The organism is Xanthomonas hortorum (genome assembly GCF_040279205.1).
GTDB lineage: Bacteria > Pseudomonadota > Gammaproteobacteria > Xanthomonadales > Xanthomonadaceae > Xanthomonas > Xanthomonas hortorum_F.
Genome location: NZ_JBEOLS010000022.1, coordinates 1 through 57,671 on the forward strand (window position 1 = coordinate 1; position 57,671 = coordinate 57,671).

The 57,671-nt window shown below is 60.8% G+C and carries 51 protein-coding genes, 2 tRNA genes and 4 pseudogenes (1 of these 57 running past the window's edge); 6 read left to right on the top strand and 51 right to left on the bottom strand.

Going from position 1 to position 57,671, the window contains the following annotated elements:
- Positions 1-493: 493 nt before the first annotated feature.
- Positions 494-2,115 (bottom strand): annotated as a pseudogene (locus ABS769_RS10690) (histidine kinase famiy protein).
- A 115-nt stretch (positions 2,116-2,230) separates the two neighbouring features.
- Positions 2,231-2,563 carry an SMR family transporter gene (locus ABS769_RS10695; RefSeq protein ID WP_317061386.1) on the bottom strand — a complete coding sequence of 111 codons (333 nt, stop codon included), beginning with the start codon at positions 2,561-2,563 and terminating at the stop codon, positions 2,231-2,233.
- 287 nt (positions 2,564-2,850) lie between these two features.
- On the opposite strand from ABS769_RS10695, the gene ABS769_RS10700 reads away from it, so the two are divergent.
- Positions 2,851-3,525, top strand: a complete 675-nt coding sequence (locus tag ABS769_RS10700) for a class I SAM-dependent methyltransferase (protein ID WP_104551471.1) — start codon at positions 2,851-2,853, stop codon at positions 3,523-3,525.
- 16 nt (positions 3,526-3,541) lie between these two features.
- Here ABS769_RS10700 and ABS769_RS10705 read toward each other — a convergent pair whose 3' ends face one another.
- The 3 genes from ABS769_RS10705 to ABS769_RS10715 form a co-directional block, all read right to left on the bottom strand.
- Positions 3,542-4,150, bottom strand: a complete 609-nt coding sequence (locus tag ABS769_RS10705) for a hypothetical protein (protein WP_317061379.1) — start codon at positions 4,148-4,150, stop codon at positions 3,542-3,544.
- Between the two features lie 153 nt (positions 4,151-4,303).
- A complete protein-coding gene (locus ABS769_RS10710) occupies positions 4,304-4,570 on the bottom strand; it encodes a hypothetical protein (protein ID WP_043889283.1) in 267 nt (88 codons plus the stop codon).
- Positions 4,571-4,853: 283 nt separating this feature from the next.
- Positions 4,854-4,929, bottom strand: a tRNA-Phe gene (locus ABS769_RS10715).
- Positions 4,930-5,109: 180 nt separating this feature from the next.
- Here ABS769_RS10715 and ABS769_RS10720 point away from each other — a divergent pair.
- The 5 genes from ABS769_RS10720 to dxs all read left to right on the top strand — a co-directional run bounded on the left by ABS769_RS10720 (position 5,110) and on the right by dxs (position 10,871).
- Positions 5,110-5,646 (top strand): lipocalin family protein, encoded by a 537-nt coding sequence (locus ABS769_RS10720; RefSeq protein ID WP_317061378.1) that lies wholly within the window; start codon positions 5,110-5,112, stop codon positions 5,644-5,646.
- Between the two features lie 107 nt (positions 5,647-5,753).
- Entirely contained in the window at positions 5,754-6,230 is a 477-nt protein-coding gene (locus tag ABS769_RS10725; RefSeq protein ID WP_023904379.1) for an LEA type 2 family protein, read from the top strand.
- A gap of 37 nt (positions 6,231-6,267) precedes the next feature.
- Positions 6,268-8,061: an acyl-CoA dehydrogenase C-terminal domain-containing protein gene (locus ABS769_RS10730; protein ID WP_317061377.1), complete on the top strand. Its 1,794-nt coding sequence runs from the start codon at positions 6,268-6,270 to the stop codon at positions 8,059-8,061.
- Positions 8,062-8,110: 49 nt separating this feature from the next.
- Positions 8,111-8,767, top strand: coding sequence for an HNH endonuclease (locus ABS769_RS10735; RefSeq protein ID WP_317061376.1), 657 nt, complete (start codon positions 8,111-8,113; stop codon positions 8,765-8,767).
- 187 nt (positions 8,768-8,954) lie between these two features.
- Positions 8,955-10,871: a 1-deoxy-D-xylulose-5-phosphate synthase gene (dxs, locus tag ABS769_RS10740; protein ID WP_317061385.1), complete on the top strand. Its 1,917-nt coding sequence runs from the start codon at positions 8,955-8,957 to the stop codon at positions 10,869-10,871.
- Between the two features lie 318 nt (positions 10,872-11,189).
- On the opposite strand, the gene ABS769_RS10745 is transcribed toward dxs, so the two are convergent.
- The 46 genes and pseudogenes from ABS769_RS10745 to ABS769_RS10970 form a co-directional block, all read right to left on the bottom strand.
- Positions 11,190-12,446 carry a glycosyltransferase gene (locus ABS769_RS10745; protein ID WP_317061375.1) on the bottom strand — a complete coding sequence of 419 codons (1,257 nt, stop codon included), beginning with the start codon at positions 12,444-12,446 and terminating at the stop codon, positions 11,190-11,192.
- Positions 12,415-13,047 carry a hypothetical protein gene (locus ABS769_RS10750; RefSeq protein ID WP_317061374.1) on the bottom strand — a complete coding sequence of 211 codons (633 nt, stop codon included), beginning with the start codon at positions 13,045-13,047 and terminating at the stop codon, positions 12,415-12,417. Before ABS769_RS10750 ends, ABS769_RS10745 begins: the two co-directional genes overlap by 32 nt.
- Positions 13,025-14,179, bottom strand: coding sequence for a glycosyltransferase family 21 protein (locus ABS769_RS10755; RefSeq protein WP_317061373.1), 1,155 nt, complete (start codon positions 14,177-14,179; stop codon positions 13,025-13,027). The genes ABS769_RS10750 and ABS769_RS10755 overlap by 23 nt, the downstream gene beginning before the upstream one ends.
- Positions 14,170-15,129, bottom strand: a complete 960-nt coding sequence (locus tag ABS769_RS10760) for an NAD-dependent epimerase/dehydratase family protein (protein WP_350498153.1) — start codon at positions 15,127-15,129, stop codon at positions 14,170-14,172. The genes ABS769_RS10755 and ABS769_RS10760 overlap by 10 nt, the downstream gene beginning before the upstream one ends.
- Positions 15,126-15,974, bottom strand: a complete 849-nt coding sequence (locus ABS769_RS10765; RefSeq protein ID WP_350498154.1) for an MBL fold metallo-hydrolase — start codon at positions 15,972-15,974, stop codon at positions 15,126-15,128. Before ABS769_RS10765 ends, ABS769_RS10760 begins: the two co-directional genes overlap by 4 nt.
- A gap of 35 nt (positions 15,975-16,009) precedes the next feature.
- Positions 16,010-17,041: a 3-oxoacyl-[acyl-carrier-protein] synthase III C-terminal domain-containing protein gene (locus ABS769_RS10770; protein WP_350498160.1), complete on the bottom strand. Its 1,032-nt coding sequence runs from the start codon at positions 17,039-17,041 to the stop codon at positions 16,010-16,012.
- A gap of 129 nt (positions 17,042-17,170) precedes the next feature.
- Entirely contained in the window at positions 17,171-18,196 is a 1,026-nt protein-coding gene (locus ABS769_RS10775) for a TraB/GumN family protein (protein ID WP_350498155.1), read from the bottom strand.
- A 92-nt stretch (positions 18,197-18,288) separates the two neighbouring features.
- Positions 18,289-18,750, bottom strand: a complete 462-nt coding sequence (locus ABS769_RS10780) for a cupin domain-containing protein (RefSeq protein WP_317061369.1) — start codon at positions 18,748-18,750, stop codon at positions 18,289-18,291.
- Positions 18,751-18,784: 34 nt separating this feature from the next.
- Positions 18,785-19,579 (bottom strand): WecB/TagA/CpsF family glycosyltransferase, encoded by a 795-nt coding sequence (locus ABS769_RS10785; protein ID WP_317061368.1) that lies wholly within the window; start codon positions 19,577-19,579, stop codon positions 18,785-18,787.
- A gap of 4 nt (positions 19,580-19,583) precedes the next feature.
- Positions 19,584-20,378 carry a polysaccharide pyruvyl transferase family protein gene (locus ABS769_RS10790; protein WP_317061367.1) on the bottom strand — a complete coding sequence of 265 codons (795 nt, stop codon included), beginning with the start codon at positions 20,376-20,378 and terminating at the stop codon, positions 19,584-19,586.
- 40 nt (positions 20,379-20,418) lie between these two features.
- A complete protein-coding gene (locus tag ABS769_RS10795; RefSeq protein WP_006449128.1) occupies positions 20,419-21,618 on the bottom strand; it encodes a GumK N-terminal domain-containing glycosyltransferase in 1,200 nt (399 codons plus the stop codon).
- 64 nt (positions 21,619-21,682) lie between these two features.
- A complete protein-coding gene (locus ABS769_RS10800; protein ID WP_176341197.1) occupies positions 21,683-23,167 on the bottom strand; it encodes a lipopolysaccharide biosynthesis protein in 1,485 nt (494 codons plus the stop codon).
- A gap of 17 nt (positions 23,168-23,184) precedes the next feature.
- Positions 23,185-24,234 (bottom strand): glycosyltransferase, encoded by a 1,050-nt coding sequence (locus tag ABS769_RS10805; protein WP_317061366.1) that lies wholly within the window; start codon positions 24,232-24,234, stop codon positions 23,185-23,187.
- The gene (locus ABS769_RS10810; RefSeq protein ID WP_317061365.1) at positions 24,231-25,373 is read right to left on the bottom strand and encodes a glycosyltransferase family 4 protein; all 1,143 of its coding nucleotides are present in this window, start codon (positions 25,371-25,373) and stop codon (positions 24,231-24,233) included. Before ABS769_RS10810 ends, ABS769_RS10805 begins: the two co-directional genes overlap by 4 nt.
- A 67-nt stretch (positions 25,374-25,440) precedes the next feature.
- The gene (locus ABS769_RS10815) at positions 25,441-26,529 is read right to left on the bottom strand and encodes an acyltransferase family protein (RefSeq protein WP_317061364.1); all 1,089 of its coding nucleotides are present in this window, start codon (positions 26,527-26,529) and stop codon (positions 25,441-25,443) included.
- Between the two features lie 13 nt (positions 26,530-26,542).
- Complete coding sequence (locus ABS769_RS10820; protein ID WP_317061363.1) at positions 26,543-27,634, bottom strand: acyltransferase family protein; 1,092 nt, start codon at positions 27,632-27,634, stop codon at positions 26,543-26,545.
- Entirely contained in the window at positions 27,631-28,917 is a 1,287-nt protein-coding gene (locus ABS769_RS10825) for a polysaccharide biosynthesis protein GumE (protein ID WP_317061383.1), read from the bottom strand. Before ABS769_RS10825 ends, ABS769_RS10820 begins: the two co-directional genes overlap by 4 nt.
- A gap of 94 nt (positions 28,918-29,011) precedes the next feature.
- Positions 29,012-30,466 carry an undecaprenyl-phosphate glucose phosphotransferase gene (locus tag ABS769_RS10830; protein WP_023904402.1) on the bottom strand — a complete coding sequence of 485 codons (1,455 nt, stop codon included), beginning with the start codon at positions 30,464-30,466 and terminating at the stop codon, positions 29,012-29,014.
- A 243-nt stretch (positions 30,467-30,709) separates the two neighbouring features.
- A complete protein-coding gene (locus ABS769_RS10835; RefSeq protein ID WP_317061362.1) occupies positions 30,710-32,149 on the bottom strand; it encodes a GumC family protein in 1,440 nt (479 codons plus the stop codon).
- Positions 32,131-32,829 (bottom strand): polysaccharide biosynthesis/export family protein, encoded by a 699-nt coding sequence (locus ABS769_RS10840; protein ID WP_006449137.1) that lies wholly within the window; start codon positions 32,827-32,829, stop codon positions 32,131-32,133. Before ABS769_RS10840 ends, ABS769_RS10835 begins: the two co-directional genes overlap by 19 nt.
- Positions 32,830-33,300: 471 nt before the next feature.
- Positions 33,301-33,377: transfer RNA gene (locus ABS769_RS10845), tRNA-Pro, on the bottom strand.
- A 61-nt stretch (positions 33,378-33,438) separates the two neighbouring features.
- On the bottom strand, positions 33,439-33,795 hold the full coding sequence (locus tag ABS769_RS10850; protein ID WP_317061361.1) for a MerR family transcriptional regulator: 357 nt from the start codon (positions 33,793-33,795) through the stop codon (positions 33,439-33,441).
- Positions 33,776-34,075, bottom strand: a complete 300-nt coding sequence (locus ABS769_RS10855) for an integration host factor subunit alpha (protein ID WP_002811076.1) — start codon at positions 34,073-34,075, stop codon at positions 33,776-33,778. The genes ABS769_RS10850 and ABS769_RS10855 overlap by 20 nt, the downstream gene beginning before the upstream one ends.
- A gap of 21 nt (positions 34,076-34,096) precedes the next feature.
- Complete coding sequence (gene pheT / locus ABS769_RS10860) at positions 34,097-36,475, bottom strand: phenylalanine--tRNA ligase subunit beta (RefSeq protein ID WP_317061360.1); 2,379 nt, start codon at positions 36,473-36,475, stop codon at positions 34,097-34,099.
- 115 nt (positions 36,476-36,590) lie between these two features.
- Positions 36,591-37,586 (bottom strand): phenylalanine--tRNA ligase subunit alpha, encoded by a 996-nt coding sequence (gene pheS, locus ABS769_RS10865; protein WP_317061359.1) that lies wholly within the window; start codon positions 37,584-37,586, stop codon positions 36,591-36,593.
- Positions 37,587-37,877: 291 nt separating this feature from the next.
- The gene (gene rplT / locus ABS769_RS10870; protein WP_006449140.1) at positions 37,878-38,237 is read right to left on the bottom strand and encodes a 50S ribosomal protein L20; all 360 of its coding nucleotides are present in this window, start codon (positions 38,235-38,237) and stop codon (positions 37,878-37,880) included.
- Between the two features lie 10 nt (positions 38,238-38,247).
- Entirely contained in the window at positions 38,248-38,445 is a 198-nt protein-coding gene (gene rpmI, locus ABS769_RS10875; protein WP_006449141.1) for a 50S ribosomal protein L35, read from the bottom strand.
- Between the two features lie 240 nt (positions 38,446-38,685).
- Positions 38,686-39,228, bottom strand: a complete 543-nt coding sequence (gene infC, locus ABS769_RS10880) for a translation initiation factor IF-3 (RefSeq protein ID WP_080591364.1) — start codon at positions 39,226-39,228, stop codon at positions 38,686-38,688.
- Positions 39,229-39,276: 48 nt separating this feature from the next.
- Positions 39,277-41,181 carry a threonine--tRNA ligase gene (gene thrS, locus ABS769_RS10885; RefSeq protein ID WP_317061358.1) on the bottom strand — a complete coding sequence of 635 codons (1,905 nt, stop codon included), beginning with the start codon at positions 41,179-41,181 and terminating at the stop codon, positions 39,277-39,279.
- Positions 41,182-41,519: 338 nt separating this feature from the next.
- Positions 41,520-42,005: pseudogene (locus tag ABS769_RS10890) on the bottom strand (hypothetical protein); the annotation flags it as partial.
- Positions 42,006-42,072: 67 nt separating this feature from the next.
- Positions 42,073-43,122 (bottom strand): annotated as a pseudogene (locus ABS769_RS10895) (VirB4 family type IV secretion/conjugal transfer ATPase); the annotation flags it as partial.
- 64 nt (positions 43,123-43,186) lie between these two features.
- On the bottom strand, positions 43,187-44,533 hold the full coding sequence (locus ABS769_RS10900; protein WP_317061357.1) for an XVIPCD domain-containing protein: 1,347 nt from the start codon (positions 44,531-44,533) through the stop codon (positions 43,187-43,189).
- A gap of 63 nt (positions 44,534-44,596) precedes the next feature.
- Positions 44,597-45,280, bottom strand: a complete 684-nt coding sequence (locus ABS769_RS10905; protein WP_350498156.1) for a lysozyme inhibitor LprI family protein — start codon at positions 45,278-45,280, stop codon at positions 44,597-44,599.
- Between the two features lie 96 nt (positions 45,281-45,376).
- Complete coding sequence (locus ABS769_RS10910) at positions 45,377-45,700, bottom strand: DUF4189 domain-containing protein (protein ID WP_350498157.1); 324 nt, start codon at positions 45,698-45,700, stop codon at positions 45,377-45,379.
- A gap of 188 nt (positions 45,701-45,888) precedes the next feature.
- Positions 45,889-46,946 (bottom strand): annotated as a pseudogene (locus tag ABS769_RS10915) (type IV secretion system protein).
- A gap of 32 nt (positions 46,947-46,978) precedes the next feature.
- Positions 46,979-48,151, bottom strand: coding sequence for a peptidoglycan-binding protein (locus ABS769_RS10920; protein ID WP_350498158.1), 1,173 nt, complete (start codon positions 48,149-48,151; stop codon positions 46,979-46,981).
- 227 nt (positions 48,152-48,378) lie between these two features.
- Positions 48,379-49,182 (bottom strand): FG-GAP repeat protein, encoded by an 804-nt coding sequence (locus tag ABS769_RS10925; RefSeq protein ID WP_243850153.1) that lies wholly within the window; start codon positions 49,180-49,182, stop codon positions 48,379-48,381.
- Between the two features lie 175 nt (positions 49,183-49,357).
- Positions 49,358-49,852 (bottom strand): DUF4189 domain-containing protein, encoded by a 495-nt coding sequence (locus tag ABS769_RS10930; RefSeq protein WP_243850154.1) that lies wholly within the window; start codon positions 49,850-49,852, stop codon positions 49,358-49,360.
- 23 nt (positions 49,853-49,875) lie between these two features.
- The gene (locus tag ABS769_RS10935) at positions 49,876-50,955 is read right to left on the bottom strand and encodes a type IV secretion system protein (RefSeq protein ID WP_317061353.1); all 1,080 of its coding nucleotides are present in this window, start codon (positions 50,953-50,955) and stop codon (positions 49,876-49,878) included.
- Between the two features lie 96 nt (positions 50,956-51,051).
- Entirely contained in the window at positions 51,052-51,798 is a 747-nt protein-coding gene (locus tag ABS769_RS10940; protein WP_102253875.1) for a hypothetical protein, read from the bottom strand.
- Between the two features lie 64 nt (positions 51,799-51,862).
- A complete protein-coding gene (locus ABS769_RS10945; protein WP_317061352.1) occupies positions 51,863-54,316 on the bottom strand; it encodes a VirB4 family type IV secretion/conjugal transfer ATPase in 2,454 nt (817 codons plus the stop codon).
- A gap of 103 nt (positions 54,317-54,419) precedes the next feature.
- Positions 54,420-54,731: a type IV secretion system protein VirB3 gene (locus tag ABS769_RS10950; RefSeq protein WP_317061351.1), complete on the bottom strand. Its 312-nt coding sequence runs from the start codon at positions 54,729-54,731 to the stop codon at positions 54,420-54,422.
- Positions 54,724-55,134, bottom strand: a complete 411-nt coding sequence (locus ABS769_RS10955) for a TrbC/VirB2 family protein (RefSeq protein WP_317061349.1) — start codon at positions 55,132-55,134, stop codon at positions 54,724-54,726. Before ABS769_RS10955 ends, ABS769_RS10950 begins: the two co-directional genes overlap by 8 nt.
- 58 nt (positions 55,135-55,192) lie before the next feature.
- Positions 55,193-56,017 carry a lytic transglycosylase domain-containing protein gene (locus tag ABS769_RS10960; RefSeq protein WP_317061382.1) on the bottom strand — a complete coding sequence of 275 codons (825 nt, stop codon included), beginning with the start codon at positions 56,015-56,017 and terminating at the stop codon, positions 55,193-55,195.
- A 62-nt stretch (positions 56,018-56,079) separates the two neighbouring features.
- Positions 56,080-57,129, bottom strand: coding sequence for a P-type DNA transfer ATPase VirB11 (gene virB11 / locus ABS769_RS10965; protein ID WP_317061348.1), 1,050 nt, complete (start codon positions 57,127-57,129; stop codon positions 56,080-56,082).
- Positions 57,130-57,134: 5 nt separating this feature from the next.
- Positions 57,135-57,671, bottom strand: partial view of a TrbI/VirB10 family protein gene (locus ABS769_RS10970; RefSeq protein WP_317061347.1) — the end only. The gene runs 633 nt beyond the window's last position; only the last 537 of its 1,170 coding nucleotides appear in the window; its start codon lies off the right edge, out of view — the gene reads right to left on this strand; its stop codon occupies positions 57,135-57,137.

Here is a 57,671-nt window from a genome sequence, read left to right on the forward strand (position 1 = left end):
CCGCAAGTACATCCATGTAGGCTCTTACGCGGCATCCATGCCGCGTAAGGTCCCGCGATGGTGGGCGGGCAAGGGCCAATCAAGATGGTCGGTGTGCCTAGTTGCAAGCAATGCATGACGTGCGTTTTTTGAATAACTCCAGCTTCCCAAGGCAAACCAAGCAGCAGGCAGGCTTTCACCCCACTGCCGACCAACTCTATGGTGCGGCGCCCTCGCCGATTGCGGGACCGTGTGGCGGCATGGATGCCGCCACCGAGCCTACATGGACGTACTTGCGGCGTGTCCCGCGAGCGGTGAGGGCACCGCGCCCTCGACCGACTCAGCTTGTGCCCTTGGCGTCCGACTGCATCCAACAAGAGGCGGCCAACAAAACCACTACGCTCATCGCCAGGCGACCGCTTGCTCCTGTTTTGACCGCTCGCTCTGTTCTATTAGTCGCTCTTGGCTGCGACACTTTTCAACCAGGCATCTGCATTTCCTCGGCAAACACCGCTCAACAGACACCAACAGGCCCGTCCAGCAACAAGCGGATACGCTTGAGCAATTCCTTCTGCGTATACGGCTTGTTGACCACGCCGAACTCCGCGCCATCCACGTCGGTGCGCTGGATGCCGGCATCGGCGTAGCCGGTGGTGAGCAGAATCTTGATGTTGGGCAGCATGCGGCAGGCCTCGCGTGCGAGCACCACACCATTCATGCCGCCCGGCATGATCAGATCGGTGAACAACGCATCCACTTCCGGATGCAGCTCCAGCACTGCAATTGCTTCGCGTCCGCTGGATGCGCACAGGACACGGTAGCCGGCACCTTCCAGAAAGAGCTTGGCAACCACCGCCACGTCCGGCTTGTCTTCCACGATCAGGATGTTCTCGCTACCGCCCTGCCCGATCACGCGCTGTTTGACCGCCTGCACGTCGTCGGCATACTCGCTGGATGCCGGGAAATACAGCCGTACCGTGGTGCCCTGGCCCACTTCGCTATGGATGCGCACGGTGCCGCCAGACTGCTTGACGAAGCCGTACACCATCGACAACCCCAGCCCGGTGCCCTGGCCTTCTTCCTTGGTGGTGAAGAACGGCTCCATCACCCGGCTGGCGATGTCCGGCGGCATGCCCGAGCCGGTGTCGCGCACCGCGATGCTCACATACCGGCCCGGTGCCAACTGGTGATAAGCGGACAGATCGTGGCTGGTGATCTCCACATTCTGCGTCTGTACCGTGACTTCCTTGCGCTCGGCATAGGCCATCGCATCGCGCGCGTTGATCAACACATTCAGCAGCGCCATTTCGGCCTGGGTGGTGTCGATCTGACAATTCCACAGCCCCTCTTCCAGCGACTGCCGCAGGCTGATGCGCCGCCCAGCGTGCGCTCGGCCATGTTGTTCATGCCCGACACCAGACCGTTGAGATTCACCACGCCGCCGCGCAACTTCTGCTTGCGCGAAAATGCGAGCAATTGCTGGGTCAATGTGGCCGCATTGGCCGCAGCAGCGGCCGCCTGCTCGGCACTGAACGCAATGCGTTTGGCATTGCCACCGCCATCTGCGGCCATCATCTGGATCACTTCCAGATGGCCGGACATCACCTGCAGCAGATTATTGAAATCGTGCGCGATACCGCCGGTCAATTGGCCCAGCGCCTCCATCTTTTGCGCCTGACGCAACGCATCCTCGGCATCGCGGCGACGGCTCACATCCAGCTGCGAACCGAAGAAATACACCAGCTCGCCCTTGTCATCGAACACCGGCGAGACGAACAGCGCATTCCAGAACGGAGAACCGTCCTTGCGGTAATTCAGCACTTCGGTGGCGAATGCGCGACGGTTGGCGATGGAATCGCGAACCTCGTTGACGTTGGCCGGGTCGGTGTCCGGCCCCTGCAGAAAGCGGCAATTGTGGCCGATGACCTCTTCCGACGAGTACCCGGTCATTTCCAGGAATGCGCGGTTGGCGAACACGATGGGATTGTCCAGCAGATGCGGGTCGGTGACCGTCATCGGCATCCGCGTGGTTTCCACCGCGGCAAAAAAGATATCCGAGCGTTGCTTCTCGACAGGAGGACCGCGAGATCCGCTGATGTGGGGCGCACAAGGCACTCCGTGACCGGGATCGTTCAAGTGCATCTTCTGCGCAGGGCAATGTTCATGACCGGAGTCTAGTTGGAGGCGGTTAGTTGACTCCTCACATGCACTGCGTACGTTTTGCCACTACGGCAGCGCTCGCCCGTGCAGGCTAGTGTGGCGCAACCTTGGAAAACACATTGATCACCACTGCCCCAGCCGCGATCAACCCCATACCCAGCATCGCCGGTGCATCCAGCCGTTGCCCGTGGAGTGCCCACGCCACCAGCGAAATCAGCACGATGCCCGCGCCCGACCACAGGGCGTAGGCGATGCCGACCGGGATGACACGCAATGTGAGCGCCAGAAAATAAAACGAAATGCCGTAGCCCAGCACCGTCAGCAGCGATGGCCACAAGCGCGTGAAGCCTTCGCTGGATTTGAGCGCCGAGGTCGCGGTGACTTCTGCGCAGATTGCCACCGCCAGGAACACCCAGTTCTTCATCGCTGCCACCTTGTCGTCCGCAATCCGGCGACCATAACCGCCAGCGCCGGCTTGCATGCAAGCGCGCAGCTGTGAGCCATCGCAGACATGGTCGCTTGCTGCAAGCCGGCCAAGCGTGGCGCCACACGCTGCCATGCGTAGACGTCCGCAGACGTGCATCTGCAAGGTTTTGCCGTAGCATGCGCGGGCACCAAGCAGCTCCTGCGCCGCGTCCGGCCGTTCTGGCACCGTTGCGCGCATTCTTTTCCGCGCCAGTGCCTTCGTCTGGCGACCCATGCGATATCACCATGCCGGGCTACCAGACCCAGATTCACGAGTTGACCTTCGGGCAACTGACCTACGTCATTCGCGCATTGGCCGACAAGCAGCAGTACGCCGATCCCGATGAAAGCGCAGCTGACGCGGGCATTTCGTCCGCGCAGTGGAGTCTGTTCGGTCAGGTCTGGCCGGCCGGGCAACTGCTGGCCGAAGCGATGGCCACGCGCCCGATCGAAGGCAGACGCATCCTCGAACTCGGTTGCGGCTTGGGGCTGGCGAGTCTGGTGCTGCGCAGGCGCGGCGCCGACGTCGTCGCCAGCGATCACCACCCGCTGGCCGAAGTGTTTCTGGCCTACAACGCTGCGCTCAATGCGCTGGAATCGGTGCCGTATCGGCGCCTGGACTGGGACACCGGCGCGCCGAACATGGGCCAGTTCGACATGATCATCGCCAGCGACGTGCTTTACGAAACCCGCCACGCCACCATGCTGGCAAAACTCATCCCCGCGCTTGCCAAGCCCTCGTGCGAGATCGTCATCAGCGACCCGGGCCGCGGTAATGCCAATGCGCTATCGCGCATGCTCGCAGACATCGGGTTTTCGCTGATTGCCGGCGATCGCCAGGCCTCGGTGCAGGTGGCCAAGGCACCGCGTCTGTTCGTCTATCGGCGCAACATGGACAACTGGAGGCCGACAGGCGGTTGATCGCAGCGCTATGCCATCACGGCGTCGGCGTGTACGCCGACAGCGACACCGGCTTGCGCGGGTCGGCCTTGATCTCGGTGTGCTCGCTCATCCGCATCGCATCGGCGTCAGGCCTGTCATCGGTATTCATTTCCCAGCTTTCCGTCACACGCTTGTGGAAGAAGAACCCACTGCGCGCACGGTCGTAGCGGAAGGTGATGTAGTCGGTCCAATGCTGCCCGCACGACACGCCATTCTGTATGGTGAAATACGCGCCCTTCGCCACCAAGCCTTCTTCGCCATCCAGAAACGGATCGCACTGACCGCCTTCGTCGGCCTTGAAGATCACCCGCGTATTGCGCCCGGCTTCGACAAAGCCACCGTCCGCGTTCGCCACCAACACCAGCAAGGTGCGTGCAGGCGCAGCACGCCCGCTGGAGCGCAGCGCATCCAAGGTGCCTTCAGACGCGGCGCGCAGGGCCACCACATAATCCTGCCGGCCGTCTCCAGTCAGATCCGCTTGGGCAACGCCGATCACCGTCTGCCCGGCAGGCAGCAACTTCGACGCATTCGCAGGCAGCGTGGATGCGCCACACGGCACGGCCGCAGCCAGTGCCATTGCCAACCACCAGTGGTGTTTCGTCATTGCCGTTCCTTCGTCTGATCAAGCCCACAAGCATACCCGGCCATGCAGGCTCCTCGACCGGTGATGCGTTGCGGAGTACCACGCGCCGCAGCGCCACAGGCGATTGAGCACCACCTGCGCACAGCCAACAACTCACACACCGTTGTGGTGGCGCTAGGTTTCGCGAACCCGGTATTCCTTCGGATCCAGAAACTCCGCCAGGCAGGAGCCAACGCGCAGCGCCTGCTCACGCGCATCGCCGCGATACTCGCCCTGCCCGGCGCCCTCGATCGTGGCCACTGGCGACGCGCGGTCGCGGTGGTAGACGAACGCGGTCGAGAGCCACAACGTCGCGCCAGGCGCCTGGCTTTCCAACGTCTCCACGCGGAACTCGCCGCAATAGCCATGAATCAACGTGCGTCGAAGTGTCTTGTGCGTCATGCGCGCAAGTATCGCCACGCGCAGTTGAAGACGACGTGGAAGCAAAGCGCTCATCGCGAGACCGAGCAAGACGCCGCGCAGATTGCCTGCGACGGCAACTTGCAGCGTCATTCGAGCCGATTTGCAAAGACGTTTCGCAACACAGCCTTATCGTCAAAGCACTCGCCGACAGACACGACAAAACCACCCGCCAATCTGTGTGCAGGTCTGGCTCAAAGGAAACACAACAAGAGTCTGAAAACCCGGCGATTGCCGGAAAGCCTTGCGAATGAAGGCTTAGAAATGGTGGCCGAGGACGGAATCGAACCGCCGACACGGGGATTTTCAATCCCCTGCTCTACCAACTGAGCTACTCGGCCACTACCTGCAACGCGATGCCTGCGTTGCGAGGACGCGCATCATAGCGAGCAGGCGCAGTTTGGGCAAGCCTTGCACGCAACTTTGTTGCGGGCCGGTGCCGGCAGCCGGGTTTCTTGCGCCGGTTCACGCCGCGCGGCGGGTGGCATGGCCTAGCCTGCGCGCGTCCCGAGGAGATTGTCATGCGCCTGCCCCGCCTGCTGCTGTCGTTCGCTTTGCTGCTGCCATTGACCGCTGTTGCCCAACAGCCGATACGCGCGGTGCCGCAGCTGGACATCTCCCGCTACGCCGGGCAGTGGCACGAGATCGCGCACCTGCCGGTCTCGTTTCAGAAGAAGTGCCGCAGCGATATCACCGCCAGCTACACCTTGCGCGACGATGGTTTGATCGGCGTGCGTAACGGCTGCCGCACTGCCGAAGGCGCCCTGACCCAGGCCGACGGTTTGGCGCGGCCGGTCGCCGGGCAACCCGGCCAGTTGCAGGTGCGCTTCGCTCCGGAATGGCTGAGCTGGCTGCCGCTGGTGTGGGCCGACTATTGGGTAATCGCGCTCGACCCGGACTACCAATGGGCGGTGGTCGGCGAGCCGGATCGCAAGTACCTGTGGATCCTGTCGCGCTCGCCACAGATGCAGCGCGCGCAGTTTGAACAGCTCAAACGCCAGGCCACGCAGATGGGCTACGACCTGTCGCCATTGATCGTGGCGGCGCCATTGCTGTGAGTGCAGCGCCCTGACCACACGCCCTCAATCCCCATTGCTGCAGCAAGGCAGCAACCGTACTGCGTAGTATTCTTGGCGCCGCCTTACCCAGCCAAGGATCCGAGTACATGCGTCGTGCCTATCGCCTTGTGATTGTGTCGCTGACCTGCGCCCTGCTGCTGAGCGCCTGCGGCGGCGCGGTGCGCCGCGTGTCCGAGCCGGCAGCCCGCATCCAGCAGCTGACCGTGCGCCCGGATGGCGCCTGGTCGGTGGACCTGCGGCTGCAGAACTACAGCAGCATCCCGATGCAGTTCGAGCGCGTGGCGCTGGAGATCTCCGCCGGCGACCAGCTGGCCGGCAAGCTCGACCAGGCCGTGGGTATTTCGATCGGCCCGGAGACCGCCGACGTGGTGACTGTCACCCTGCAGCCGACCTCGCTGGGCCGCCTCACCGTCGCCGACGTGCTCGCCAGCGGGCGCTCGCTGCCGTACACGCTCAAGGGCACGGTATGGGCGACCCCGCAGGACAAGAAGCAGCGCGATTTCACCGTCGAGTCGCGCAATACGCTCAGCCCGGCCCCCGGCCTCAATGGCGTGCTGCGCTGACGCGCACGCCTTCCCGCACTCGTTTGAAGGACTCCGCATGAGCAGCTACACCGCCCCGCTGACCGATTTCCGCTTCGCCCTGCACGACGTGCTCGGTGCGCAAGCCCTGTTCGCCCGGCTCGGCTATGCCGACGCCAGCACCGACATCATCGACGCCGTGCTCGAAGAAGCCGGCCGCTTCACCTCGCAGGTGCTGGCGCCGCTCAACAGCATCGGCGACGAGATCGGCTGTGCGTTCGACAAGAGCACCCATGCGGTGACCACCCCGCCCGGCTTCCGCGCGGCGTACGACCAGTTCGTCGAAGGCGGCTGGAACGGGCTCACCGCCGAGACGCAGTTCGGTGGTCAAGGCATGCCGCATACGCTGGGCGTGCCGTTGAGCGAGATGATCAACGCTGCCAACCTGGCCTGGGGCAACTTCCCGCTGCTCTCGCACGGCGCGATGGAAGCGCTGCGTCAGCACGGCGAAACCTGGCAGCAGGACGTCTTTCTCAAGCCGCTGATCGACGGCCGCTGGACCGGCACCATGTGCCTGACCGAGCCGCATTGCGGCACCGACCTGGGCCTGCTCAAGACCCGTGCCGAGCCCAACGCCGACGGCAGCTACGCCATCACCGGCACCAAGATCTTCATCACCGCCGGCGAGCACGACCTCACCGACAACATCGTGCATCTGGTACTGGCCAAACTGCCGGATGCACCGGCGGGCGCCAAGGGCATCTCGCTGTTCGTCACCCCCAAATTCAAGGTGAACCGCGACGGCACCGTGGGCGAGCGCAACGCGCTGCATTGCGGCTCGATCGAGCACAAGATGGGAATCAAGGGCTCGGTGACCTGCGTGATGAACTTCGAAGGCGCGCAAGGCTATCTGGTCGGCCAGCCGCACAAGGGTCTGCAGGCCATGTTTACGATGATGAATACCGCGCGCCTGAGCGTGGGCCTGCAGGGCATCGGCCTGTCCGAGCGCGCCTATCAAAATGCGCTGCGTTACAGCCGCGAGCGTCTGCAATCGCGCGCGCTCAGCGGTGCCAAGTTCTCCGACAAGCCGGCCGACCCGATCATCGTGCACCCGGACGTACGCCGCATGCTGCTGACCATCAAGTCGCTGACCGAAGGCAGCCGCCTGCTGGCGCTGCACGCGGCCAGCCTGGTCGACATCAGCCACCACGGCGCCACCGAACAGGAACGCGCCGATGCCGAGACCCTGGTGAGCTTCCTCACCCCGATCTCCAAGGCCTGCCAGACCGAGTGGTCGATCGAGAGCACCTACCACGCGCTGCAGTGTTTTGGCGGCCATGGCTACATCCGCGAATACGGCATGGAGCAGTTGGCCCGCGACGCCCGCATCACCACCATCTACGAAGGCACCACCGGCATTCAGGCGTTGGACCTGATCGGCCGCAAGACTGCCGCCAGCCAGGCTGCGGGCTTGAAGCTGTTCCTGGCCGATGTGGAAACCTTCGCCAATGCCCAGCAAGGCAACGCGGCGCTGGCCGAGTTCATCAAGCCGCTGCGCGACAAGGCTAGCGAGTGGGCGATGCTGACCCGCGACGTGCTCGATCGCGCCGCCCGCAATCCGGACGAACTCGGCGCCGCCAGCTACGACTATCTGTTCTATTCCGGCTACGTGGTGCTGGCCTACTGGTGGGCGCGCAGCGTGGCCGCTGCCGATGCCTCCGCGCACAGCGAGGACTTCAAACGCGCCAAACGCGAGACCGCACGCTTCTACTTCGCGCGCGTGCTGCCTCGCACGCTGACCCATGCCGCCACCATCCGCAGTGGCGCCGCGCCGCTGATGACGCTGGAAGCGGAGCTGTTCGGCGAAGGCTGATCGCTGCGATACACAAACTGTCAACGATCGGGTATAAGCTGTTTTCCCGATGGAGACAGACACTCACGCACGTGGTGTGATCGTCCCCGGCGGCTTCGATGCCCCGGTCGCGGGCAGCTCTGTCGCTGCGTTTCAGCAACTTCCCGCATTGCGCCTGCTCTCGCTCGATGCGCACGGCCGGGTGCTGGACTGGATCAACTGGCAAGACGCCGCCTGTCTGTACGCACGCGGCGCGGTCTCCTGGACGCTGGGCGAACCTTGCATGCAGATCCATGGCGGCATCTCGCGGCTGACCGGCGAGCGCAGCACGCTGGAATTGCATCCCATCATCGCCGCGCGTGGTCACGCACGCTCTCGCGCACTGGACCCGACCCCCACGCTCAGCAACACCGCGCTCTTCGCCCGCGATGCGCAGCTGTGCCTGTATTGCGGCCAGCACTTCAGCCGCCCGCAACTGACCCGTGACCATGTCATGCCGGTGTCCAAGGGCGGCCGCGATACCTGGGAGAACGTGGTCACTGCGTGCTTCCAGTGCAACTCGCGCAAGGCCAACCGCACGCCACAGCAGGCGCATATGCCGCTGCTGGCGGTGCCGTATCGGCCGAGCTGGATCGAACATCTGATCCTCTCCAACCGCAATATCCTCTCCGATCAGATGGCGTTCCTGCGCGCGCAGTTGCCCAAGCGCTCCAAGCTGTCGCTGTAGTTCGCACGCCCAGCATGCATCTGCGCGTCCAACCGGGTGCGGCAGATTGCCGCATGCGCAGGCGTTCAATGCGCCCGCAAGCAATGGCGGCGAGCGCAGCCATCACTTCCCGCTGACAGCTGAACCGGTTTGCTTGCCGGGCCTTCGCATGGGGAGGACAATATGGCTTCAGAACATTGACACGATGATGATCGATTCCACCCGCTATCCGCGCCTGTCGCGCATCCAGACCCCCGACGATCTGCGTCGCTTCGACGAAGCCGAGCTCACGGCGATCGCCGAAGAACTGCGTTCCTACCTCATCGAGTCGGTGGGCAAGAGCGGCGGGCACTTCGCGGCTGGCCTGGGTGTGATCGAACTCACCGTCGCCCTGCACTACCTGTATCAGACCCCGGTCGATCAGCTGGTGTGGGACGTGGGCCATCAGACCTACCCGCACAAGATCCTTACCGGCCGTCGCGACCAGATCCACACGGTCAAGCAGAAGGACGGCGTGGCGCCGTTCCCCAAGCGCGAAGAAAGCATCTACGACACCTTCGGCGTCGGCCATTCGTCGACCTCGATCTCGGCCGCGCTCGGCATGGCGATCGCCGCGCAGCGCAACGGCGACGAGCGCAAGGTGGTGGCGGTGATCGGCGACGGCGCGATGACTGCCGGCATGGTCTACGAGGCGCTCAACCACGCCGGCGGCATGGACCCGGAACCGAACCTGCTGGTGATCCTCAACGACAACCGCATGTCGATCTCCGAGGCGGTCGGCGGGCTGACCAAGATGCTGGGCCGTGCCAGCGGCAGCCGCACGCTCAACGCGATCCGCGAGGGCGGCAAGAAGATCCTCGGCGACAAGAAGAACAACCCCACCGCGCGCTTCTTGCGGCGCTGGGAAGAACACTGGAAAGGCATGTTCGTGCCGTCCACGTTGTTCGAAGAAATGGGCTTCCACTACACCGGCCCGATCGACGGCCACGATCTGCCCAGCCTGGTTGGCGCGCTCAAGACCTTGCAGACGCTCAAGGGCCCGCAGCTGCTGCACGTCATCACCACCAAGGGCAAGGGCTACGAGCTGGCCGAAGGCGACCAGATCGGCTACCACGCGGTGGGTCCGTTCGATCCGAGCAAGGGGCTGATTGCCAAGGCCGGCGCCAAGAAGCCGACCTATACCGATGTCTTCAGCGACTGGGTCTGCGACATGGCCGCCGCCGAGCCGACGCTGCTGGTGATCACCCCGGCGATGCGCGAAGGCTCGGGCCTGGTGCGTTTCAGCAAGGAGTATCCGCAGCGCTATTTCGACGTGGCGATTGCCGAGCAGCACGCGGTGACGCTGGCCGCCGGCATGGCGACCCAGGGCGCCAAACCCGTCGTGGCGATCTATTCCACGTTCCTGCAGCGCGGCTACGACCAGCTGGTGCACGACGTAGCGGTGCAGAAGCTCGACGTGCTGTTTGCGATCGACCGCGGCGGCGTGGTCGGCCCGGATGGCGCCACCCACGCCGGCAATCTGGATCTGAGCTTCCTGCGCTGCGTGCCGCACATGGTGGTGATGGCGCCGGCAGACGAAGCCGAGTGCCGCCAGATGCTGACCACCGGCGTGCGCTACGACGGCCCGGCTGCAGTGCGCTACCCGCGTGGCACAGGCCCTGGCAGTGCGCTCGACATATCGCTCACCACGTTGCCGATCGGCAAGGCGCAGCTGCGTCATAGCGGCGCACGCATCGCCCTGCTCGGCTTCGGCGCGAGCGTGGATGCGGCAGAAGCGGTCGGGCGCGAACTCGGCCTGACCGTGGTCAACATGCGCTTCGTCAAACCGCTCGACAAAGCCATGCTGCTGGAACTCGCCAAGAGCCACGAAGGCTTCGTCACCATCGAAGACAACGTCGTCGCCGGTGGCGCGGGTTCGGGCGTGGCAGAGCTGCTCAATGCCGAAGCGATCACCATGCCGATGCTGCACCTGGGCCTGCCCGACAGCTTCCAGCACCACGCCAGCCGCGAAGACCTGCTGGCCGACGCTGGCATCGATCAGGCCGGTATCCGTGCCGCGGTGCTGAAGCGCTGGCCGCAGCTGATGGCCAGCAAGACGCCGTCGTTGAACGCTGCTGCGGGCTGAGCCCGCAACCACGCACACCGACCCTCTCGACTGGCCCTTGCCCGCCCACCGGCGCGGGACCTTACGCGGCATGGATGCCGCGTAAGCGCCTACACGGACGTACTTGCGGCGTGTCCCGCGATGGTGGGCGGGCAAGGGCCCTGCAACCAAGCTGCAGATCAGCCGGCTGCGCACACTTGGCAGTTTTGTGAGCCGCTCTTGGATGTTCAGTCCCGGCAGGCGATTGGAGATTCGCCTGCCCGTATCAACCGCGACCCACGCGTCGTGTTGACGCGGCTGCGCTGACGCAATGCGCGACCGATCTCGCGTGGCGACGCATCAGACCTGCGGTACCGCACCGGTCTGCGCAAACGCATCCACCAACCGCACGATGCGTGCCTGCGCATCGATGGCGTGCATTTCCGTCTGCAATCGACGCACGCCCGATGGCAGCTCGGTCGTGCCAAGCGCCTCGCGCAACAGTGCCGGCAATTCGTCCAGCGCACGCAACCACCAGGCTGCTCCAGCGACCTGCAGGCGTGCGGCGTGGTCGAACTGATCGTAGTCCAGCGGATACACGATCGATGGCAAGCCGGCAGCGAGGCAGGCGTAAAGAATGCCGGCGCCGCCGTGGTGCACCACCAGCGCGTAGCGATGCAGGTGCTGCGCATAGTCAACATATGGCAGACGTTGATAGTTGCCGTGCGCCTGCTGCTGCGGCGCTGCGGTATCGCCATCGCTGAAATGAAAGATCATTTCCGGGAACTGCGGCGCCAGCGCGCGCAGCACCGCATCCATGCGGTGTTTGACCCAGTGCAGATGCGTGCCCAGCGTCACCAGCACATGCCGCTGCCCAGCGACGAACTCAGGCGACGCAACTGCCGATGGTGGCGTACACAACTGCGGCCCGACAAAGCGCACCGCCGCAGGCCAGCGCTGCGCCAACTCGAACGACGGCAGACCCAATGCCAGTATGCACTGCGGCGAATACACCGCCTCGCTGCGATCGCTGCGATACATCGCCGACAACCCGCAGGCATGCATCTGGCGCCGATAACAGGCATGCAAGCTTCGTTTGAATCCACGCGTCAAACGCCGCGCGATCGCATGCCAGATCCGCTGCGTTACTGTGGTCGCCGGCAGCAGACCGCCGAAATACGCCGGAGGCGCGTCGACTGTTTCGATCACGCACGGCGACGGCATGCTGGTCCACCACGCGATGTCCATCGCCTGCGCCGCCAGCCCCGCGCTGGGCAAGGTGAAATCGACGATCACCAGGTCCGGCCTGCGCTCGCGCCAGCGCGCTTTCAGCACATCCCCCATCCGCGCCATCAACCCAAGCGCATTGTGCAGTTGTCGACGCAAGCGCAACGGGTTGTGGCCCACCGCATGCGGTGGGTTGGCGATCTCCAGCAACAGCCGATCGGCTTGCGCATCCAGCACACTGACTGCGCTCAGCCCGCATGCACGGATGCGCGCCTGCGCCGCTGGCGTGCTGATGACCTGCACCTGGTGATGCGGCGCCAGCTGACGGGCGATCGCAAGGATCGGATGCAGGTGCCCGCTATATGGTGGCGCGATCAGATCGATGCGCATCTGCCCTCCCCTGCACGGCGTATTCGAGCCGCGCGATGAACGTCTGGCAATCGGCGAGCACAGCCGCATTGCGCAGGTAATCCATATGCCCGCACGCGGGCGCCAGATCGACCGCAGCGTCAAACAGCGCGCGCGAGATCCAATCACGCTGCCCCTGCAGCACGCGCAACTGTGCGAACGAGGCAGGTGCGTTACAGACCGGACCGTAGGCGAACACTGCCAGACGCGTACGCAGTGCCTGCGGAAGCTGCAGCGCGGTGAGTAACTGCAGGCCGCAACTGCCTGCAAGCACTACCGTGATCGGCGCCTGCTCCAATAGCGCCATAACACGCATGCGATCGGCGTCCACGGTGCGTGCGGCGCGCGCTGCCAGGTACTGCCGTGCGTTGGAGAGACTGGCGCGCCAGAGCGGCGTGTGCCGATGCGCAGCGCCATCGGGGCGATACGGATAATTGCAGTCGATCAGTTGCCGGCCCGGGCCTTGCAGCTGCTGCAAGAAGTGCTGCTGTTCGATGCTCAATGCGCAGCGCTGCGGATCGCTTTGCCCGGTAAGGAAGGCGATCTGAAGCGTAGCGCTGTCAATCGGCACGAAAATGCCCATCCGGCAATACGCGGTAACGACGCGTGCGCCAGCGGATCGTGCGCACCACAGCTGCGTGCAGCAGATGCAGCGGCTGTAGAACTTCGGCGCAAATCGACAGCAATGGCCGGTGACGGAGTGCTCCGCTGACGCGCCATTGCACCAGACACAGCAGCAAGGCACGCAGCAGCAACGTGGTCAGCGCATATGCGATGGCCAGCCAGGTTGGTTGCACGCAAACACACAGCAGCAAGCCCGTCAGCAACAGCGGCGGCAGCCCCTGCAGTACGAAAATTGCGCTGCGTACGCCCAATGTCTGACGGCGCAGCAGGATCAGCGCGAACAACATCCACCGATGCATCTGGCGTGCGTAACTGGCCAGATCCGGCATCGCAGTGCGCATGGCCACCGGCGCGGTGGATTGGCACACTCGCCCACCGCGCTCACGCACCAGTGTTGCGAACGCCAGATCGTCGGTCAGCTGCTCCAGCAACGCGGCAAAACCGCCCCAGGCGCGCAGTTGTTCGGTGCGGGCGGCATAGCACATGCCATTGATGGTCAGCGGCGCGGCGAACGGCAACCAGCCCAGATAGGTGAGCGCTGCATTGTTGTTGACGAACTGCGACAACAGGCGGCCAGCCAGCGTTGCGCTGTCCTGGTAATACGGCAGCGCAGTGACCACATCGGCGTGGGTCAGATCCTGCAACAACCGGGCAAGCGCGCTGTTGCTCAGCTGCGCATCGTCGTCGAGGATCAGGCTGATCGGTGCACGCACATGCGGCAGCGCGTAGTCGAGTTTCCATGCTTTCGGATTTACACCAGGTGGCGCCGGAGGCACCAGCACACGCTCGATGCATCGCTGCGGATACAGAGTCACCAAGGCATCAGCAACCGTATTTCCTGCGCGATCCTCCGCATCCAGCAGCCAGATGAAGTGTGCCTCTGGCAGTGCCTGCAGGTTTGCGGCAAGCACCTGCTGCAAATGCGTATCGCCGCCAAGCACGGGCTGCAATATCGCCACCTCGGCCTGGGTCGAGGCGGCATCGCTCGATGGCCGCGCGCATGCATCGCGCACGACCCACAGCACCGCAGCCGTCTTGACCATCAGCACCACCAGATAGGCCACTGCCAACGCCAGTGCGGCTACGTCCATTGCGCCGCCTGCCACCGCACGAACGCCTCGATACCTTCTTCCAGGCCAACGCTGGGTTGCCCGAGATCGGCGAGCGTGCGTCGCGGATCGAAGGTCTTCGAATAGGCAAATGCGCCAACGCCGAAGCGGGTGATCGGCGGTTCGCCGCGCAGTCGCAGCAGGCGGTAGGCCGCTTCCACCACGCTTGCCATGCGCAGCGCGGTTGCGATACGTACCTCGCGCTGCGGCAACGGCAGCTGCAGACGCGTAAGCAGGTCCAGTAACAGCTGCTGCAGATCCACCGGCTGCGCATTGGTGAGATTGTAGGCCGGTTGCAACTGCGGCGCGGTGGCTGCGCGATACAGGTAATCGCACAGCGTATCGATATAGATCAGATCGCCGATCACCGGCTGCGTCTGGCCGACAAAACGTGGCAACGCGCCTTTGCGCGCAGAGGCGATCACGCGCGGGAACAGCACCGTATCTCCCGGCCCGAACACTGCACGCGGGCGCAGCACGGATTTCTCGCCTGGATAGCGATCGAGCAAGGTTTCGCCCAGATATTTGGTCTGCGCGTAGGTATTGACGAACGCCGGCCCGATCGGGCTGTCCTCGGTGAGGTCGTATTGATGCGCCTCGCGATAGAACACCGAACTGGACGACACATACAGCAGACGCGGGCAGCCATTGCGCGTGCAGAAATCGATGACGTTGGCGGTGGCCTCTACGTTATGCAGCTGGAACTGCGCGCGCGTGCCCCACGGCGATGCCAGTGCCGCTGCATGAATCACCACATCCGGCTGCCACTCCAGCGAGATCGGCCGGCTCAGATCGATGCGATGGTAGTTGGGTAGATCGCTGGCGCGGCGACCGATGCCATGGATCTCCACACCCGGCTGGCCCTGGAAACGGCGCAGGAACGAACCACCGACAAAACCGGACGCGCCGGTTACGAGAATGCGCAGGCTCATCGCCACTCCGGTTGATAACGATCAAGGCTGGGCTGGCAATGTGAAGGCAGGATCGCCAACTCGGGATGCACTCGCGACAGCCCGTGCAACTGATGCACGGTGCGTTGAAACGCTGCCCAATCGTGCATCAATAAACGCGTGGGCCATGCTGGCCACTGCAGCGTTGCCCAGGTCGCCGACGACCACACCGCGTCGGCACACAGCAACACCTCGCGGTCGTGCTGATCGCGCAACCATAGGCCCATCTGCCCAGGCACGTGTCCGGGCAACGGCACCGCCAGCACACTGCTGTCTTCGAACAGATCGTAGGCCGCGCCAAGACCTTGCCAGGCACCGGTCAGCGCGCGCCCCGGTGCTTGTTCGGCGAACTGCAGCCGTCGATCGAAATCGGCCGGCAGCAGCTGCGGCAACAAGGCACGCCGCAGGCCGCCAATGCGCGAACACCTGCGCAGCTGTTGGTAGTCCGCGCGCAGGCAGATGAAGCGCGCAGTCGGCAGGTCGCGCAGACCACCCACATGGTCGGCATGGAAGTGCGAAATCAGGCACCAGGCAATCTCGTCCAACTGCACGCCGCGACGTGCCAACTGTGCGCCCAGCGTTTCGTGCGCGGGCAAGCGCACCGGCGTGGTCCAGCGGTACAGGCGCTCGGGCCAGGGATCGGTGGCGCGAAAGAAATGCGCGGCATAGCCGGTGTCGTACAGCAGCGCCCCACGCTGCGGATGCCGAATCAGCACACTCAATGCCGGGAACTCCACCGCATGCCAGTGCCCGTCCGCACGCACCATGCGCTCGCAGTGGCGGCAATGGCCGATGCGCAGCAACTCCAGCGACACGCGCGGCGGCATCAGTGCGAGTCCTGTTCGGGAAGTGAGCACACGCCCTAGTACCGCAACACCATGCCGCCGATCGCCAGCCCGGCGCCGGTGCCGAGCAGTGCGAACAGATCGCCGCGTTGCAAACGCTGCTCGATCCGCGCGTGATGCAAGGCGTGTGGCAACGATGCAGCGACCTGATTGCCGGTGGCATGCAGGATACGAATCACCTGATCTGCGCGCAGCCCCAATGCCTGCACCACATGATCCAGACCGCCGCCGGAGGCCTGATGCGGCACAAAGCAGCGCAAGGCGTCTGTCGTGGTGCCGGCCTCGCGCAGTAGTTGCTCCCAGAAGGCAGGCAGATAACGCGCAGCGAAGCGATAGGCGCCGCGCCCATCCATGCTGAAGGTGCGCGCAGCATCGGGCGCACTTTCTTCGCCACGCGGATAACGCGTGCCGCCGCCGCGAATGCGGCACAGATCGGCGCCACTGCCATAACTGGACAGGCGACTGGACAGCAGTGCCGAGCCTTCATCGGCAGCGCTGCGCCCCACGATCACCGCAGCCGCACCATCGCCAAACAGCCCGGCGGTCACCGGCGCCGATGCATCCAGCCCGCCCGATGCCACCTCGCTGGAGACGATCAACACGCGCTGGTAGCGCCCGAGCGCCAACGCATTGGCGGCCATATCCAATGCCACCAGAAAACTCAGACAGGTCGCATTGACGTCGAACGCGGGAATACCCGAATCGCCCAGGCCAAGCGCGCGCTGGATCAATACCGCCTGGCAGGGAATCGGCTGCTCCATGACGCTGCAGGCCGAGATCAGGCAATCGATGACGCCGGCCTCGATGCCGGCGCTGGCCAGCGCCTGGGTCGCGGCGGCGGCACCCATCGACGATGCAGTCTCGCCCTCGCCCACGTAATGGCGCGTGGCCACGCCCGAGCGCGCGAACGTGGTGCCCGCCGGCAACTGCCAGCGCGCGTCCAATTGTTGCGAGGTCACCTCCGTCGCGGGGACATGGCGCCCGGTGCCCAGAATGCGCAGCGGCAATGCGTTCAACGCGGAGGTCTCATTGGACAAGGCGCGCAGCATAACGTGGCTGGCGTTGGCCGACTCGATCGATCGCACGCTGCGCATCGCCTTTAAACGAAGAAGACCATGGCGCGGCTGATCAAGCCTTAGGAGCGGCCATCCAACCCGCTCTGGACTCGGGCCAACATCTCAAGGCGCTTCCACCGCATATCCCATCGCCTGCAGCCTTACGAGATATCCATCCGGCGCCGTCAGCCGGCTGATCGGCAGCACCGCGAAGGTGCTGCGATTGCGTTGCAACGCCGTGGTGGCGATGCTCAGCCAGTGCTCGCGCATGCGGCGTTCGAGATCGTCGATACCACGCGCCCTGGCCGCACCGGAGCTGGCCATCGCGCTCATGCAGGCGGCCTGGGGATCTTCGCGCGGCAGCTGGCGCAGCGCTTCGATATCGCCCACCGACCATGCGTTGGCGCGCTCGACCATCGTGGGCAGATCGCGCTCCACTGTCACCAGAATGCTGCGAAAGCACGCGGTATCGTCCATGCCGCCGGCACGGAAATCCTTGATGGCCTGGCGTGGGTCCTTGATCTTGTAGTCCAGCGCTGTGGGGGTTGGCTTGATACCTGCGCGCTTGGCGGCACGCTCCACCACCGACCAGATCACCGGCGAACGGGCAAGGCCAGAGCGCTTGATCGCGGCCTGATACAACTCACCGGCGGCCAGCATCGGGCGCTTGCGCTCCACGCCCCGATCGCCACCGATATAGCGTGCCTTGGCCAGGCGCCAACGGGCATACAGATCGGGCGGCAATACCTCGCGCAGTTCGCGGCCGTCTTCGTTCTTCATCGCCTTCATCGCAGACGGCAGCAAGGTCAACTTGCCGAAAAATCCCATGTCCGCATCGATCTGCACGGTCGGTGCCATCAGCACCTGCTGCGACTGGCCGATGATCGTTTCCACTTCGGTCGACTGCCACTGCAGCCGCTTCGGTAGCGGCGACAAGGTGCCCAGGATCCACAACACGTGATCGCCCTTGCTGACCTTCCACAGGCCCGGGCCGGGTTGCACGCCGCGCACCACCATCGCTTCCAGATCGACCACCGCCGGGGGCGATGGCGGTGGCACAGCGACTTTCGGCGTCGCGCCATCGCTGGCCGCCGCCAGCAGCGACACCAGCATCAATCCGACTCCCCACACCGCCCCCTTGCCTCGCATCACATGTCGCCCCTGTGTGAGACGCGGACATTACGCCAAGCCCGCCACCGCCGCGTTAGGGAAGCGTTCGGCATTGCAGGCGCAACCGTGGCTCAGCGTGGGATCAGGGCTGCCAACTGCGCGGCCAGCGGCGAGGCATCGTCGAGCAGCGCGAATCCTTCCCACACGAACCCGGGCGAGACCGTGCAACCCACCAGGGTGAAATCGCCAAGCGAGCGTGCTGCCTGCCAGCAGCCGGCCGGCACCACGTGCATCGGCTCACCGCGCTCGGCCGCATCCAGGGTCAGGCGTTGCAACTGCCCGCTGGCTTCGTCGTAAATCAGCAGCTCCAGCGCATCGCCTTGCTGCCAATGCCAGCTTTCCTCGGCGTCCACGCGATGCCAGGCGCTGCATTCACCGGCGCTGAGCAGAAAGCGGATCGCGGTCAGTGCCGGGCGTGCCTGTCCGCCATCGGTCACCTCACGCGCAGAGGCATACACACGGCGAAAATGCCCGCCTTCCGGATGCGGGGCGAGGTCGAGCGAGCGAATCAGGTCAGCGGCGGTTGCATGCATCCCTGCATGCTAAGACAGCGCGCGCCGCCGTGCATCACGGCAGATGCTTGCCCGCGCGCAGACAGGTGCGGAAGAACACCAGCAGATCCCAGCTATAGCGCTTGAGCAGACGGCGTGGCTCGTGGAGCAGCCGATACATCCATTCCATATGCAGACGCTGCACCCACTCGGGCGCACGCTTGGCGGTACCGGACAGGAAGTCCAGCAGTGCGCCAACACCGAACACCAGCGGCACCGTCAGCGCCTGGCTGTGATCGAGGATCCAGCGCTCCTGCAAGGGGTTGCCGAAGGCCACCAGCAGCACATCGGCACCGGAACGGTTGATGCGCTCGGCAAGGCCCTCGCCTGCGGCGGCAAATTCGCCGTAGCCATCGCACATGCCCACCACTTGCTGCCCCAGCGTGCCGGTCAGCGTGGCGGCCGCGGTCTTGCCCACGCCGGGGCGCCCGCCCAGCAGGAAGAACTTGAGCGGATGCGCAGCGTGGCGGCAAAGATACGGAATCAGATCGGTGCCATTGAGATTGCCGGCAAAGCGGCGGCCATGGATCAGCCGCGCGGCCAGATCCATGCCGATCCCGTCATTGACGATGCGCACGCTGGGCTCGCGCATCCGCATGCGCAACGCCTGGCATTGCACGATGAAATTGGTGTTGGCAAAGAACACCCGGCGCCGCTGCTGCGCCGCCAGCGCATGGAACAATTCCAGCGCAAAGGCCTCCTGCGTCGTGGACAACACCGGAAACCCGCCAAGCGGAATCACCACGCCTTGGGGTGGCGCGCCATTGGCGGCAGTCGTTGTTTCCGTTTCCACGTGCTGGCCCTGCATCATCGGATCACCAAAGGTCGTAAGGGAATGCGGCCAGCAATCCGGCCTGCAAACTCGCCAGGTCGAACTCGCCGTTGCCGCCAAGATCCAGACACTCTTCCACGCTATTGCCTGAATGCCACTGCGTGCGTCCGGTACCGTTGTAGTAGTCGTCGTACTTGAAGCGGTCTTCGCCGTTGCCCCAGTCCAGATACACCGCCGGGATCCCGTACGCCTCGGCCAGAATCAGCCCGTGCAGCGAGCTGCTGATCACCAACTCGGCGCCCAGCAATGCGCTCATGAAGGTCGCAGGCTTGACGTTGGGAAACACCAGATGGTCGGCATACGCGCTGTATTTTTCGACCGGCTCGTTGAAGTGCGGAACGATGGCGAACGGACGCTTGTTGATCGCGCCAAGCGCATCGGCGGGAAAGAACATCGGCGTCAGCAGACCGGGGTCGCCATAGACCTCGGGCACCGCGATGCCGCGCTCCATCAAGAATTTGCGCGTCTTCGGCCCACGCACTGCACGCACATCGAGCGTACTGAAGGTGTTGCGTTCGGCCGGAATCTTGCCGTTGATGCCACTGCCCCAGACGGTGTCGCCATCTTTGGCGAAGTGCAGCACCGAGCCGATCGCGATCAATTTCTTGCTGAGATCGCGCTTTTCAATCAGCGTTTTGTCCTGCAAGGACAGCACGCAGGAGACGATCACCTTGGACAGGTGATCCCCCATGTTGACGCCAGCGTTTTTCGGCTGCCACCAGAACAATGCACGACGTTCGGCATGTTCTATCCACTTCTGCAGTAAAGCGTTGGCCATCGTGAGGGATCTCCTTTAAAAAACGAATGAGCGCGCCGCATCAATGCGAGAGCGCAGCCTCCGCAGAGGTGCGCGCGGCTGCGCCGGTGTTGTGCGGGTACAACCGGGTCTCTGGATACGCACCGGGATTGAGCACGCGATCGGTGGTATCGGACCAATTCAGGCACTGGCGATAGCGCACGTGCGGTGCTTCCAATGCCAGCCCGATTGCCGCAATGATCGAATCAGCGTCGCCCGGAGTGTAGCCGAAACGCGACTGATAGGGCCCGACGACGACGTTCGGACAGACTGCCGGCAGCCCAAAAAAATCGTACTGCAACAGCTTCATCGAGCTGTCGGCCAGATAGATCGGCACCTGCTCGGATGCATAAGGCGCGATACCGAAACGGGCGTGTTTGATGTAGCCGATGGTCTCGACGTGTTTCATTTCGCCATAGACCGTCACGTTATCGCCGTAACCAGGATGACGCCCCATGCCCGAGCCGATCACATGGAACGTGACGTGCGGAAAGGCCTTGCTGGCGACAACGAAGAATTCCGGATCGAACAACATCGAGCCCACCGCCACCGCATGGATGCCCTCGCCATACGGCGATGGGTCGCCCAGCTGGTCCAGGTTGTGATCCACGCCATGGCCGACGTGATAGACGTTGTCGCGGCTTGCCACTTCCTCGGCCATCGCGGGCGACACCAGTGCGATCACATCGAGCGTTGGCGCAACACGGTCGAACTCGCGCTCGATGTAGGAAGCGACATTGATCGTGCTCAATGCATCGGATGCACGATAGACCAGCTTGGCCGCAGGATTGATGCGCTTGGCGAGCTCAATGAAGGCAACTGCAATGCCACTCTCGAATACGATCACATCCGCCTCGCGCATCCAGTCAAGCAACTGACGCGGTGGATGCGCGGCGTACCAGCGAAACATCGCATCCTCGACCGCACGTAGCCACGCGCGGCGTGTATTGAACGGGTGCACTGTGGTGCGCCACAGATAGCAGTCGACCCCCTTGTGCGAGACGACAGTGTTCGCCGTTTCGTCCAGCGGCAGGCGCATGTCGCCCTTCATGCGCGACAACCTGCTATAGCGCAGCGAGAAAAATCGCGTGGTCCCGCGCAATGCCAGTTGATCGGTGATGAAGTGAATATTGGCGCGACGCGGCGTACGGTAATCGTGTGCGGACAAGACCAGATAGCAAGGCCGGGCAATGCCGGTAGCGGCGGCGGGTGTGTCGCTCATGGGCCGTGTCCTATGGATGAGTGGAAAAGAGCATGCACAAACGCAGGCGAGGACAGTGTCGATCTCATCGGCGTGCCTTGGCCTGGGTCAGTAATTTGCGGATGTTGACGATGGACAGCACATCGCGGCGGAACGCCGGCCAGATCGCCAGAGCCAGCAGACAGACGACTGCCATCGCCCCTGCACCAGCGGCAAGTTGCTGCCACAACGGGCCACCGGCCACGACGGAGGCGTAGTACGCGCAGCCACCGGCCACACCGTAGGCCACCATCGGGCGCAAGGCGTTGGTGAACAGCGAGCGCACTGGCGCGTCGGAAATCTTGCCAATCCAGACCAGCGACAACGGCCAGATCAATAGCAGCCCGAACGAATAGCCGATCGCCACGCCCATCGCGCCCCAGCGCGAGCCGGCAAAGATGCAACCAATCAGCACGATGCGCCCGACCAGCGAGTAAATCAGCTGCTGGCGCATCAATCCCTTGGACAGGAAGACCCAATAGGTGGCGTAGGACGCGGTCTGGAAAATTCCGCCCAGGGTCAACACCTGAAACAACGGCACCGCATCGCGCCACTGCTCGCCAAGCACCAGCACGATCAACGGCATCGCCAGCGCACAGGAAAAGGCGAACAGTGCAAAGATCAAATGCACCATCACTGTCTGGCCACGCAGCAGGAAAGCGTTGAAGCGTTCGCGGTCGTCCTGCAGCTGAGACAACACCGGCAACGCCACGCTGGTCGCCGGCGCGTTGATCTGGTTCAACGGCATCATCAGCAATTGGAAGGCGCGGTTGTACAGGCCCAGTGCGTCCGGGCCGGTCCGCCAACCGATGATGACCTGGCCGACATTGCGACTGGCATATCCCAGCAACTGCGCGGCCATCAGATTCCAGCCGAAGCTCATGAAATCGCGCATCGGCGCGGCACGCTGGTAGCCGCGCGGCAACCAGCGCGAGCAACTCGCGGCGATCAAGAAATTGACGCTGGCTTGCACCACCTGCTGCACCACCAGCGCCCAATAACCCCAACCGAGCAACGCCGCAGCAACAGCTGCAACCAAGCCCAGCACCTGCGAACCGACATCACTCAACGCCACCTGCCCGAAGCGCAGACCACGGCTCAGATGCGCGCGGTACTGCGTGGTCATGCCGTTGATCAGGAAGGTCACCGCCAGCGCCTGCGAGATCATCACCAGCGCCGGCTCTTTGTAGAAATTGGCGATCAGGTGGGCAGAGGCATACACCACCACCGATAGCGACAAGCCGATACCGCTGTTGATCCAGAACAGGTTGTCGCGTTGTTCGCGGCTCACATGCTTGGCTTGCACGGCAGCGGCGGACAGACCGAAATCGCGCAGGATCTCGGCAGCACCGACGATCGCGGTGACCATCGCCATCAAGCCGTAGTCGTAAGGCGTCAGCAACCGCGCCAGCAGAATGATGCCGCCGAACTGCACGACCATCTTGGCCGACTGGCCGATCATGGTCACCGCTGCGCCACCGGCGGCACGCGAACCGAGGCTGCGTGGTGGGGGCGGCGTGGGGGATGTCATCGTTGGGATCTCTGCGGTCACAGCGCGGCGTCTCCATCCTTGCCGAGCGCTTCCAGGTAGGTGCGGTAGTGCAACTGCCCGATCCGTGGCCAATCACGTTGCGAAAGATCCGGTGCCGGGCCGCGTGGCGCGGCGCGTACCTTGTCCAGCATGCCGGTCAGCAACGCTGCATCGAAGTCGCCTTCATAGAGAAACACCCAGCCCGGGCCGACTTCCTCGGCAATGGCCGCATTCGACTCGCTCCACGGTGCCAGCACCGGGCGCGCCAGCGACAACGCCAGCAGCAGCGTGCCGGAGTTATGCATCTGCCGATACGGCAACACCACCAGCTCGGCCTGGCTGACTTCGCGCGCCAACACCGGCTCTTCGACATAGGCCAGCAGCGCGGTGACACGTGGATCCTGCGCGCAGGCATCCTCCACCAGCGTGCGCATCTGCGGCGTGGCGGGGTTGCCGACGATGCGTAGATTCAAGCGCGCATCGCCTACTTCGCGCATCACATCCAGCAGCGTTTCCACACCCTTGTACGGACGAATCAAACCGAAGTGCAGCAGCCGCCCCGGCACCGTACTGCCCTGCTGCATGGTCGCGAACCAGTCGCGGTAATGGCCATGCAGGATGGTGTCGGTGAATGGCGGTCGCGGCGGCGTGGTCGCATTGATGCGGATCCAGCGACGCGTCAAACGGTCGATCCACCGCAACAGGTTGCGCTCACGCCAACCGCGATCTTCGTGCGGCGCCAGGTTGTGCAAGGTACGCACCACCGGCGTGCCGGTCAGTTGCAGCTTGAGCAACAACAGCGCCGCACACACCTGCTTGGCCAACGTGCCGGCAGCACTCGGATGACGCAGCAGATACTCCGGCCAATGCAGATGCAGTACGTCGTAACGCGACAACAACGCATCGCGCATCGAGAAGAAGCGCGGTTGCACCGCATCCGGCAACGAAGCGTAGAGCTGAGTCAGATACGGATTGGTGTTGGCGTTGGGCTTCTCGGTGGAGAACAGCACGGTGACCTGCGGCTGCGTGGCCGCACGCGTCAGCGAGGCAGACGCAAGCGCACTCATCGCACCGCCTCCTGCGCGCGGCGCGTGCCCAGCGCGGTGTGGTATTCGTCGATATAGCGCCCCACCACATGCTTCCAGTCGTAGCGGCTCACATACGCCATGGATGCGGCGCGACGCGTGTTGAAATCCGCATCCGACTGCAGCGCAAGCGCCTGCACCTGATCGGCCGCTATCTCGAGCCTGTCGCGATTGACGATCACGCCCTGACCGGACTCGCCGGCAAGACGCACGAACGGCGGGATATCGCTGAGGATCGGAATCAGGCCCGCACTCATCGCTTCGACCGCCGCAATGCCGAACCCCTCATGCCGCGACAGGCACACGAAGAACTGTGCCTGGTGCATCAACGCCCGCAACTGTTCCTGCGAAGGCGACATACTCAGCTGCACCTTGTCCTGCAAGCCACGCTCGGCGATCGCCTTGCGCAGATCGGCCTCGTTCAAATCGTACTCGCGGCCGGCGATGATCAGCCGCCACTGCGGGTCGCGCTTGAGCGCGGCCTGGAGCAACTCCAGGGTTTCGATCAGCCCCTTGTTCACCGACCAACGCCCGAAATACAGCATCGTGCGCCCGGGCGTTGTTGCGCCCTGCCCTGCGTACTTCTCCACGTCAACGCCGTTCTCGATCACCCGCAAGCGTGCCGGCGACACCACCTTGGCGAACAGATCGCCATCGTTCTCGCTGGTAGCGATCACCCGCGCATACGCCAGCGCAGAAGTGCGGGTCAGCGTCTGAAACCACAACTGCTTCATCCGCGAGGCGTAAGCGGTATGGAAAAACCCGCCATGCGTGGAGACCACCATCGGCTTGCCATGCAGCGGCCTGGTCAGCGCAAGATAGTCGTAGAAGAAATCGATGCCATGCAGATGCACCAGATGCGCCGAGCGAATCGCACCGAGCACCGATGGCGCAAACGGGTAGCGCGACGAACCGCGGTAACCGATGCGCCGGATCGGCAGGCCCTGATGCGTTTCCTGCGCAGCAAGTTGCGCGCCTGGATCGGTGAACACCCGGTCCAACGTCACGATCTCCACCGTATCGGCACTGTTGGCCTGATGTTGACGGGCCACATTGAGAACGACTTCCTCCATGCCTCCGATCGAAGGATGGAATTGGCGGACAACATGCACCACTTTCATTACGCCAATCTCCTGTGCCCGCAACGCGCAACTGCGTGTTGCGACGGCTGATGATTCTGGAAGCTCGTCATTTACCTTTCAACCCCAACATCCACGGCGCAATGCGCACCAACACTGCACGCATCGGCACACTGGCAACAATCGCCACCGTGCACAAACTCATCGCCCATGCTGGCGTGCCGATCATGCTGGGTGCGATCACACCGGTGCGCGCCACCACACTGGTGAGTACCAGAAACACCAGCGTATGCGTGCACAGAATCAGCAAGGTGTTGGCGCCAATCCACTGCAGCCAACGCCATTGCCGAACGAAGTAGGCAACGCACAAGGTCATCGCCGTGCCCAGCAGGCTGACCAGCAAAAACACCGCAGCGGACTGCCCGAACTGCAGATTGTTCACATCCACTTGCCCGTTCCATGCTGCCAACCACCACCAGGCTGCTGCCAGCACCGGGAGTGCCAATGCCCACGCCATGGCGCCAAGCGATCGCAGCGCATCGGCGTAGCGCGATAGCCAGCCGCCAACGGCGATGAAGAACAGCGCGACCGGCAACACGTCCAACGCAAACGGAAGCCGCAGCTGAAGCGACGGGAACCAGCCTGCCCACGCCAATGCAAGCGGCAGGCAGGTCGCAGCCAGCACCGTCGTACTCAAGCGCGCGCGCAATGCAATGTAGGCGAGCGTGGTGACAAACAGCGCCGGCAAAAACCACAACGCCGGAAGCACATACAGGCTTGCGCCGTTGGCCCAGAACAGACCTGCAAACGGGTCCCACCACGGCAAGCTGTGCGATGGATGCGACGCGCGGCTGGTCACTCCCATCAACATCCAGCAAGCGTAGGCCACCAAGAAGAACGCAAGGTAGGGAATGAGCAGCGTGCGCGCCAACTTCTTGATCGTCGCTACCGTCATTGCACGGCGGCCGAAGCGCTCGCCCACCCAGCCGGACAGCACAAAAAACAACGGAACGTGAAAGCTATAGGCGAACAGCTTGTAGGCCGCCGGCATGCCGCTGGCATGCCCCAACACCACCAGGACGATGGCCAGCGCTTTTGCTGCATCGATCTGCCAATCGCGGGTCAACGCCGGTGCTGGCGCGGCCCTGGCCCCCGAGCTGTCATGCCTGGCTGCAGTGGAATACGGCGCGGTCGTCATGGCGCGGTGCCGGTCATGCCGCCACCGGGCGGGCACCCAATGTCCACGGCGCGAAACGCATCAGGAACCAGCGCAGCGGCACGCATGCGGCCAACGCGAAGATGGTGACGAACAACGCCCAGCCAAGCCCCGGACGCGAGGCACCGAATCCACCAGCCAGTGCTGCAACACCGGAAAGCACAAAAAACACCAGCATGTGCGTGCACAAGATCAACAACGTATTGCGCCCGATCCACTGCACCCATGCCCAGCCTTGCACCAACCGCGCGGCGCAGATCACCATCAGCGACCCAAGCAATGCACTCAGCAGAAACAGCGCATGATTACGGCCGAATTCCAGCATGTTGACGTCGATCCGGCCGTTGACATCAGCCAGCCAGGCAACCGCAATCGCCAGCACTACCGTCGCAAGCACGCTCCCAACCAACGACTTCGGCAGGCGCGGCGAGAGGTGGATCAGCAAGGCGCCAAGTGCATAGAAGCACAGCGACACCGGTAGCACATCCAGCCCGAAAAAAATCCGCACACCCTGTGCCGGGAACCAGTGCATCCAGAACCAGGCCACGACCAGCGACGCCAGCGCAATCACCACCGGCGACAGCCAGCGGCGCAGCAGCACGTAACCAACCACCGTGACCAGCATCACCGGCAGAAACCACAGCGGCGGCTGCACGTACAGGTCCGGGCCGATCCCGGTGAACATCGCCACGATCGGCTCCCACCACGGGTGACTGCCCCAGCGCGCAGCTTTTTCGCCGATATTGCGCGTCAGCAGCCAGTACGCATAGCCGAGCAGATAGAACACCACGTACGGCAGCAACAGGCTGCGCGCCTGCTTGCTGACGGTCTGCGACAGCCCGGTGGCGCGCGAGGCGTACCCGGAGGCCAGCCAGCCGGAGACCAGAAAAAACAGCGGCACATGGAAGCTGTAGGCGAACAAGGTCATGCCGTGCGGCACGCCCTTGGCGTGGCAAAACACCACCAGCAAAATCGCGATCGCCTTGGCGGCATCGATACGCAAGTCGCGACCGCGTTGCGGGGTGGCGACGTGTGCGCCGGCAGTCGGCAAGACCGGCTGCTGTGCCTGCGTCGCCGCCAGAGTCATCGCGCCCCTCCCGCAGGCAATGGCAGCTGCCCGCCATCGGCGGTTGGATCCTGCTTGCTCACCTTAGCCGCCGTTGCAGCAGACCAGGTCGGCAGCATGTGCCACATGCAGCCGCACACGAACCACCACAGCGCCGATGTCTTGATCGAAAAGTAGCCGTTGGACACCAGCAGACTCAGCGCGAACGCAAAGATCGCCAGATTCTTGAACAGCTGCCCTTCCTTGCTCGGCATCAGCAGCAGGAACGAATAGGACAACAGAAACGCCAGCACGCCGACGATCGACTGCGATGCGATGAAGTAGGCAATACCACTGTCGAAGTAGCGATACGCCTGCGCAAAATCCAGGCCCATCCAGGACTCGAATGACAGGTTGTTCATCGAATATACGGTGAAGAATATCCGCCCCATCGTGTTGTCCTGATAGGCGGTGATCCCGGTGATCCACACCAGCAACCACGCGGTCATGATCACCACCAGAAACACCAGGAACGCCAGTCGCTGATCCAGGCGTTTCAATAGCGGCGACAGCAACACCATCAGCACACAGGTGCCCGCCGCGAGCCGTCCATCGGAGGCAACGATCATGAAACCGATCAAGCCGACCGATAGAATCAGCATCGACGGCCGCATCCAACGCCAGAACACCAACACGATTGCGGTGAAGAAGCAGATGTAATTGCCCATCGTCACCGGCTCGATGAACATCGAGGAGGCGCGCGGCAGGTTGGAGCCCGGCAGGAAGTTACGTTCGCCCGGCCGCGTGGCGCTGACGAACAGATTGCTGTCTTCGTTCCAGAAGCCTTCCGCGCTCATGCCACGCGCATTGACGAAGAAGCTCTTCGGATTGACCAGATCGCCGTAGGCGCTTGGCATCGCCAGCTCAAAGGCGGCAACCAGCGAGACGATGATCGTCATGCGCACGAACAGCTTGGGCACCGACCCGGTATAGGCCGAACCCAGCACGACAAACGCAAATACCACCAGGGCATCGCGGAAAAATTTGGGATCGATCTGCCAGTTCACCAAAAAGCGCACGAACATCAAGGTGACGATCAGCCCCAATCCGCTGATGATCAACGCGATGCGCTTGCGGCTCATCGAACCCAGGCCAAGCAGGAAGCACGCGGCGTAGATGATGAACTCGACTGCATAGGTGATCACCGGACGCACCGTGAACACGTTCGCGTTGATCAGCGCCAGCACCAGGTTGTACCCCACGCCGACCAACAGCGTCAGTTCGATCAGCAGGTTATGCCAGCGAACGCGGGTCTCCTCGCTCATTTGGATCAGCATGCAGACGCCTGCTTGAAAGGGGCGGCTGCGATGCAGCCGCCCGCGGCGCTGGATGCGCCAGGTCGCACACTACCCACCATCATCAGTACGCGGTCTTCTGTCCGAACACACGCACCGCAGTCAGCACGATGATGCGGATATCCAGCCACAGCGACCAACGACGGATGTAGTCGAGGTCGTACTGGATACGCTTCTTCATCGTGCGCAGTTCCGGGGTTTCGCCGCGGAAACCGTTCACCTGCGCCCAACCGGTGATGCCCGGCTTAACGTAGTGCCGCTGCATGTAATGGTTGATCAGCTTTTCGTAGTGCGTGTTGTGCTGCGCGGCGTGCGGACGCGGGCCCACGATCGACATGCTGCCGCCCAGCACGTTGAAGATCTGCGGCAACTCATCCAGGCTGCTGCGACGCAGGAACGAACCGAAGCGCGTGATGCGGGTGTCGTTCTTGGTCGCCTGCTGGATGGTGGTGCCGTGGTCGTCATGCACGCGCATCGAGCGGAACTTGAACATGTAGAACTCGCGACCACCCAGGCCGTGACGACGCTGACGGAAGAACACCGGGCCCGGCGAACTCATCTTGACGCCCACCGCAATCGCCGCCATCAACGGCCACAGGCCCATCAGCGCGATCACGGCCAGGATCTTGTCCTGCAGCGCCTTGGCGACCACGAAGTAATTGTCGCGATCCACACCGCCCTGACGCAGATTGATCACCGGCACATTGCCGATCTGCTCGCCAGACTGATTCAACAGACCGAAGTCGAACAGATCCGGCACCAGCTTCACGTTGATCGGATAACGATCCAGACGCTGCAGCAACTGCTTGATGTGATCGCGCTCGCCCAGCGGCAGCGAGATCCATACCTGCTCGACCTGGTTGTCCTTCAGATACTCGATCAACGCGTCCGGGTCGCCCAGGCACGGCAACGACTGCCGCTGCTCGGTCACGGCGATGTCGTACGGCGTACGAAAGTAGCCGACCAGATTCATGCCCACCCAGGGATTGCGGCTGAGGTAGTGATTGATCTTCATCACCGGATGGCGCAGACCCACCACCACCACACGCTGCACATCCACGCCTTGCGTACGCAAATGGTTCAGGAAGCCGCGCAGTACCGTGCGTGCCGCCACCAGCGAAGCCAGACCGCCCACGAACCATAGGCCGATCCAGCCGCGCGACACCTGCTCGCCCACCTGCACGATCAGCGCGTGCACCGCGAACAACGCGAACACACCACCGAACGCACCACCCAGGACCAACAACTCGCTCAACAACCCGCGACCGCGCCAGCTGCGATACAGCGGAAACAGCGCAAAGCAGATCACCGAATACAGCAAGGTGGTGGCGATCGCGACCCGATACGGCGCCGCCGGCACCCAGGAGCCGAACACGATGCGATACGCAATCAGTCCGGAGACCACGACCATGGTCAGGTCGAAGACGCGCAGAACCAGGTCGGCTGCAGCCGAATACTTGGACAACAATCGCGGCGAGGATGTGGTGTAGGTCGCGCTACTCAAGTCTGCCAAAAGCATGGGGATGTCCTCCAAACTCGATACGGCGCATGCGGGGGAACATACGAAACGCACGCGAGCTTTCAATCATCTCCGTCGAACGATCACCGCGGTAATACCTACCGACCCCAGATCGCACGACAGCCCTTTGTTTCAACAGAGACAAACTTTCAAACGAGGGATCTCGAAACTTACGGGATCCGACTTTTTCCACGCTGAATCAGTTGTCACTTAAATTAACCACCGTTTTGCAACATCACGATGTCAGTTCAACCGGGTCTCTGGCCCATTGCCTCGCAGGAAGTAGCGCACGAGGGCCACAGCCACACCAAGGAATACGCCAAAGATGAAGCCTAAGGCGAGGTTCAATTTGAGTTTCGGTGAAGTCTTCGACGTAGGCACGTCTGCGGTATCGACGATGGTCACGTTGTTGGCGCCCACGTTGCTCGCAACACCGATCTCTTTATAGCGCTGCAGGAGCGCATCGTAGAGCTGACGGTTGGTATCGACGTCGCGCTTGAGCATGTTGTACTGGATGCTGCGACTCTGCAGATCCAGCTCGTTATTACGCAGACCGGCGATGCGCTCGTTGAGCAAACGCTCCTGCTGAACCGACGCGTCGTAGGCGGCCTTCAACGATTGACGGATATTGATGACCTCGCCATTGATCTGACGGCGCGACTCTTCGATCTGCGCCTTCAGCCGCTGCATTTCCGGGTAATCCGGCTTGAAAGTCGACAGCTTCTGCTGGTACTCGGTGTTCAAGCGGATCTGCTCACCGCGCAGGCTCTGGATCAACGGATTGCCCAGCACCTGCGGCAACGACATGCTGTCGCCGGTGCTGACCTGACGCCATGCCGCCTCGGCCTTGATGCGCGTGTCCTGTGCAGAGGCAAGCATCGCGTTGAGATCGCCCAGGTTCTGCGCCGCAAGCGATGGCTTGTCATCGCCCATCGACACGATCTGCTCGTCGGTCGAATACGCGACCAGTGTCTTTTCCGAATCTTCGACCTTGCCGCGCAACTGCTCCAGACGTTCGGACAGGAACTTGGTCGCGAACGAGGACGCGTTCATCCGCCGCTCTTGCGTGCTGACGATGAAGACCTTGGTATAGGTATTGGCGATCTTGGCGGCCAGCACCGGGTCCGGCGAGTCGTAGTTGACGTAGACCAGGCGCGAATTGAGGATCGGCTCGACCACCAATCCGGCCAGCAGAGTGTCGGTCAAGGTGCGCTCGACGATCGCCTGGCGCGAATCGACCGACTTGCCGGCTTCCGGATTCTTGGCCGCAGCCTTCTCCAGTGCCTCGTCGACCTGCGCCTTGAACGCCGGCTCCTGATCCAGCTTGGCTTCGCGGATCACTGCACGCGCCAACGAACGGCTCTGCAGCAACTGGTACTGGGTCTGGTAGAAATCGCGATCCTGCGGCGATTCCACCGGCATCAGATTGTCGACGTTCACCACGTTGAGCGAATCACGCTCGATCTGCAGCGTGCTGGTGGCGCGGTACTTCTCCGGCATCAACAGCGTGATGCCGAAGGCCAGCAGCACTGCGAACAGCGTGACCCCGATGATCAACCAGCGCTGCGAGACCAGCGCACGCCAGTAGTCGAGCAAACCCACATCCGCCAGCTCGAGATGGCCGTGACGATGAGAAGAAGAGGAACGATTTTCGGAATTCATACTCATCGGTAAGCGCGCCACACCATTACCAAGGGGGTCAGTTCAAGCATGGTGCGCAGCCAGATGCGTGCGTCCGAGCGATACACCACAACGATGTCGCCGCCGTAGATCTCGGGGTCGGGATTGGCACCCTTCTCGATCTCGGTCAGGTCGAATCTAGCGATCATTTTTTGCCCATTGACGATGCGGAAGACAATGACATTGCCGCGACTGGCCACCGTACTGACACCCTTTGCCTGCGCAATCGCTTGCTGCAAGGTCAGGTTGGAGCCGATCACCGGGTAAATCCCGGGCGCGTCCACCGCACCAGTGACCGTGACCCGGCGGCCGTTGGATTCCTCCACGAACACCGACACTTGCGGCTGTTGCAGATATCCGGCGGCGTAGCGTTCTGCGACCAGTTTTTCCAGCTCGCCGACGCCCAGGCCGGTGGCCTTGACATCGCCGATCAGTGGCAGCGAGATATGGCCGTTCTGATCGATGCGGACCTGCCGCTCCAGATCATCGACTTGAAATACCTTGACCAACAGCAAGTCGCCCGGCGCCAGTCGATACTCTGGCTGCACTGCGGACATCGCAAGCGGATCCGGGAGCGGCAGAGAGTCCGCCATCTTCGGACCGGTGCTGCAAGCGCCCAGTGTCATCGAGCAGATCAACGCCAGGCTGAGGCCTTGGCAGAATCGTTCGATCAGTCTTTTCATGCGTGTAGCTGGCTGCCTTGATTGGTGGGACAGGAACCCGCGCAGCATTCAACCGGCCAACACGCCAGCACGAACGTACGACAGAGAAATTCATCCCGTATGACATCGGGATCACGACAGGTGTGACGTGTTGCACTGCACTATGGCATAGAAAGAAAACATCGCAAGACGCTGCACGCCATTTTTTTGACGGCGTTGGCCTATTGATTCAAGTTCGTCGTTGTGACGTTAAAAAAACGTGATCCAGTTACTAATCACGCGCTAATGATTTGGAGGATTTTCGGATACTTAGCACCGCTCTGTGATCCAGGTCCACAGCAGGCGGGACCGTGTAAAGCGGGCTCTTCGGCCCTTTTCCTGCTGCAGCGCACTATGCCGTTCTGCATATGCAGCGCCTTTCCCCGAAGCCCGAATCCACATGCTGCGATGCAACAAAAAAGCCCATGTCAGTGAAGACATGGGCTTTGTGTTTGGTCGGGGTAGCCGGATTTGAACCGACGACCACTAGTCCCCCAGACTAGTGCGCTACCAGGCTGCGCTATACCCCGAAGATGCTGCACCCCGTCGCGAGGACGGCCTGCGATTATAGCGGCTTTGCGACACAATTTCCTAGCGGCGCAGCAGCTGCAACACTTCTTCCAGCTCCATGCGCACCTGCTTGATGATCTGGTTGCTCAACGCCGACTCGCTCTTGGCGCCATTGCCTTCCAGGCGCAGACGTGCGCCACCGATGGTGTAGCCCTGTTCGTACAGCAGGCCGCGGATCTGCCGCACCATCAGCACGTCATGGCGCTGGTAGTAGCGCCGGTTGCCGCGCCGCTTGACCGGCTCCAGGCTCGGAAATTCGGTTTCCCAATAGCGCAGCACATGCGGTTTGACATCGCACAACTCGCTGACCTCGCCGATGGTGAAGTAGCGCTTGGCCGGGATCGGCGGTAGCTCGCGATTACTGCCCGGATCCAGCATAAGCCTCCACCCGCTCCTTGAGCTTCTGGCCCGGACGGAAGGTCACCACCGTGCGGGCCGAAATCGGAATTTCCTCGCCAGTCTTGGGATTGCGACCGGGCCGTTGATTCTTGCGCCGCAGATCGAAGTTGCCGAAACCGGACAACTTCACCTGACGGCCCTGCTCCAGCGCATCGCGCAGCACATCGAAGAAGGCGTCGACAAATTCCTTTGCCTCGCGCTTGTTCAGACCGACCTCGTCGAACAGACGTTCGGCCATCTCCGCTTTCGTCAATGCCATGCCAATCCCCTGGTTACCGCCTCAACTCCGAATCCGGGCGCGGTGCTCGCGCTCGATCACGGCCACCACATCGGCAACGACTGCGTCGACGTCCCGGTCGGTGAGAGTGCGCGAGTTATCCTGCAAAATCAAGCCCATAGCCAGACTCTTGAAACCTGGCTCGACCCCCTGCCCGACATAGCGATCGAACAGCTGCACCTCGCGCAACAACGGGCCAACCGTGGTGCGCACACTGGCAGACAACGCCGCCCAGCTCACCTCTTCCGGCACCAGGAAGGCCAGATCGCGACGCACCGAGGGGAACCGCGACAGCTCGCCGGCACGCGGCAGCGCACGCTGCACCAGCGGCGCCAGCTGCAGCTCGAACGCGATCACGTCCACGTCAATCTCCAAGTGCTTGGCCAGACGCGGATGCACCTGCCCGATCCAGCCGATGCGCACGCCATCGCGATGGATATCGGCCGACCGACCCGGATGCCCGAATGCCTGCGTGGAAGGCTGGAAATCCAGCACCGCGCCACTGGCCGCAGCCAGCGCCACCAGATCGCCCTTCAGATCGTGGAAATCCACTTTGCGTGCAGACTCGCCCCACTGCAGCGCCAAGGCATCGCCACAGACTGCTGCGGCGACGTGCTGCGCTTCCTGCGGCGCGGCACCGGTCTCGGCAGACGCTGTGAATACCTTGCCCAGCTCGAACAGGCGCACCCGCCCGGCCTGGCGGGCGGCGTTGCGGCCCAGCGTCGCCACCAGACCCGGCAACAAGCGCGGACGCATGATTGCAAGTTCCGCACTGAGCGGATTCGCCAGCGGCACCAGGCCATCGGTCAGCTGCCAGCGCTCCAACAGGTTCGCATCGACAAAAGCGTAATTGATGGTTTCCTGCAGCTCGCGCGCCACCAGCTGGCGACGCACGCTGAGTTCGTCCAGCTGGGTTTCGCTCGGCATCGCGATCCGGCTTGCGCCACCGGGCAGCGTGGTCGGCACACGGTCATAGCCGTGGATACGCGCCAGCTCTTCGATCAGATCTTCTTCGATGGCGATGTCGAAGCGACGGCTCGGCGCCATCACCTGCCAACCTTCGGCCACCGCATCTAGATGCATGCCGAGCGCAGTGAGAATGCGCACAACCTCGGCATCGTCGATCTGGATGCCCAGCACGCGCGCGATCCGCGCACGCCGCAGCAGGATGCGCGCAGGCTGCGGCAGATGCTGCGGCAATTGCGCATGTACGACCGGGCCCGGCGTCCCACCGGCCAGCTCCAGCACCAGCCGCGTCGCCACTTCGATCGCCTGTGGCGGCAACGCCGGATCCACACCACGCTCGAAGCGATGACCGGCATCGGTATGCAACCCGAGCTTGCGGCCACGTCCCATGATCGCGGCCGGATCGAAATACGCCGATTCCAGAAATACGTTGCGCGTGGCCTCGGTGACGCGCGTCTCCAAACCACCCATCAGACCGGCCAGCGCAACCGGCCGGCCTGCATCGGTGATGGTCAGAAAGCTATCGTCCAAGGTGACCTGACGCCCATCCAACAGCGCGAGCTGCTCGCCACTGCGCGAACGCCGCACACCGATCGGCCCCTGCAGCGTGTCCAGGTCGAACGCATGCATCGGCTGGCCGAGCTCCAGCATCACGTACTGGGTGATATCCACCAGCAGCGACACCGGCCGCACGCCACAGCGACGCAGGCGCTCGGCCAACCACACCGGCGTTTTTGCCGCCGGGTCGATGCCTTCGATCACGCGACCGCAGTAACGCGGCGCCTCGTTGCCGGCCTCCAGCTCCACCGACAAGGTACGCGTCGACACCGGCGCCACCGCGCCCGCATCGAAGGCCACCACTTCGCTGGCGCAGGCTGCGGCCACATCGAAGGCGATGCCACGCACGCTGAAGCAATCGGCGCGATTGGGCGTGAGCTTGATCTCGATGCTGGCATCTGGCAGCCCCAGATACTCGGCTAAGGCCTGACCCACTGGCGCATCGTCCGGCAGCTCGAACAGGCCGGACGCGTCGCTGTCCAGACCCAGCTCCTTGGCCGAACACAACATGCCGTTAGACGCCACACCGCGCAGCTTGGTCGCGGTGATGGTCAGCGCACCGATCTGCGCACCGACCAGCGCCAACGGCGCCACCAGACCGGCACGCGCATTGGGCGCGCCACACACGATCTGCAGCAACTCGCCCTGCCCTGCATCGACGCTGCAGACCTGCAGACGATCGGCCTCCGGGTGACGCACCGCCTCGACGATGCGCGCCACCACCACCTGACCCAGGGCCTCACCCAACGGCGTGACCTCTTCGACCTCCAGACCGATCGCCGTCAGCGTCGCGGCAAGCTCGTCGCGGCTCGCCTGGATGGGAACGTGGCTGCGCAGCCAATTTTCAGAGAATTTCATGAGGGGCCGGGATTGGGGATTCGGGATTGGGGATTAGCTAAAACGCGTCGACGGAGTCTGGGGCGGACCGGGGCGCCGTTGCGAATCCCCAATCCCAAATCCCCAATCCCCGCCGTCAGGCGAACTGCCTGAGGAAGCGCACATCGTTCTCGAAGAACGCGCGCAGGTCGTTGACGCCGTAGCGCAGCATCGCAAAGCGCTCCACGCCCAGGCCAAACGCGAAGCCGGTGTAGCGCTCCGGGTCGATGCCCACGCTGCGCAGCACGTTCGGATGCACCATGCCGCAGCCCAGCACTTCCAACCAACGCGTGCTGCCATCGGGCTGCTGCCAGGCGATATCCACTTCCGCACCCGGCTCCACGAACGGGAAATAGCTGGGGCGGAAGCGCATTTCGAAATCGCGCTCGAAGAACGCACGCACGAACTCGGACAAGGTGCCCTTGAGGTCGGCGAAGTTGGAATGCTCGTCCACCAGCAGGCCTTCGACCTGATGGAACATCGGCGAATGGGTCTGGTCCGAATCGGAGCGATACACCTTGCCGGCCGCGATCATGCGCAGCGGCGGCTTGTGTGCATCCATGTAACGCACCTGCACACCGGAGGTATGAGTGCGCAACAGGCGGCCATCGCCGAAATAGAACGTGTCGTGCATCGCGCGCGCCGGATGGTGCGGCGGAAAGTTCAGGGCTTCGAAGTTGTGCCAGTCGTCCTCGATCTCCGGACCATCGGACAACTCATAGCCCAGGCGCGCAAAGATCTCGACGATGCGCTCAAGCGTGCGCGTGACCGGGTGCAGTCCACCGCGTTCGCTGCGGCGCCCCGGCAAGGTGACATCGATCCGCTCCCCGGCCAGACGTGCGTCCAGTGCGGCGTTTTCCAGCGTGTGCTTGCGCTCGGACAGCGCAGCGGTCAGCGCGTCGCGCGACAGGTTAATCGCTTCGCCAGCGGCCTTGCGCTGATCGGCTGGCAGCGTGCCGAGCTGCTTGAGCTGGGCAGTGATGCTGCCGCTCTTGCCCAGCAATGCAACGCGCAGCGCTTCCAGTTGGTCCGGCGTCTTTGCGGCGGCCACATCGGCCAGCGCGCGCTCGGTCAGGGATTGAATCTCACTCATTGCACTCGCGCCTCAACTGCTCAGCCGAACGGTGTTTCCGGATGCACCGGAACGCATTACCACATGACTCTTGCCAACCATCCAAATCTAGAGATGCCGGCTATTTAAAACGCAAAAGGGGAAGGACTCGCGCCCTTCCCCCTGCATATCTGCGTTTCATCACCAAAAGCAGGCACACGAGTGTGCGGCTGCTCGAGATGATCTACCCCTTCAACAGTCCGCACATGGATGTGCGGGCTCTTGCGAAGGACTCGCACCAACGACGTGCGGGCTCCTGCGAGGGACCTGCATTTACGCCGCCAGCGCGCCCTTTGCCTTCTCAGCCAGCGCGGCAAAGCCGGCGGCGTCGTGCACGGCGATATCAGCCAGTACCTTGCGGTCCAGGGTAATACCAGCCTTGAGCATGCCGTTCATGAAACGGCTGTAGCTCAGACCATTGATGCGGGCAGCCGCATTGATGCGGGTGATCCAAAGCGCACGGAACACGCGCTTCTTCTGCTTACGGCCAATGTAAGCGTACTGCTGTGCCTTGATGACCGCCTGCTTGGCAACGCGGAAGACCTTACGACGAGCGTTGTAGTAGCCCTTCGCCAGATTCAGAATTTTCTTGTGGCGGCGGCGCGCCTGCACACCACGCTTTACTCGTGCCATGGTTCAGTCCTCAGAGATAGGGAAGCATACGATCGAGACGGCCTGCGTCCTCGGGACGGACGTGGTTCGTCTGCCGCAAGTTGCGCTTCCGCTTGGTCGCTTTCTTCGTGAGGATATGGCTACGGTTTGCGTGGCCGCACTTGTACTTGCCGGAGGCGGTCTTGCGGAAACGCTTGGCCGCCGCCCGGTTGGTCTTGATCTTGGGCATTGCAATGTCCTTGATGGTGTTTTGTCACTGACCCGGGCGGCAGTCTTGCGACCACGCTTTCCATCCTTGCCCTTGCCTGCTTGTAAGTCCTTGATCGAACACGATCCGGACAGGTCCTGTACCGCTTACGCGGCGCCACGGTAAAACCGGGCCGCGCAGTATGCCCGTTGCCGGGAATTCTTGCAAATCGCTGCTGTCTGCACTGCGACCGACCCCGCCGGGGCCGGCCGCAACGCGGGATCAGATCTTCTTCTTGGGCGCGATCATCATGACCATCTGCCGCCCTTCCAGGCGCGGACGCGACTCGATGACGATGTCGTCGCCAAGATCGGCCTCGATCCGGGACGCCATTTCGCGACCCAGCTCCTGGTGGCTCATTTCGCGGCCACGGAAGCGGATGTTGACCTTGACCTTGTCGCCCTCTTCCAGGAAGCGACGCATGTTGCGCAGCTTGATCTGGTAGTCGCCCTCGTCCGTGACCGGACGGAACTTGAGTTCCTTGATCTCAACCTGCTTGGTCTTCTTCTTGGCCTCGTTGGCCTTTTTTTGCTGCTCGAACTTGAACTTGCCGAAATCCATGATCTTGCAGACCGGCGGATCGGCCTGCGGCTGGATTTCGACCAGATCCAGGCCTTCTTCCTCGGCCTTGGCGAGCGCTTCGTCGCGCGACAACACGCCGACCATCTCTCCGTCACTGCCGATCACGCGGACGCGCGGCACGCGGATTTCTTGGTTCTTGCGGTTCTGTTTGTTGTCAGGGGTACTGATATTGCAATCTCCCAGGGGAATCGAACCGGCGCATCCGGATCATCCAGACCGGCCGGGGTTGGCTCACGCTGCCTGCTCTGCCTGCAGACGCTCGACGAAGGCCGAGACCGTCATGGTCCCGAGGTCTTCTCCCGAACGTGTCCGCACGGCGACGGCGCCGTTTTCCTTCTCGCGGTCACCGACCACGAGCAGATAGGGCACGCGTTGCAGCGTATGCTCGCGAATCTTATATCCGATCTTCTCGTTACGCAAATCGGCGTTTACACGGAAGCCTTGATTTGCAAGGGTTTTCCGAACCGAGTCCACATAGTCTGCCTGGGCATCGGTGATATTTGCGACAACGACCTGGACCGGGGCGAGCCAGGAGGGGAAGGCGCCGGCGTGGTGTTCGATCAAAATGCCGATGAAACGCTCCATCGACCCGACGATCGCCCGGTGCAGCATGACCGGATGCTTTTTCTGGCTGTGCTCATCCACGTACTCGGCGCCAAGGCGGCCGGGCATCATGAAATCGACCTGCATGGTGCCCAGCTGCCAGGTGCGGCCAATGGCGTCCTTGAGGTGATATTCGATCTTGGGGCCGTAGAAGGCGCCCTCGCCCGGCAGCTCCTGCCACTCCACCCCGCACACGCCCAGCGCGCTGCGCAGCGCTGCTTCGGCCTTGTCCCAGGTGACGTCGTCGCCCAGGCGCTTTTCCGGACGCAGCGCGATCTTGATCTCGATGTCGTCGAAGCCGAACGCGGTGTAGACCGCCAGGGCCTGCTGATGGAAGGCGGTGACTTCGGATTCGATCTGCGATTCCAGGCAGAACACGTGCCCGTCGTCCTGGGTGAAGCCGCGCACGCGCAGGATGCCGTGCAGCGCGCCGGAGGGCTCGTTGCGGTGGCACGCACCGAACTCGCCGTAGCGGATCGGCAGGTCGCGGTAGCTGTGCAGGCCCTGATTGAACACCTGCACGTGGCCAGGGCAGTTCATCGGCTTGACCGCATAGGTGCGCTTCTCCGACTCGGTGAAGAACATCGCGTCCTGGTAGTTGTCCCAGTGGCCGGATTTCTGCCATAGCGACACGTCCAGGATCTGCGGGCAACGTACTTCGCCGTAGCCGCTGTCGCGATAGACCTTGCGCATGTATTGCTCGACCACCTGCCACAGCGACCAGCCCTTGGGATGCCAGAACACCAGGCCGGGCGCCTCTTCCTGCAGATGGAACAGGTCCTGCTGTTTGCCGATGCGGCGATGGTCGCGCTTGTCGGCTTCTTCCATACGCAGGATGTAGGCGTCCAGCTGTTTCTTGTCGGCCCAGGCGGTGCCGTAGATGCGCTGCAGCTGCTCGTTCTTGGCATCGCCGCGCCAGTAGGCGCCGGAAATGCGGGTCAGCTTGAACGCCTTGAGGAAGCGCGTATTGGGCACGTGCGGGCCACGGCACATGTCCACGTATTCCTGGTGGTAGTACAGGCCCATCGCGGTAATGTCGGCGGACATGTCCTCGATCAGGCGCAGCTTGTACTCCTCGCCGCGCTGCGCGAACAGCTCGATCACCTCGGCGCGCGGGGTGACTTTCTTGATCACCTCGTAGTCCTGCGCGATCAATTCCTGCATGCGCTGCTCGATCGCGGCCATGTCGTCCGGCGTGAACGGGCGTTCGCTGTAGATGTCGTAATAGAAGCCTTCGGCGATGACCGGGCCGATTACCATCTTGACCTCCGGGTACAGCTGCTTGACCGCATGCCCGACCAGATGCGCGCAGGAGTGGCGGATGATCTCCACGCCTTCGGCGTCCTTGGCGGTGATGATGCGCAAGCTGGCGTCATGGTCGATGACGTCACTGGCATCGACCAGTTGGCCGTCCACCTGGCCGGCGATGGTGGCCTTGGCCAGGCCGGCGCCGATCGACTGGGCGACCTGCATCACCGAGACGGGGGATTCGAATTCGCGGCGGCTGCCGTCGGGGAGCGTGATGTTGATCATGGGCAAGAATGAGGTCTGTGCTGGCTGCAGCGCGACGGCTGCAAGGGAGATCTGCCCACTGCGGGACAGGCTCGGATAGGGATGCGGCGAGAGGTGATGCAGAAAGAACGCCGTGCGGGCGCCGTGCGAACTGGCGCGGCCGGAATCAGCAGTGGGCGGTGGTAGTGCTCATGTCGCACGCTGGGCCGGCGCGGGGCGCGGGCCACCTTCTCGCAAGGGGTCTTGGAGGCGAATGGTAAACCAATCAGCCCGGCGTTGCGCGTTGCGGCACGGGGCCGGCGGGCGCGTGGCAGGATGTCGGAGACCTATAGTTATGGCTGGAACAATTTTACGGGAGGCTGACAGTCAATATCCATCATCGCCTTCAGCGCCAGCAGCTTGTTGGTGTTGCTCTCCAACTCACCGATCTTCTGGTCGCCGATCTTCTTGCGCTCTTCCTCGATCGTGCGCAAGCGTTCAAGGCGCTTGGTACTGATCTCGTACATGGCCACCACGTAGTTGTACTGCGAGTTCAGCGTGCGCTGAATCAACTCGCACGATTCTTTCTGCGAGTCGGCCACAGGCGTTCCCTTCGTTGAGGCCGCACACGCCGCAACACCCTGGTCGTCGGGAATCTTTTCGATCTTTTCCTTGGGCTTTTCCACTTCCTTGCCGCTGGATTCTTTACCATCGCCATTCTTAATGGTCTGGTTCTTGCGAATTGCTTCGGCTTTTTCGTTCAACGTCTTATCGACCACCTCCCACTGCGCACAGGCCGCGCCCGCCATGCAGAGCAGCACCAGTCCCGTCACTACCCAAGAAAAATGTCTGAACTTGGTTGTCATGGTGTTCTTCGCCTCCTGTGATACAGATGGATATGTTGCCGGGTGAATTCCTTGATGAATGTTGGAGTTACGCATCTTCGACCTCCTTGTCCTTGACAGACTTGCGCTTCCCAGAGCCCTTGCGGTTGGCATAGAAGTCTTCCAGCCACTGCTCCGGCGTCAGCTGATCGACGGTGACGCCAAGCTTGCTGGCCTTGCCGGCCAGGATCTGATGCATGATCTCGATGTTGTCGGTCGAGGACGAAATCACCGACAGCGCATCGTCCATCCCGCGCAGGTTGAGCTGGCACACCGCCGAGGCATGGCCTTGCTTGACCAGGAAGCAGCGCGAGCGCTCGTCCAGCGAGACCACTACCTGGTACTCAGCATCGGTCAGCTTGAGGCCTTCGATGTAATCGTCGCGACTGGCGTTGGGGTTGGGCAGCAGCACCATCGTGGCGGTCTGTTCGATCAGCGCCGCAGCGATATCGCTGGCCAATGCATCTTCCGGGCTTTGCGTGGCGAAGATGCCCAGGCCGTTCTGTTTACGGATGGTCTTCTGCTTGTTCTTGGCGAATTCCTTCAGCCCCCCCTTGCCATCGAGGATCTTCCAGAACTCGTCCATTACGTAGATCAGCGGCCGGCCGTCGATCAACGCTTCCAGGCGGTGCAGCAGGTAATTGATCACCGGCACCCGCACTTCGGCGTTGTCGATCACGTCGGTGTAGTCGAAGCCGATGATCGAGGCGCGCGTCAGGTCGATGGTATCGACCGGGTTGTCGAACACCCAGCCCAGCGAGTTACCAGTAGTCCAGCGGCGCAGGCGCGCATACAACCCGTCGTCGCCCATGTTGGGCAGGCTCTTGCGGAAGTTGCTCATGCTGCGCAGGTGCATGGGCGTATCCAGCATGCCTTCCACCGCGCGGTAGATGTCTTCTTCCTCACGGGCGCTGTACTCGGCCTTGCCGCCCAACACCTTGATCAATTCGGCGAGAAACTGCGTGTTGGCTTCATTGCGCTCGCACTGGAACGGGTTGAAGCCGGTCGGCACGCCATTTTCCAGCGCCAGATAATTGCCGCCGCACGCACGCACGAAGATCTCCGCGCCGCGGTCCTTGTCGAAGAGGAGGATGCGTGGCGCACCTGCACGCAAAAAAATGGCCCCGGCAATGCCAGGGCCATCCATCGAACGTTATCTACCTTTACAGGCTGGGGCCGCTGCGCGTCTCGGCGTGTTGCTGCGCCTGGTGCGCATTTTGCTGGACTTGGCGCTGGCTTTCCTCGGCCGCCTGACGGCTGCTTTGCTCCAACGGCTGATTCTGCGCTTGGTTGCGATCCACAAAAACCCGCTGCATTGCCGGGTCGGTCATCTCGCCCTGCACTGCGAAGAAGCCGTCGCCGCTTTTGTTGGGCACCACATGGTCGATGCGTTGCAAACCGCTGACCTTGGACTCGAACACGATTTGCCCGGCTGCCTGCTCAAGCTCTTTGCGGTTGGCAAATCCGCCACGTTCCCCCAGCGCTTCGAGCTTGCTCACTGCGCCTTTGTACATCGCGTTGTCGGGATGGCGAGGGTCAGACAACAAGGGGCTGGATGCTGCCTGTGCCGGCGCAGCAGGCGCGGCCGTGTGCTCTGGTTGCTTGGGTGTCGCCTGGGTCAACGCCTTGGATAAAGCGGCCTGAGTCTGCTGACCTGCGACGCCATCTATCTGCAAGCCGTGCTCGCGCTGGAATTGCTCGACCGCATATTTTGTGTTGCCGCCGAAATCACCATCCGCGTGCAGCGGTTTGCCATCGCGACCAACGGCGCCAAGCTGAGCAAGCTGGCCTTGGAGATGCTTCACCTGCTCGCCGCGCTCGCCTTGTTCTAGTTTGCCGTCATTGGCTGAAGGCGCACTAAGATGCTTACTTGACGAATGCTGCGTGGGTAGCCGGCCTTCCGCCAATTCAATGAGGTCTTTTTTCTCAGTAAGCGCACGGTTACGCAAAGAGTCCCATTGGGTTGGAGAACTTTTGAAAAGCCTCTCGGTATGTGAGTATTTATAATCCTGCACAGCTTCTACGATTTGCTTATCTGACAACTCGGACAACTTGTAGTCGTCGCCAAACTTCTCGGCAAGACCTTTTCTGAATATCGCCGGCGTCAATGCTCTATACTGTACAGACGTACTCCACAGAGCATCTTGAACTGCGGGACCACGACCAGTTAAATCGATACCGCTAGACTTCAAAGAAGAAACCTGCGCACCATAGTGACTTACTTCAATAAAATCGTGCTGATCTCTGGCAAAAGCCGGATCCGAGTTTGCGAGTTTCGTCCATTTTTCATTGAACGCTGGGGTTGCTGGTGTCAGCCCAGAGAATTCAGCCCCATAACGTGATTGACCCAAATACTCACGCAACGTCCCAGAATTCAAAGATAGCTGGTAGACGCCATATGAAACGCCGCCGTGGTCTCCTCTGCCAGTAGAAATGGTTGCAGCCCCTCGCCCGCCGCTTTCATGTCGCGCGGAAGTCATTCCCAAGTGCCATCCATCCATAGTTGCCATTATTGAACCCTCGTAGTTGGCCAATTAATTTCCAACAGCGCCTTGAATCACAGCTTATCGGCTTCAGCGATTCTCCAACTCATCTGCGCGCTTCGCTGTTGCGTTCAACATGCATGAACTATCCTCAAGCTCTTCAGCCTGCCCCCCACCAAGAACTTCATTCGACTGGCAAAGTATGTCTCGCTCTTTAATCCAGTCACGCTCTGCTTGCTTTAGTGCAGCCTTGTCCTGCACAGTCAGTTTAGCCATCAAACGCTGATAAGCCTTATTAAGACGAGCATCCTGATACTGATACTCTTCGCTATTACAGCTCATCATCGAAGGATGGACAGCTTCTGATTTTTCTATGCACTGACCGTAGGACGGTCGAAGCTGGACAGATTTTGCAAGCTCCCCCCGCTTATTTTGAGTATTACTATCGAGCGCATTTTCAAGCAACTTATCTTGTTCGTCAGCGAGTGCTTTCTGTTTACGCTTTACTTCGCTTACATCTTCACGACTAGTTCCGTTCGAGGAAATTTGCTGCTGCACGACAGGATTGACACCAGTTTCTAATGCCGACTCCTGCCCACATGAACAGAGAAGAAAAATTGAAGTATAAAACAAATTTAAAATTCTGCGGGTCCAAAATGTGAAAGCCGGCGCGCTCTGAATAGATTCAAAAATCATATCCCACTCTCGTTTCCCACCAGGGCGATCGCTCGAAAAATTAAAACCTTTAACACCACTCAAAGTGGAGTCATACATCATTATATTTATGATATATACCATAACCAGATCAGGGGCAAGGTCAAATAAAGATACCAGGTTAAATAAAAATCTAATCCACACCCGGCTATTTAATTAATATTTCTTGAAAAACGGATCTGAACATTCTGAAAAAATGACTTTACATGCCCCCCCTCCGCTACGCTCGCATATCCCAACTACTTGAGCAATTGCGGCCTCCTTGCTAGCGGACGCCTGAAAAAAAGTGCTGACTTGCGAGGCAGCTAGAGCGGCGCATTGATTTCGATAAACCAAGGTCACTTTGCAGTCCTTGGCACCATTGTTAGAACATTGTTGAACAGCTGAACTCTTCGCGTCACCTTGAGATAATTTCCCTTTAGTAGTACCTACATCCCCGGTGGATTTCGACATAGCAATCGCCCCCAGGTTTTGACCCATTCACCTGTGGGCGCAGGAGTGCCCTCTACTCCCCGCATCTCAGGCGTGTCGGGAATGCACTGCATACTTCCCATCTGAGTACCAATGGGGCATCGAGTTTGCCCCAAAGCAACATGAGAAAAAGCTAAACCGAGCAGAGCGAGTGAATATATCGAGAAACGAATCATAGCAACCACCTAAAGTGTTAATTACTTCTGTGCAATCCCACGAGCTCCTGCGGCTGTTTCTTGAGGCTGCGAATTTTCGGATTGTATCGACCTAGGGGTTGCATTTACTGTTTGACCCGTGGTGTTAACGGAATCTCTAGCCGGCGGAGGCATCTGGGCATTCGGCCCCTGCCTATTGGCATTAGACGCCGCATCGGACGAACCCAGCGAGCCAATCGCCGAATACGGGGCAAACTGGCCCAGCGTGCCTTGGAAAAACGCCGCAGCCATCGGTGGTGCGGTAAGTATCAAGGTAGTCAACACCAAGCCCACTCCTCCCTGCTGCAACGCCATGCTGCTGATGCCTTCACCATTGCCGCCGCTGACCGCCCACTTCGCAAGAAACGCCACACCCACCGCTCCAACCACCTTGGTCGCCAAGCTTACGGTAAAGGTCAGCACAGACAATGAAAACATGGTGCCTAGTCCATATAGCAGCCATTTGCTGAACAGCGACTTGGTCGCCTGGAACAACAGGCACAGGATGAACAGCGGGCCAAACCCCACCACCATCGCCATCGCAAGCTTGTTCAACAGCAGCATTGAGCCTGCCACCACCCCGGGGCCGGCCATGCCGATGCCGTAACCCAACGTGCGCGATTCTTGGAATCCTGGCTTTCTTCGTCGCCGCCCGTCTTGATCTGATCCAGACCTGCCAACGTCATCTGCATCAACATCAGGTTCTTGTCGATCGCCTCATAGGGACTCTCAGAGTCTCCCGTCACCGTCTGCGTGATCGCCGAACTGATCCCGTCGGTCAGCGTCCAGTACAACTGCGGAGAGCCTTTGGCCATGCTCGTGGCCAATCCTATAATCAATGCTGCCCGCAGTGCCGTCACTACCAGGCCCATCGCCGCCTCGCGCGATTGACCAGTCACGATGCGGTAGCCCTGGATAAAAATCCAAAGCGTCAGCATCACCATACCGAGCCAAGTAGCGGTCCGCTGCAACAACTCCCAATGAAAAATCGCGATCTCGTAGCGCAGGTCGCAGGAAATAGAGCCAAGGCGGACTTCCTGACCGCCTTGGCGATTTACCAGATTACTGAAGCGCAGCGACCAACACGCACGACTTACATGGACATCGAGCGCGAAGCAGTTTCCTGGGTCTGCACTTGGGTGGCCTGACGCTGGCTTTCCTCGGCCGCTTGCCGGCTGCTGTTTTCCAACGGCTGATTCTGCGCTTGGTTGCGATCCACAAAAACCCGCTGCATTGCCGGGTCTGTCATTTCGCCTTGCACTGCGAAGAAGCCGTCGCCGCTCTTATTGGGCACCACATGGTCGATGCGCTGGAGACCGCTGACCTTGGACTCGAACACGATTTGCCCGGCTGCCTGCTCGAGTTCTTTACGGTTGGCAAAACCGCCACGTTCACCCAGCGCTTCAAGCTTGCTCACTGCGCCGTTGTACATCGCGTTGTCGGGATGGCGCGGGTCAGACAACAAGGGGCTGGATGCTGCCTGTGCCGGCGCAGCAGGAGCGGGAGTGTGCTCAGCTTGCTTGGGTGTCGCCTGGGTCAACACCTTGGCCAAAGCGGCCTGAGTCTGTTGACCTGCGACGCCGTCTATCTGCAACCCGTGCTCGCGCTGGAATTGCTCGACCGCGTGCTTGGTGTTGCCGCCGAAGTCGCCGTCAGGCTTCAAGTGTTTGCCATCGCGACCAACGGCACCGAGTTGCGCAAGTTGGCCTTGCAACTGCTTCACTTGCTCGCCGCGCTCGCCTTCTTCGAGCTTGCCATCATTGGACTTCGAAACTTGATGGGATGTCGAACCAGACGTCACGCTGTGCTTAAGGTCGACACCATCGCGCTTGACGCTTTCTATCAAATCGGGAACGCGACGTTCCCAATTGCCCGCATACTCCTCGCATTCCTTGGCTGCCTTCACGCTCCAGGGTTTGCTAGGAGTAACTCCGTTGACAACGCGTCGCGCGTTGTAGACGTCGTGGCTATCATTATCGATGTAGCGATCAAGAGGCTTGCCTGTAAACAAGCCGTCACGCATACCTACAACTAGAACCTTTGCAGCGATTTCCGGTTGCTTGGCCATGTCCGGGTTGCGGACCATTTCACCGTTAAGGCCTAGCAACTTATCGAACTTCGCATAGTTGTAGTCGTGGGTAAGATGTACGTAACCACGGCCATAGAACTCCTCGCCGCCGCTATATCCAAGCTTGCGCGCTTGGCTGCGTCCGAAATCTTCTTCAGGCGCCTGAAAATTACGCGTCTCATGTTGAGCCGTCGCCACATGTACGATATTTGCTTTGGATCTGTCACACCGTTCTCAAGAGCGGTTTTGACGATCAACCTAACAGAAGACTCCCGATCCACACCAAAGCCTTCGGTGCTCCGACCACGTCCATCGCTCATAGTATTCTCCGTACGTGCATATCATTAGAATTTGTTGTTGCATCTATCGGCATTGCCGACCCGAAGATGCGTTGCATGTACTCACTACCAATTACCAATCACTTCCTAATTGGACACCTCCTTCATTTCACCGCCTTGAAGCCGCTCAATCTTTTTCTTCGGATTGGCCGGATCATTCGTGTCTTCGGTTAACCGCTCTATCAGCACTACCTCGTTATTCTTAAGCTCGTAGGTATCGAAGACGTGGATGCAACATCCATCACCAGAAGTAGACGTCAGCATATTTCCTTTCACAGAGAATAAGCCGTTGGCCATTACCGTAATATCGGATAGCGACTGATTGAAAACAAGGCTTTTCTGCGCAGCATCGAAAAGATAGACACTGTAAGAGGGACCACCATAATTACCCTCTTTTCCAGACCACACCACTACATCTTCGTACCCATCGCCATTGATATCGGCCAGAATGATTGAGTGGCGGTTTTTTTTGTAGGTGTCGTCTAGCGGACCATGATAGAACGTGGAATTACTATCCACGTACAATGCCTCAGGCTCCAGTGCAATCGGCTTGGCTCCGGGGAATGTCACCTCCACGACCGGCGAACGGTTACATAGCATGATCCCTGGACTATCTTCGCTACAGCCCTGCGCCTTGATTGAAACAGCAATGCCACTGATATCTGCGTTTATCTCGCCCTGATCGTTGAGCTTGGCATTGACAGTAGATGGCATTTTCAAGTCCTTTTGCGGCGAGGATTCAGGCTTTTTGCCAGTTTGATCTTGGGCGGATAATTTCGCTCCATCAGCCTCTGCAGACGGAGCATTGCCCGCACTGCACGCTGTGATAGAGGCGACGCAAGCTAAATATAGCGCCCTCACCACGACTCTTGCTAGCGCACGCCCCATCATAGAAAACCCCTTCGATGTAAATAAATATTTATTAATTATCGGATCCGAAAAACGAAATGCATTAATTTACAGGAGTTAAACCCACCACCACCTCACTCCACAATAAATTCCATCAGCACAAACCACCAAATAAACAAATAAACTATAAAAATTGAATTTCTAATTTCTTCAGGGATTAATTATTAATAAATATCGGCTTCGTGCACTCGGAATAAACAACTTTACATGAACCGCTATTGCTTGCTTTGCAGCTTTTTTTCGCCAGACTGGTTGCACGAATCTCAGTCGGAGAAGCTTGAAAAAAACTTTCGGAATCTGAAGACACTAGAGCAGAACACTGATTTTTATAAGTCAATTGAACTTTACAATCGCGGGCTCCACCGACAGCACATTGGCGGAGAGCGGCTCTCTCCGCCTCTTCTTCAGACAGTTTACCAACGGCACTCCCAGCCTCTCCAGTACTACTTGAGTTGGCGATCGCCCCCCATGTCTTAATCCATTCGCCTGTTGGTGCCGAACTAGGTGTTTGCGTTCCATTCATTTCAGGGGTGTCCGGAATGCACTGCATGCTGCCCATCTGAGTGCCAATGGGGCATCTAGTCTGTCCAGATGCGACCAGAGGAGCTGCAAGACAGGCTGAAATAGCAATTATCGAAATTAAACGATTCATTGGCATCACCTAAATAGTTAAATCTATTTCTGTGCCAGGCCACGGCTACCAGAGCTTGGTTCTGAAGGTGAAGACGACTCTCTATGCATGGTGGGGGTAGCTCCTTCCTTATTACGAACAGCGGTATCTCCAGAATCTCTAACCGGCGGAGGCATCTGGGCATTCGGCCCCTGCCTATTGGCATTAGACGCCGCATCGGACGAACCCAGCGAGCCAATCGCCGAATACGGGGCAAACTGGCCCAGCGTGCCTTGGAAGAACGCCGCCGCCATCGGTGGTGCGGTAAGTATCAAGGTAGTCAACACCAAGCCCACTCCTCCCTGCTGCAACGCCATGCTGCTAATGCCTTCACCATTACCGCCGCTGACCGCCCACTTCGCAAGAAACGCCACACCCACCGCTCCAACCACCTTGGTCGCCAAGCTTACGGTAAAGGTCAGCACAGACAATGAAAACATGGTGCCTAATCCGTATAGCAGCCATTTGCTGAACAACGACTTCGTGGCCTGGAACAGCAGGCACAGGATGAACAGAGGTCCAAAGCCTACCACCAGCGCCATCGCCAGCTTGTTCAGCAGCAGCATCGAGCCTGCAACCACTCCAGGGCCTGCCATGCCGATCCCAGTGAACCAGCGCGCCCGGTTCTTGGCGTCTTCGCTTTCTTTATCGCCGCCGGTCTTGATCTGATCCAACCCGGCCAACGCCATCTGCATCAGCATCAGGTTTTGGTCGATCGACTTGTAGGGGCTATCGGAGTCACCTGTGACTGTCTTGGTAATCGCTGAACTGATGCCGTCGGTCAGGGTCCAATACAGCTGGGGCGAGCCCTTGGCCATGCTCGTTGCCAACCCAATGATCAGCGCGGCGCGCAACGCCGTGACCACCAAGCCCATCGCCGCTTCGCGCGACTGGCCGGTGACGATGCGGTAGCCCTGGATGAAGATCCACAGCGTCAACACTGTTAGGGACACCATCCCCACCCAAGCCGTCGTTCGCTGCAACAATTCCCACTGGAAGATGGAAATTTCGTCGCGAAGGTAGTCGTTGATGAGACGAAAAAATTCGTAGTTAGCGATGTTCGTTAGGAAATCACTGATATTCATAAGTCACCACATCCACTGAGACGGCTACGCCGTGGGGCAACTGCTGCCCGATACTGAGTCCATTGCAATACACGTTTCCACCACAGTGTTTGCGTATCAATCCTTATCGATCATCAGGGGCTTGTAGCCATCAGGCTCCTTGCTCCTGATGGTCTCAAACGCACCTTTCATTGCCAAACCCGCAACGGCCGTCTTACCAAGGCTCATCAAATCGCCGGTAATCTGAGACCACCAGGAGGACTCGCCCTCGGGATCGGGCGGCTTGGTGCCGCTCATCGCCGCCAATGCCGCTCCCGTCTGTTTGTCCGTCAGATACGCGATGCGCTGGTCGTAGGCGAACATCGCCGACTCCATCTGCTGACGGTCAATATCCATCATCGCCTTCAGGGCGAGCAGCTTGTTGGTGTTGCTCTCTAGCTCGCCGATCTTCTGATCGCCGATCTTCTTGCGCTCTTCCTCGATCGTGCGTAGGCGCTCCAGACGCTTGGCGGTGATCTCGTTCATCGCCAGCATGTAGTTGTACTGCGCATTGCGTGTGCGTTGGGTCATCTCGCAGACCTGCTTTTGCACACTTGAGACGGGCGTCCCGGAGGTGGACGAAGAGCACGCGCTCACACCGAAGTCGTCGGCAAGCTTCGGCAGAGTCACCTTTGGCTTCTCGACCTCTTTGCCACTGGATTCCTTACCATCGCCATTTTTGATGGTCTGGTTCTTGCGAATCTGCTCCACCTTCTCATTCAACTTCTTGTCTTCCACTTCCCACTGCGCACTGGCGGCTCCGGCCATGCAGAGCAGCACCAGTCCCGTGAACACGCGAGAAAAATGCCTGAACTTGGTTGCCATGGTGTTTTTGCCTCCTGACACAGATGAAGTTGATGCGTGGAAAGTGTGCTGCCGATGATGAGGACTACGCATCTTCGGCCTCCTTGTCTTTGACGGCTTTGCGCTTACCCGACCCCTTGCGGTTGGCATAGAAATCGCTCAGCCACTGCTCCGGCGTCAGCTGATCGACGGTGACGCCCAACTTGCTGGCCTTGCCGGCCAGGATTTCATGCATGATCTCGATGTTGTCGGTCGAGGACGAAATGACCGACAGTGCGTCGTCCATCCCACGCAGGTTGAGCTGGCACACCGCAGAGGCATGGCCTTGCTTGACAAGGAAGCAGCGCGAGCGCTCATCGAGCGAGACGACCACCTGGTATTCGGCATCGGTGAGCTTGAGTCCTTCCATGTAATCGTCGCGACTGGCGTTGGGGTTGGGCAGCAGCACCATCGTGGCGGTCTGCTCGATCAGCGCCGCAGCGATGTCGCTGGCCAGGGCGTCTTCCGGGCTCTGCGTGGCGAAGATGCCCAGGCCGTTCTGTTTACGGATGGTCTTCTGCTTGTTCTTGGCGAACTCCTTCAGGCCACCCTTGCCATCGAGGATTTTCCAGAATTCGTCCATCACGTAGATCAGCGGACGCCCGTCGATCAGCGCCTCCAGGCGATGCAGCAGATAGTTGATCACAGGCACGCGCACTTCCGCGTTGTCGATCACGTCGGTGTAGTCGAAGCCGATGATCGATGCGCGCGTCAGGTCGATGGTGTCCACCGGGTTATCGAACACCCAGCCCAGCGAATTGCCGGCGGTCCAACGACGCAGGCGCGCATACAGGCCGTCGTCGCCCATATTGGGCAGGCTCTTGCGGAAGTTGCTCATGCTGCGCAGATGCATCGGCGTGTCCAGCATGCCTTCCACCGCGCGGTAGATGTCTTCCTCCTCGCGCGAGCTGTACTCCGTCTTGCCGCCCAACACCTTGATCAGCTCGGCCAGGAACTGCGTGTTGGCCTCATTGCGCTCGCACTGGAACGGATTGAAGCCGGTCGGCACGCCATTTTCCAGCGCCAGATAATTGCCGCCGCAGGCGCGCACGAAGATCTCCGCGCCGCGGTCCTTGTCGAAGAAGAAAATGGTCGGGATCGGATCGAACTTCTGTACCTGGCTCAGCAGGAAGTTGATCAGCGCCGTCTTGCCGGTACCGGACTTGCCGATCACCATGGTATTGCCGATCGCCTTCTCGCCCAGGGAGTTTTCGGCCGGGTGGGTGGCGTGGAAATTGAAGTAATACGGCTGACCATTGGTGGTCTGCAAGGTGGTGACGCAATCGCCCCAGGGATTGTTGTGCTGCTTGCCCTGGGCAAAATTATGCAGCGGCGACAGTCCAAGGAAATTGAGCGAACTCAGGTTGGCGATGCGCGTGCGGAAGCGCCAGTTGCCCGGCAGCTGTGCGTAGAACGACGAGGCGATCGCCAGATCTTCCTTGGAGGACACGAAACCGGCATTGGACAATTCGGCGCGTGTCGTGGCGATCTGCCTGGCCAACTTCTCCTGACTGTCGGCATAGACCGCCAAGGTAAAGTGATATTCGCCCAATACGAAGTTGCCGGAGGCCACGTCGTCCATCGCTAGGTCCAGGTCGCGGATCTGGCTGGACGACTTGTCGCCCGACGAAATCATCATTCCCTTAGTGCGTTCTAACACCTTCAAGGCATCGTGGCGCCCGACCGGGCTGAACGAATGCGTCATCACGTATTCGAAATCAAGATACTTCAGGCCATTGAGAATGCCGGGATAGGTTCCGTCCGCATATTCCTTGACGTTGAGGATCGCACCGAAATGATTGATGCCATCCGGCGTGCGAATGACAAAATCGCCGGTCTTGTTGGCGAACATGTGCTTGCTGACAGGCAGATACGCCGGCACCGGCGCCTGCAGCACCGGGACAGGCTCGTCGATTCGGTTGAGCAAGTAGCCGAGAAACTCCAGTGTCTCGGAAAACACGACACCATTCTTGGCTTCATACATGCCAAGACGGTAAGGCGAATAATCCTTCAGCACCGCTTCAACGTTCGTGGCTAACTCGATGATCTTGGAGATGGCCTGCTCTTCCTCAGCCCTTATCTTGTCTGGATTGACAGACTTTTCGACCAGACGTCGTCCGGTAACGACAGGACGATAGATCATGCTGAAGTATAACTCGTTTTGCATGATTTTTTGCGAGGATAGCGCCGCGTAATACTCGTCGGACAGCGCCTGATTGAACGATTGCTTGAAGCGCCCGTCGGTACCGATCCTACGACGACGGCGAACGTCGTGAACCCAGAACGCGATATTGGCGAAATCCGGTGCACGCAAGGTTTGCAACAACCGATTAAACGTGTTGTGCCGCTGTTCGAGTTCGAACTCGTCACGCCCAACGAAGGGCAAGCCAGCCAGATGCCAGATCAACAGATAGTCGCCACCAGTCGTCTTGACGACGGATGGTGCGACATGTGTCGAAATGGAAACAAATTCGCCGATCGGACTGTCTGGACTGAACATGGTCTTACCGATTTAAGAAGGGAGCATCACACCAAGAATTACGATCTAAAACGCCAACCCCACGCGAGCTGCACGCGTGGGGCTGGTTAAACGATTCACGTGCTCATCGCGATTTACCCGGGGGACCCTTACGGTATTCGTTAGGAGTGAATACCCACATTCCGGAATACCGCTGGAGGTTGCGAGCACGCATTCGGAATAGCCAACGTAATCCAAGCAACCTGAAGATCATTTCGTCCCGTTTGGCCATTTGCTGCATGCCAAAGATGATGACGGGAATCGTCAGCAGATACCAAAGATTGATGTACATTCCCAACAGCAAGCCACCGCCCGCACCAATGAAGAAGGGAATGTACGGCACCCCCAAAAACATTGCCGGACGAGTGCAGCCGCGGAAGAGCACGTCTTTATGCATAGTACTGAGCGACCTGCATCAACGAACTTGTGATCGTGGAGCAGTCGCCTGCATCCGAGCCATTGTTTTGCAGAATCATGTTGGCGATCTGACCAGCCGCGCCGATCAACACACCACCGATGAGAATCGGGGAAACCTCAGAGATGCGTTTGTGTGCAAAGGCAATCTGGTAACCAGCCACGATGACCGCAATGGTAACCACGGCGATCGAACCCATATTCAGCAACTTGGTTACATTGTTCAGAAAGCCACAGACGCGGGTGTCAGTCTCCGCAAGATCATTGCTGCCTGCCGCTGCACCACCAGCCACCATCAGCAGCGAAATGAACACCAGTGCTTTCAGTGCCTGAGTGCCAACCATCTTGGCATCTGTCATTGTCTTCTTGTCGATTTCAAACTTCATGTCTAACTCCTTGGGAACAGAGGGGGTCCAGCAGCCATATCCTTGGCGATTTTCCATCCTAAAAAACAAATGCGCTATCTACTTGCGGAGCCGCCTGTGGTGCACGCGGCATTGAGACGGGATTTGCGGGTAGATCAGTCTGCGTCGAGGCCTGAGGTGCGACGGCGGGCAACGCCACCCCACGCCCCTGGCCTGTCGGCTTTATCACATACAACTCGTTCTCCGCCGCAGGAGCCACAGGGGTGGCCCGGCTCGGCAGAGAGTAAGGTGCTGACGGTGCCGATAGCATAGGCCCAGACGGTGAAGCCACCGTGTTGCCCGCCCCGGATAGATCCTGAATACGACGCGCGACGATCGCATCTGCCAATTCGGCGGCCGCCTGCTTGAGCGGATTGGCAGGCCGCAACTGCACCTGGCGGGTCGGCACGACCGCAATGGGCTCGGGTCCAGAGGATGCTACCGACTGACGAATGGATGCATAGATCTTTTGGACATAACCATGTTTGAAACCGGTCTCGAAGTTGCCGGAGTAGTAACAGCTGAACGACTTGCCCCAATTAGCGCCTGAACGCGAATGGCACTCCGCTAAAATCCTTGAAGCAGCGACAAGATTGGGGCATTTGTCGAATGCCATCTCGTAACTGGTCAGCCCGTACTTCTGCAGGTTGTAGCGATTGACTTGGCCTAGCCCCAGGGAGAAGTTATAGCCCTTCTGCTCCAGCATCTTGGCAGTGGCGACTGCCTCAGCCAACCCCCGTGGCTCACGCACCAAGCGCCCGCCAACCACACCGATGGCATACGGATTGCGCGACGACTCGACACGGACAACGTGCTGCATTACCTCGCCAGGAACAGCAAGTCCAGTGCACCCCATCAGTTCCATGCCAGGCAACATGTCATTACTCCTTGCAAAACCAAACCAGCCCCAACGAAAAAATTTACCTCTCAACCGCCGCGCAAGGTTCTCAGAGGATCGAAGTCGATGCCTGTGATGAACCGCCGTCCCGCGTGCGCCTTGATATGAACCACGATGTCGATGGTCATTCTCAGCAAACGCTTGATCACCTCGAACTCCAGACCAGAGCCTTCGCTGGATGCTTTCACCATCAAGGCCAACTGGTCCCAGGTCTGCTCGACACTACCGGCGTGGCAACTGGTGATGGAACCCGGATGTCCCGAAGCGCAGTTACGGATGAAGTAGAACGACTCATCACCGCGCAACTCGGCCAGGATGATGCGATCCGGCTTCATGCGCAGGCACGCCTCCATGCAACTCTTGGCAGTCACGTTGCTGGCGCTCTGCCCGCCCTTCGAGTACAGCAGGTGCACGGAATTAGGCTGACTGATGAACAGCTCTCTAGCGTCCTCGATGGTCACCAGGCGCTCTTGGTTCGGAATATGATTGACCAACGCCTTCATGAAGGTGGTCTTGCCGCTGCCGGTCGCTCCAGCAACGACGACGTTCTTCTTGTACAACACGCACTTTTTGAAGAACTCGGCATAGTCACGCTTGCGTCGTAACTCCAGCAACTCCTGATCATGATCGCTGACATCCGCAGACTGTTCCAGCACCTCGTCGAAGAAACCGTCGTGTTTGTACTGCTCCAGCGACTTGGTGTGCTTGGAAGGAAGCCGGATAGTGATGGATACCTTGCCGGCATCACATGCCGGCGGCATCACGAACTGCGCGCGCTGCCCGGTCGGAAAAGTCAGTGACACCACCGGGTCAGCGTCAGTAATACGTTGTCCGGTATTGCTCTCGTTGACGACCGCCGTACAAAACTGCCGAGCCCGATCGTAGGTGAGGGACGGCACATCAACCCGCTGCCACCCATGAATGGTCTCAAGATACAACTCACCCGGACGATTGATGCAAATTTCGGTCACGTCAGGCGAATTCAGGTAATCCAGGATTCCCAACACTGAGTACTGGTAATCCAGGAAGTCGTTCGAAATGCGCGCTGTCGGGGAATCATCGATCGTCATGGCAGCCATGTCATTCACTTCGGCAGGACCGCCGAGAAATCGACGTCCTTGGCAACATAAACGTTCAACACGGTGCCCTGATTGATCGTCAAGGTTGCCGGACGGCGCCCAGACTTTTCAACAGCCTGCTCGGCAAGCTGCTGCATGCTGCGGGCGGTATTACTTTCAAAAGGCTGCTGAGTGACGATCCCGCTGCCGACACCGATCGTGGTCGTTTCTGGACCATATTCGGCAGCCGCATATTTGAAGGCATCGCTCAGCAGACTGATGAACAGCGCCGATGCAATCTTGTTGCCCCAATGGGCGTTGTAGTTGCCTGGATGGCCAGCGCTGCCCAACGTATCAATACCAGGCCCCACGAGCGTGACATCCAGCCCGGTCGGCGTGGTAACCCGATCCCAGACCACCTGCAGGCGCCGTGTCGTTGGCTCTCCGGCGCCATACTGACCAAGCATCTTGGAACCCTTCGGCAGCAGCAGGTTATGCCCGTTGATGGAGTACACCGGCTCAGTCACGATGCAAGATGTATAGCCACCGAAATCGGAAATGAT

Coding starts and splice junctions, on each gene's coding strand:
- ABS769_RS10705 (WP_317061379.1), bottom strand. CDS start 4,150: ATGACGAAACACCACTGGTGGTTGGCAATGGCACTGGCTGCGGCCGTG.
- ABS769_RS10910 (WP_350498157.1), bottom strand. CDS start 45,700: ATGGGTCAAAACCTGGGGGCGATTGCTATGTCGAAATCCACCGGGGAT.
- ABS769_RS10930 (WP_243850154.1), bottom strand. CDS start 49,852: ATGAATCGTTTAATTTCGATAATTGCTATTTCAGCCTGTCTTGCAGCT.
- ABS769_RS10780 (WP_317061369.1), bottom strand. CDS start 18,750: ATGCATGCAACCGCCGCTGACCTGATTCGCTCGCTCGACCTCGCCCCG.
- ABS769_RS10935 (WP_317061353.1), bottom strand. CDS start 50,955: ATGAATATCAGTGATTTCCTAACGAACATCGCTAACTACGAATTTTTT.
- ABS769_RS10840 (WP_006449137.1), bottom strand. CDS start 32,829: ATGAAAAGACTGATCGAACGATTCTGCCAAGGCCTCAGCCTGGCGTTG.
- ABS769_RS10700 (WP_104551471.1), top strand. CDS start 2,851: ATGCCGGGCTACCAGACCCAGATTCACGAGTTGACCTTCGGGCAACTG.
- rplT (WP_006449140.1), bottom strand. CDS start 38,237: ATGGCACGAGTAAAGCGTGGTGTGCAGGCGCGCCGCCGCCACAAGAAA.
- ABS769_RS10765 (WP_350498154.1), bottom strand. CDS start 15,974: ATGCCGCCGCGCGTGTCGCTGGAGTTGCTGCGCATCGGCCATTGCCGC.
- ABS769_RS10810 (WP_317061365.1), bottom strand. CDS start 25,373: ATGAAAGTGGTGCATGTTGTCCGCCAATTCCATCCTTCGATCGGAGGC.
- ABS769_RS10955 (WP_317061349.1), bottom strand. CDS start 55,134: ATGAAGTTTGAAATCGACAAGAAGACAATGACAGATGCCAAGATGGTT.
- ABS769_RS10800 (WP_176341197.1), bottom strand. CDS start 23,167: ATGACATCCCCCACGCCGCCCCCACCACGCAGCCTCGGTTCGCGTGCC.
- ABS769_RS10790 (WP_317061367.1), bottom strand. CDS start 20,378: ATGGCCAACGCTTTACTGCAGAAGTGGATAGAACATGCCGAACGTCGT.
- ABS769_RS10960 (WP_317061382.1), bottom strand. CDS start 56,017: ATGGAACTGATGGGGTGCACTGGACTTGCTGTTCCTGGCGAGGTAATG.
- ABS769_RS10905 (WP_350498156.1), bottom strand. CDS start 45,280: ATGTATGACTCCACTTTGAGTGGTGTTAAAGGTTTTAATTTTTCGAGC.
- thrS (WP_317061358.1), bottom strand. CDS start 41,181: ATGATCAACATCACGCTCCCCGACGGCAGCCGCCGCGAATTCGAATCC.
- pheT (WP_317061360.1), bottom strand. CDS start 36,475: ATGAAATTCTCTGAAAATTGGCTGCGCAGCCACGTTCCCATCCAGGCG.
- ABS769_RS10755 (WP_317061373.1), bottom strand. CDS start 14,179: ATGGACGTAGCCGCACTGGCGTTGGCAGTGGCCTATCTGGTGGTGCTG.
- ABS769_RS10820 (WP_317061363.1), bottom strand. CDS start 27,634: ATGACTCTGGCGGCGACGCAGGCACAGCAGCCGGTCTTGCCGACTGCC.
- ABS769_RS10950 (WP_317061351.1), bottom strand. CDS start 54,731: ATGCATAAAGACGTGCTCTTCCGCGGCTGCACTCGTCCGGCAATGTTT.
- ABS769_RS10735 (WP_317061376.1), top strand. CDS start 8,111: ATGGAGACAGACACTCACGCACGTGGTGTGATCGTCCCCGGCGGCTTC.
- ABS769_RS10695 (WP_317061386.1), bottom strand. CDS start 2,563: ATGAAGAACTGGGTGTTCCTGGCGGTGGCAATCTGCGCAGAAGTCACC.
- ABS769_RS10750 (WP_317061374.1), bottom strand. CDS start 13,047: ATGGGCATTTTCGTGCCGATTGACAGCGCTACGCTTCAGATCGCCTTC.
- ABS769_RS10945 (WP_317061352.1), bottom strand. CDS start 54,316: ATGTTCAGTCCAGACAGTCCGATCGGCGAATTTGTTTCCATTTCGACA.
- virB11 (WP_317061348.1), bottom strand. CDS start 57,129: ATGGCTGCCATGACGATCGATGATTCCCCGACAGCGCGCATTTCGAAC.
- ABS769_RS10770 (WP_350498160.1), bottom strand. CDS start 17,041: ATGCTGCGCGCCTTGTCCAATGAGACCTCCGCGTTGAACGCATTGCCG.
- ABS769_RS10900 (WP_317061357.1), bottom strand. CDS start 44,533: ATGGCAACTATGGATGGATGGCACTTGGGAATGACTTCCGCGCGACAT.
- ABS769_RS10855 (WP_002811076.1), bottom strand. CDS start 34,075: ATGGCATTGACGAAAGCGGAGATGGCCGAACGTCTGTTCGACGAGGTC.
- dxs (WP_317061385.1), top strand. CDS start 8,955: ATGATCGATTCCACCCGCTATCCGCGCCTGTCGCGCATCCAGACCCCC.
- ABS769_RS10725 (WP_023904379.1), top strand. CDS start 5,754: ATGCGTCGTGCCTATCGCCTTGTGATTGTGTCGCTGACCTGCGCCCTG.
- ABS769_RS10805 (WP_317061366.1), bottom strand. CDS start 24,234: ATGAGTGCGCTTGCGTCTGCCTCGCTGACGCGTGCGGCCACGCAGCCG.
- ABS769_RS10940 (WP_102253875.1), bottom strand. CDS start 51,798: ATGGCAACCAAGTTCAGGCATTTTTCTCGCGTGTTCACGGGACTGGTG.
- ABS769_RS10730 (WP_317061377.1), top strand. CDS start 6,268: ATGAGCAGCTACACCGCCCCGCTGACCGATTTCCGCTTCGCCCTGCAC.
- ABS769_RS10830 (WP_023904402.1), bottom strand. CDS start 30,466: ATGCTTTTGGCAGACTTGAGTAGCGCGACCTACACCACATCCTCGCCG.
- ABS769_RS10745 (WP_317061375.1), bottom strand. CDS start 12,446: ATGCGCATCGATCTGATCGCGCCACCATATAGCGGGCACCTGCATCCG.
- ABS769_RS10815 (WP_317061364.1), bottom strand. CDS start 26,529: ATGACGACCGCGCCGTATTCCACTGCAGCCAGGCATGACAGCTCGGGG.
- ABS769_RS10795 (WP_006449128.1), bottom strand. CDS start 21,618: ATGAGCGACACACCCGCCGCCGCTACCGGCATTGCCCGGCCTTGCTAT.
- ABS769_RS10775 (WP_350498155.1), bottom strand. CDS start 18,196: ATGCGAGGCAAGGGGGCGGTGTGGGGAGTCGGATTGATGCTGGTGTCG.
- ABS769_RS10720 (WP_317061378.1), top strand. CDS start 5,110: ATGCGCCTGCCCCGCCTGCTGCTGTCGTTCGCTTTGCTGCTGCCATTG.
- ABS769_RS10760 (WP_350498153.1), bottom strand. CDS start 15,129: ATGAGCCTGCGCATTCTCGTAACCGGCGCGTCCGGTTTTGTCGGTGGT.
- pheS (WP_317061359.1), bottom strand. CDS start 37,586: ATGAGTGAGATTCAATCCCTGACCGAGCGCGCGCTGGCCGATGTGGCC.
- ABS769_RS10710 (WP_043889283.1), bottom strand. CDS start 4,570: ATGACGCACAAGACACTTCGACGCACGTTGATTCATGGCTATTGCGGC.
- rpmI (WP_006449141.1), bottom strand. CDS start 38,445: ATGCCCAAGATCAAGACCAACCGGGCGGCGGCCAAGCGTTTCCGCAAG.
- ABS769_RS10850 (WP_317061361.1), bottom strand. CDS start 33,795: ATGCTGGATCCGGGCAGTAATCGCGAGCTACCGCCGATCCCGGCCAAG.
- ABS769_RS10925 (WP_243850153.1), bottom strand. CDS start 49,182: ATGATGGGGCGTGCGCTAGCAAGAGTCGTGGTGAGGGCGCTATATTTA.
- ABS769_RS10785 (WP_317061368.1), bottom strand. CDS start 19,579: ATGATGCAGGGCCAGCACGTGGAAACGGAAACAACGACTGCCGCCAAT.
- ABS769_RS10825 (WP_317061383.1), bottom strand. CDS start 28,917: ATGAGCGAGGAGACCCGCGTTCGCTGGCATAACCTGCTGATCGAACTG.